The following is a 56,983-nucleotide window of genomic DNA, read 5'->3' on the forward strand; positions in this document are numbered from 1 at the left end:
CCGCAACGAAGCGGCACGTTTCGTAACCCTGATCGATGCTCTCTACGAGAACAAGGTCAAGCTCATCGCAGCCGCCGATGCCTCACCGGAAGAGCTCTACGAAGCCGGCACCGGTCGCTTCGAATTCGAACGGACGGTCAGCCGACTTAACGAAATGCAGAGCGCCGACTACCTTGCCAAAGGCCACGGCGAGGACTGAAAGCCCACCGATGGACCGGCACGGGGTCAGACCTCCCATCTTCGGCCGGGGCATCACCCTCCCACGTTTCGGGTCACTTGGGGCGTAAGCCAGACCTGATAGGCATGAGACGGGCGCTTGATGGCGCCGATGGGCTTGCCTTCCTGAATATACGCCCTGGATCGGCGGCTACAACGGCACCCTAGAGCAGTCAGGCACCCAGGCCCAAGAGTGTCCTTGCCAAGGAGCCGCTCCAAGGCGCCTATCCCCCCACTTGCTCGCGCAGCACTGAACAGGAATGGTGAGGCCGCGATTTTGGGAATGGGCGGCAATCCGCGCAGCACCCAAACAGGATCTCGATGCGGTTGCGGCGCTTGTATTGGCGCCTATCGCCTTCCAACGCTAGAGTCCGCGCGATGAGTCTTGAGATAGGTTGCACCGATCAGGACAACCCTCGGCTCCGCGCTTTGACCGGACGAGACTTCGACCGGAGGAATACGCCGATCGCTCCCAGCGATTTGTACAAGGTCTTGTGAAGCCCGTTTTCTCTGGGCGCACCACGCCAGCGTGGGCCGTTCCGATTGCGGAGATGCCCCCACTCGGATTGCGCCGATCATCGACACGCGACTTACCGAGACCCTTGGGAAAATACGGCGATAGCGAGTCATCTGCTCTTCCGTCAGCCAGTGCAGGTCGCTCACACTCAGCCCCCTCGCGGAGCCTGAAGCAACCATGGCATGCCAATCAACGAGTCCTGAGCCTCGCCATCAGCGCCGTCTAGCTCTGGAGTTATAAGAGGCGTTTCCTGCCCATCTTCCAGCCTCGGACCGGGATGCTTTACATCCCATGCCGCGAAAACAAATTGGTTAACAGCGACTCATGAGCCTCACTGTTAGCTAGGTCGGTTAACCGAAAATACTACTCCCAGAGGCAGATTATGACCGAAGATCACCTATTAGAATCTATCCAAACTGCCCTCAGAAAAACCAAATTTTCAAAAATGAGCAAATCAACAAATAGAAAGCCCCTTGGAAATCGCTTTTGACTTCCAAGGGGCTTCTTTTTAATGAGCCATGAAAGGCCTGTAGCCAGTCATGTCAGTCAGATATTACTGACCGAACGAGCCCCACCAGTAACCAGTAAGCATTGTATTTCCCCATGTGAACCGTCGCTATTGCTGCGACAGACACAGGGTTAACCGTTAGCTAACTCAAACTCAAGACTTTTTTAACCATGGAGCTTCAGCTGCCCCGCCGCGATCATCAGTGCCAGGTCAGCGAAGGGCACAGGCCGGCCGATGTGATAGCCCTGCACAATGTCACAGCCCTGCTGCTTGAGGATGTCGAGGCCGACTGCGGTCTCCACACCTTCTGCGACCACGGTGCGATCCAGCGAATGCGCCATTTCGATGATCGACTGCACGAGTACGAGATCATCCTTGTTGGTTTCCATGGAAGAAACAAACGAACGATCAATCTTGACCTCGCTCGCCGGGAGGTAGCGCAGGTAGTCCAGGGTCGCATTGCCCGTTCCGAAGTCATCAATCGAGAGACGCAGCCCCGACTGCACGAGCCGCTGCAGCATCTGATAGGTTCGTGAACTGCGGTCCAGCTTGTCCGTCTCGGTGATCTCGAGGATCAGGCGGTCGGCGGGCAGGCCATGCAGCGCCAGGATATCCGAAATCATCGTCGGCAGAATGGGATTGCGCAGCAGTTGTGCCGAAATGTTGACCGACATCGAGATGTCGAGGCCTTCCCGCATCATCTCGACCCCGCAGCGTACGGCGTCGTCGACCACGAACCGTGTAATGCGCTCGATCCGATGAAATTCCTCGGCGATGCGAATGAACTTCTCGGGCGAGATCGGACCACGCTCGGGATGGGTCCAGCGCACGAGCGCTTCGGCACCGCAGATCCGGTTCGAGCGAAGGTCGAACTTGGGCTGGTAGGCGACCCAGACCTCACCGTTGTCGATCGCGCGATCAAGCGAGGTCAGCAGCGAGATTTCCCACTGCGCTTCATGCTTGCGACTGTCGTGCTGGTAGACCAGTTCGTCATTGCGAATGGCCTCTTCCGCCGACTGCATGGCTCCGGCCACTCGGGTCGACATGGTGCGATCAAACTCGGAATCGACGCCGCAGTTGAAAGAGAGGTCGATATCGAGACCACCGACCTGGATGCCGTTCTGGACGATACGATGAAGCCCCTCCAGATTTTCGAAGAGATCGAAGGCATTGCGGATCGACGAGAGCCACATGAACATGCCCCCCTCGTGATAGACGGTCGCGGTATCGTCACTGATGCGAATGCGCCGGACGATCTCGCGGGCGACGTTGGCTTCCACATGCTCGGCAAAACTGCCGATGATCGCGCCATAGTTGCGGATCTTGAGGGCGACGAGAATCCGGTTTGACTTTTCGGACGAATTGCGGAGGGCCTGGACGCTCGGAAGGCCCGATCCCGCGTTGGTTTCGCTCGCGACTTCGACCCTGTCGAGACTGCGCATGCGCAGAACAGCTGTCAGGGCCACCACGAAGGCGGGCGCCACCTCCATTGAGACATGGACGTATTCCAGCATGAATGGAGCCGCGACGATGACCGTGAGAAGTGCGCCCGAACGTTTCCAGTCGAGCACACGGCCACGCCCGGTCCCGGTGACAATGATCGCAACCACGATCACCAGCGGCAGGAGCCACCCAAGATTGCGCGGAAGTCCCTGCTGCAAGGTTTCCCCCGCCAGAGCCTGGATATAGCCACCTGGAACGCTTCCGTTCTGGCCCGCAATCTTATGGATGTCGTTGTAGTTGGCGGCCGCGGCGAGAACGATGACATCCTTCCCCGTCACGTTCTCTCGGATGAAATCCCCACGCAGCACATCAATGTAGCTGATCTCGGGATAGGAACGGACATCAATCGATGTGTCCGGGGTAAAAAGGGTGCTGGTATCGCCTTCCACGCCTGCAAGGGCAGCCGACATGCTTGGGATCTGGCCGATCGGACTGTCCGAGGCGAACGGCATTTCAAACCCGATGTTGAACGGATGATGCAGCGTCAACAGCGAGACGACCTCGATGTGTTGCGCATAGGCGCTTGTCGGCACGCGCGCCGCGTAGTTGCCCGGCTTCTGGTCGGAACTAGGCAGGGCGCCGGTAAACACGCGTCCTGGATGCGCCTTCAGTTGCGCGATGAATGCGTCACGATCTTCCGGCCTCGCCTGCTCAGGAAGAAGGCGGGCGAAGAAAACCCGCTTCGCTCCAGCTCCGAAAAGCGTGCCCAAAAGCTTCGCATCATCCCCACGCGAGACGTCGAGACTGTCGAGCGCGCCAAGCGTTCGATCGTCCATCAGGACCATTACAGTCTGACCGTTGGAGGGATGCAACCGCAGCGGCACGCGCAGATTACGCAAGACGTCCTCGATCGGCACGCTGAGGCCGCTCACACCGAGCGCAAGCCCGGTGAACGTGGCCCAGAACACGATCCGGAACCGGGCACTCTTCCAGTACTGGCGAAGCCGCGCGATCATGTCAGGCGAAGTCCCCATTCAGGCGCCCTGAGGCAACAGGTGCCCAAGCATAGCCCGCAGCCACGCCGCGTTCGCGCAAAGTCACCTCGGATTTGCAACCAAAATTCGTCATCTACGTACCATCTGTGACGTTTTGTCCGACCCTCTTAGGGGCAACATCCTAAAAATATGTGTAGTTAATCTTAACTTTGCCGCACACCTTTGCAGAAAGCCGGAAACAGCCGAATTCAAGCCATTTCAGACCAATCCCAACGTGGTAAACGAGCGCTCAAGCATAAGCAGTTGCCAGAGCAACCGCGCGTGGTCGCTCCGGCCGGACACATGCTGCTCCACGAGATGCCCGAGATGGTGCTGGTCAAACCAGCCTGTGGCGGCGAGCCCCTTGCCATGTGCGATTTCCCGTGCCGCTTCCTGAAGCGGCCCCCGAAACCATTGCGCGATAGGCGTTACGAAACCCTGCTTGGGGCGATAGAGGATGTCCTCGGGAAGATGGCGCTGCATCGCCTGCTTCATCAGCCACTTGCCCTGACGTCCCCGCACCCGCAGGTTCTCCGGCAGGCAGGCGGCAAATTCGACGAGGCGATGATCGAGCAGCGGTTCGCGCGCCTCCAGACCGACCGCCATGCTCGTCCGGTCGATCTTGGTCAGGATATCGCCCGGTAGCCAGAACTTGAGATCGGCGTACTGGGCGCGGTCCAGCCCCGAGCGCGCCGGCGCCTTGCGCATCAGCGCCTCGAGCGGCTGCTCCGCGCGGTATTCGCCACGCAACCGCTGGAACTCCGGGGAATAAAGCCCCTCGCGGAGCTCCGGCGTGGTGTAGGCCAAGGCGCGTGCGTAGCCTTGCGCACTGTCGCCCGCCAGCGCCAACAGGGTGGACTTGGCCCGCAAGGGACGCGGCGCCCAGTCGGCCTTGGGATAGAGCGCGCCAAGCCTGCCGAACACCGCGGCGCGCATCGACGCGGGAAGCGCGCCGCGCACCCGATCTTCCGCACGCTGAAAGACATGGCGGCGATATCCTGCCAGCGCTTCGTCCGCGCCATCACCTGACAGGGCCACCGTGACATGCTCTCGAGCCAGCTGGCAGACGCGCCAGGTCGGAAGCGCCGAGGCATCGGCGAAGGGTTCATCGAACATGTCCGCCAAGGCCTCTACGGCCTCGAAATCGTCGGGGGAGACGCGCCGCGTGACATGGTCGGTACCAAAACGCTGGGCGATCTTCTGCGCGTAAGCGGTCTCGTCGAGCCCCGCGACATCAAAGCCTATCGAGCAGGTGCGCACAGGCTGCGCGCCCGCGTTCGCCATGAAGGCAACCACGCTCGAACTGTCGACGCCGCCGGACAGGAACGCTCCCAGGGGCACGTCGGCGACCATGCGCGAGCGGACCGCCTCCTGCAAAAGTGCGTGAAGTTCCTCTTCGAGCGCAGCCCGGCGCCCGGATCGACGCCCTGCAAAGCTCACGTCCCACCACTCGTTCGGCACCGGCAGCGGCTTGCCGTGGCGCAGGAGGAGGAAATGGCCGGCCGCCAGCTTGTGCACGTTTTTCAGGATCGCGCGGTGATCGGGCACGTAGCCCCAGGTCATGTAGTCCTCGACCGCCAGCGGATCCGCCTCGCGCCGCAACAGCGGATGGGCCAGCAGGGCCTTGAGTTCGGACCCGAAAATGACGCTGCCATCGCTCAAGGTGGCGTAGAACAGTGGTTTGACGCCCAAACGGTCGCGCGCGAGGAACAGGCTGCGTGCCTCCAGGTCATAGATCGCGAAGGCGAACATGCCCTGCAGATGCTGCAGGCAGTCCGTGCCCCAACGCTGCCAGGCCGCCAGGATCACCTCACTGTCGCCATCGGTGCGAAAATGGACGCCGCCGGCCGTCAGTTCGCGGCGCAGTTCGCGGAAATTGTATATTTCGCCGTTAAATACCAGAACCGCCCGGCCATCGCTCGAGGCCATCGGTTGGGGCGAGCCGGCCAGATCGATGATGGAAAGGCGGCGATGCCCAAGCCCTACCCCCGGCGCCGTCCAGACACCTTCGCCATCGGGGCCACGATGCGCCAGCGCATCGCACATGCCCGCCACCCGCGCCGGATCGACCGGCTTGGGTGTATCCAAATGATATATGCCCACAATTCCACACATGGCGGATGTGCCCTATCTCACCCCGGCCACGGCGTCCATCCAAAGGGACAGATCGCCGGTCGCCTCCAGGAAGTGACCGATCCTCTGCTGGGCCCTTTCGCCCTCCCCCTCTTCGGCGGAGAGGATGAGTGTGAGCGTGGGCTGCGCCCGCAGCACGAGTTGATCCTCGATGACGGCAAGTTTGAGCCGGGCATTGCTCCCCGAAAGGAGATCTCCATTGCGGTACCAGGTCATCGCCAGACGTTCGAGCTGGCCATGCGCGACCAGACGTTCGCCGTGACCGCCCTGGGGAGCGGCCGCCGGTTCCGACCAGGCCCAGGGGCTATCGGGCATCACCGCGCCTTGCCCGAAGCCGCCGGCCTCACGGCCTTCGCCCTGGCCCGAATAGAGCGCGATGAAAACATCGACGGTCCTGCCCTTCCCGTCCGCATAACGTCCCAGCAGGCGGTGATCCGCCCCTTGCGCGCGCGGCTCCCACCAGACTTCAGGCGTATAATCAACACGGTGCCAGCCTGGGACTTCGGGCAAGGCGATCTGGGCTGGCAGGGGCGCGGCCAGCCGGTCTCCACTCCAGGCCCAGACTTTCACCCCCATGAGCAGACCACACAAGGCCAATACGGCCATGAGGCTCCTGCCGCGTCCGATCGCTTCCAGCTTCGCCAGGACAGGGCTGCGCGCGAGTTCTTCGAGGTCGACCATCGGGGCCTCCAACGGCCGATCGAAGAAGCGCCAGGCCCCGGCAATGACAAGCCCCAGAACCACGGCGAAGAATATCCAGCCATAGACGATGTGATCGAAGCCCGCGGCCACCTCTATCCCCACCTGCTGGGCGGCGTAGATCGTCCCCCAGGCGCGCAGCCCGTTCGCCAGGATCGGCACGACCACACATGCGGCCAGCAAGACAAGGCGCCGCCCCCAGCGCACGAAGCAGACGTTGGCGGCAAGGACGCCAAAGGCCACCATCGCGATCAGGAACTTCACGCCCGAGCAGGCCTCGGCCACCTTGAAGAGGCCAGCCGGTGTGTCAATGAAGACCCCTTCGATCACGGCGGGAATACCGCTCGCGCGGGTCAGCGCAATGGTGATCTCGGCCGTGACCATCTGGAGCGGCTTCACCAGTTCCTCCCCGAAGCACCATGAACACGAGATAGAAGAGCGGAAAGCACAGGGCCATGGTCACGCGCGGCCCGAGCAGCAGGGGGACGCAGGCTCCGAGCAAAGCAACGACGCCCGCCTGGCGCGCGAGGTCCAGCCCCGACACGCCGCCCAGCAACCACACGAATGCCGCGCCTGCGGCCAGGACCAGGCCCGGCCACCAGGCGGCGGGTGCCAGGCGCGCCAGCTGGCTACGGCGCTGCCAGACAAGCCATACCTCGACCGGCGGGATCAGCAGCATGTGGTTGTAGGTCGAGATGTCCCACCACTGGCGAGCCATGGCGCCCCAATCGCTCGCAAATCCGACCAGTAGCACAAGCCAGGCGGCAACCAGTGTCATCAGCGGTGTGCGCCATGGGCCCGGAATGCGCGCGCGCAGATCGCGCAAGGCCGTGGGGAATGCAGCGCTAGGCATCGCAGCCCCCCACGCACAGACCTTCAAGACCGGAAACTGCCGCATCCCAACTGGCGTGCTGGCAGACCCAGGCGCGCGCCGCCATGCCCATCTCCCGCCGGATGTCTGCATGGGTGGCGAAGTGGACGATGACCGCGGCAAGGTCCTCGTCGGTATCCCCGACGCGAAAATCCACCCCATCGCGCGCGGCAATGCCGGTTGCCGCGCCCGATGTCAGGACCACCGGGCGCGCCATCGCCATCGCTTCCAGCACCTTGTTCTGAACACCGCGCGCGATGGATAGCGGCACGAGCGCCATGTCCGCCGCTTGCAGGAAGGGGCGGACGTCGGGAACGCGGCCCCAGACCGTGACGCCCTCTTCCCGCCCCAGCGCCTGCACCTCACGCGTGGGATTACGGCCCACGATGTGGAGACTTGCCTGCGGGAAATGCTCCTGCACACGCGGCAGGATCTGGTGCGTGGCGCGCTCGACCGCGGCGATGTTGGGGGCGTAATCCATCTGCCCGGTAAACACGAGACGCGGGAAGCCTGCTGCGCGCATCCCGGGCTCGGGCTCCACCACGTCCGGCGCGAAGGTCTGTGCATCGATCCCGTTGCCCATGGACGCTACGCGCGCGGATGGCTGTGGCAAACGTGTCCGCAAAAACTCGGCCTCGGCTTCGCTGACTAGCAGCGTGGCGTCACTGCGCGCGGCAATTCGCGCCTCTTCGGCCGCGAGGAGACGGGCTTCACGCCTCTCCATCCATCGGCGCAGCCCCCTGTGATCCTTCGCATAGGCTTCGAACTTGGCCGAATCGACATCGACAAGATCGGTCACCACGCGTCCGGCAAAGCTCTCCGGGACATAATGCGCCATCTGGCCGGAGAAGATGAAGATGACCGCGATATTCGCGTGGGCCAGGACCCGATCGACATAGGCGGCGAGGCGCGGATCGTGAAACGCGCGCAGACTGACCGGAACGCCAAGCGCCAGTGCTTCCAGCGCCGCGCGCGGCACGCTCTTGGTGCGGGGCAGAAGGCAATGGCTTGCGGCAAGGGTGGCCAGTTCCTTCTCGTGGTCCCAATCGGCCGGATCGTCGGCAAAGGTGGCAACATGAACGGGGGCAAGCCGCGCCAGCGCTTTCAGCACATGGTGCGAGCGGATCTTGTCCCCGCGGTCGGGCGGAAACGGCAGTCGATGGGCCAGGAAAAGGATCTCGCCGCGCATCGTGCCTACCCGATCCCGCGCGCAATCAGAGGGCCGAGGCGATTGGCAATGCCCAGCGGCAGGCGCTGCCAAAGCCTCACCTGCAGCGCCCGCTTCGCGCTTTGCGGGTTCATATCGCGCATCGCCGCTCCCGGTGCGGTCCAGCTGGCGTAGGTCAACGCGCGGGGCTCGAAGCCCCAGTTGCGCTTGTAGTTGTAGGCGCCGCTGTGGGTCTTGGAACGACCGAAGTCGAAGCTGTGCATCCCCTTGCGCCGGGCGTGGAGCATGAGTTCGAAATACATGCGTTCGTTCGCCCGAAGCCGCCGTGCCGCCCAGGTCCCGCCGCCCCAGTACGGCATGACGGTGCCCTTGTGATAAAGGCTCAGCACGCTGGCCACCGCCTGCCCCTCATGGCGCACAGTCAGGATGTCCGCGTCCTCGCCAAAGGCCCGGAGCACGGCACCCAGCAGCTTTCGCGGGAAAACCGGCGTGCCCAGGTTGCGATAGCTTTCGCAAAAGACGCGGTAATGCTCGGCCAGCGCGTCCTCGCCGCGACCTGCGTGGACCTCCAGATCGGCCGAGAGGCTCTTGCGCACCTCAGCACGCTGCTTGCGCGGGATCGCCGTTAGCTCCGCCTCGTCGTCCGGGGCGAGAGGGCGCGCAAAGGTGCAATGGGAGCCGTCCTGAAGCGCCCAGCCTCCTCCAGCTTGGGGAAGCAGACCTCCGCGCAGTTCCACCGTTGGACAGGAATAGCGTCCCGCCAGTTCGCGCACGGCATCGAAGAACGCCTGCGGGTCTACCCCATCCTGAACCAGAAGCCCGCCGTCCACCGCAAAACCGCTTGAGGCCAGCACCCGTCCAAAGATCGGCGAGGAGATGCAGTCGAGTGGAAGAAGGCCCGAGAGCGCGCCCGCCCGCTCGGCCACCAGCGCCAGCGCCGCGTTGCCTGTTGCCTCGGCCACCGAGCAGAACCAGGCCGGACGATGAAAGGGTGTGCCGAGTGGATGGGCCAGCACGAAGTCGTCGATACGGGCACGTTCGTTCCGGTCAGACAGGTCCGCCAGACGCACGTGCGTGCCGACCGGGGCAAAAGGCGCGTTCACGCCGCCAGCCTCACGGCGCGCCGACGCTCGGCATCGGCCAGGACGTCCATCCGCCCCCAGCGGAACTCGGCCGTCAAGCGCTGCAGCTTGACCGCCATACGGTGGAGGTTCGTGTAGTGGCGCAGCCGCGAGCGCAGCGGGGCCCCCTCGACGCGGGGCTGGTCGGGATCGATCTCCCAAGGGTGGAAGTAGAAGACCGCCGGACGCCCCTCGGCGTTGACCTTGCGGATCGCCCAGCGCGTGAAGGCATAGGGAAGAACACGGAAGAACCCGCCTCCACCGGCCGCAAGCCGCCTTGCACCGACCTCGGCCGTCGTCACGGGGATCTCGACAAGGTCGCTTCCCGCCAGTGGGTGGAAGGCAAAGCGCGGCGCCTCGCGCCAGCCATAGTGATCGTGCACCACGGGCGCCACGCTCGAACTATAGGCATATCCGGCCTCGGCCAGAACCTCGTAGGCCCAGGGGGTGCGCGCATCGATGGAGAAGCTGGGCGCACGGTACCCCTGTACGGACGTGCCGCTCACATCCTCCAGGACCTTGCGACTGCGCGCAAGATCTTCGCGGAAAGCCTCTGCTCCCAGACGGAACACCCGTTCGTGCGCCCAGCCGTGGCTGGCGATCTCATGTCCGGCCTCGGCGATCCGGCGCATCATGGCCGGCGCGCGCTCGGCGATCCAGCCCAGCGTGAAGAAGGTTCCGGTCACGCCTGCCTCGGCAAACAGTTCAAGCACGGCCTCGCAGTTGCGCTCCACCCGCAAGCAGGCGATCCCAGTCGCTGCGCGCGATCACGTTCTCGAACGCGCCAACCTGGAACCAGTCCTCGACGTCGACCGAGAGGCCGTTGATCATGGCCTTTGGCCCGACCGCGCTCATGCCGCGCTGCGCTGGTCTCCGCCGCCCTCGACCCATTCGATCAGCATGGTCAGGACATGGCGCAAGGTCCGCTCCTGTTCGTCGAGCCGGGCTTCCAGCGCCGCCGTTCGCTCATGCGCTTCGGCAAGCTGCGCCTCGAGATTACGCACGAGTTCCGCCGAAGGATCCTCCGCCTCAAGGGCCTGGGCTTCATGGGCTTCGGCCTTGTTGGCGAGCTCGACGACCGCCTGCTGCAGCTCACAGATCTGGGCGTCACGATCCGCCAGCGCACTTTCGATCAGGGCAATGGCGGCGGGCGCGTCGATCCCCGCGTGGCTCGTCCTTGCCGCACTTTTCCCATCGTCGTCCGACGCAAATGCAGCCTCGTGCGCGATCGCGACCGAGGCGGGCACCCCGTTGTCGAGCGAATGGTCGGGATGGTGATGCGCGGTTCGGGCATCTTCGCCCTCATGGCCATGGCCGATGGTGCCGTCGTGCTTCATCTCGTCCAGCACCTGCGTGAGCATGGCGCTGTCGATCCGCGTGCGCTGCTCGACCGATCCGAGCAGCAGGAGGCGGTTGGCGACCTGGTTGATCCGGCGCGGAACGCCCCCCGTCGCCTCGTAGATGCCGGAAAAGACGCGCTGATCGAAGCTGGGATTGCCATCCCATCCCACGCAGGTGAGGCGATGTTCGATGTAGGCCTGGACTTCCTTGGGCTGCATCGCGGTCAGATGGTGGGTTGCGATCACACGCTGGCGCAGCTGCTCCAGCCGGTCGCTTTCCATCAGCGTGGTGCGAAATTCGGGCTGGCCCAGAAGCAGCGTCTGGAGCAGCGGATGTGCCCCCAGCTGGAAGTTCGAGAGCATCCGCAGCTCTTCAAGCGCGGTGATCGAGAGGTTCTGCGCCTCATCCACGATCAGCAGCGAACGGCGCCCCGCACGCGCTTCCTCGTGGAGGAAGGCCTCGATGGCGCCAAGCGCGGAAGCCTTGTCGTGCCCGTCGACCTCGACCCCGAAGGCCCGGGCGACGACATGGACGATCTCTTCGCCATCAAGCGCGCTGGTCACCACGTTGGCCGCGGTCATCCGGCCCGGATCGATCGTGGCCATGAGGTAGGCGACCAGCGTCGACTTGCCCGAGCCGACCTCACCGGTGATGGCCACGAAGCCCTCCCCTTGCGCGAGGCCATACCCCAGGTAGGACAGCGCCTTGCGGTGCGTCACGCTCTCGAAATAGAACGCCGGGTCGGGCGTCAGCTGGAAGGGTCTGGCTTCGAGCCCGTAGAAATCATCGAACATCGTGAACTCCTCCCTCGAAGTCAGAAGTTGTAGCGAAGGCCAGCAAGGCCTGTCAGCGACCAGTAGTCGCGCACCGTGTCGAGGTCGTAGCTCGAACCATCGACGGACACGGCCAGAGAACCGCGCAGGCGCGGCGTGATCATGTGGTAATAGGAAGCGGCCAGACCATAGGTCGTGACATCGCCGAAGGTGGTGTCGGTCGACGTGATCCAGTTGACATAGCCGTTGGTCGACCAGCCCGCGTTGCGGCCCAATGGACCCGACAGGTAGAGCGAGGCCCAGGTGTTTTCATCAATCATGCCATCGGCGCTGGCAAGGATGGTCCCCTGCGCGGCGATGTACTTGCGCCGGTCGTAGCCAAGCCCGATCCCTGCGCTCAGGCGGCCGATCTGCATGGTGTAGCTGGCCGCGATACCGCGCGCGCGGAAGGCCGAAGCGCGCAGCGCGCCCAGAACGCCGGGAAGGCAGTTGCTGCCCTCCAGCGAATTGACGCAGCCCACCAGATCGCCTGTCACCGGATCGCGCACCGCCTCGAAATCCGTCGGAAGGTCGTTGAGCGCGCGGTTGATCTGTCCGCCGAAGCCAGCCAGGTTGTCGTAGACCGAGACGCTGAGCGTCTTGCGGTCATCGGGCGAGTAGGCAAGTTGGCCACCGAAGGTCGTGGAGCCGTAACGGCGCCCCACATGTGCCGAGAACGACGTGCGTCGGCTTGGCCGCCACATCACGGCGACGTCCCACAGGATGCCCGAGACATCGTAGGACAACTGACGCGGTGAGCTCTTGTCGGTCACGTACTGCCCGTCGCGCCCGATCACGGGCCGATCCTCGGCATCATAAACCACGTCGCGGTTCGAAATCTCGACATCCTCGTACCCGATGGCGCCGACGACCTGTACGGTCCGGCTCACCGGCAAGGTTACCATCGCGCGCGCCTGCATGTCGCGCACGCGCTGGTCGAGAACGGAGATATCCTCCTGGTAGGCGCTCCCGGTTACGGCAAGGCCGACAGGAAGCACCGTGCCCGGCTTGACACCCGCCTGAAGCTCGACGGACTGCACCACGCTCTCCTCGCTGCGCGTGACACGCTCGCCGTCCGGAGCCGGCAGGAAGGCGTTGCCCTGCTCCACCCGCGAATAGCCCGCGCGGTAGCTGCCCTGAAGATCCACCGCGCCCGCGCGCGTGGCAAGGGTCGGTCCAGCGTAGACCGAGTAGACCGTGCGCCGGTCGTCCCCGCCCAGGTAGCGCGCCGATCCACCCGAGAAGCTCGATTGCGTGGCAAGACCGCCTGCCTCAAGCGTGAGGCCCGGCGTCACTGTCGCATAGCCGCGCGCGACACCGCTCAGGATATCGCTGTCGCGCGCATCCCCCCAACCGATCTGGCGGGCATAGCGCGCGGACAACGAAAGCCCGGTGCGCCGCCCCTGCAGCCCGGCGTCGACCCCGACTGCGGCCTGGGTATAGGTCAGGACGTCGCTGCCCGGCGAAAGCTGGGCGCTGACGATCTGATCGAGTTCGATGTAGGGGCGGATGTCCACGCGGCGTCCGCCCGTGGCCTTCTCGCCCTGCGCGCCGCCCGAAGCACCATTGCCCGAGGTGGCTGCGGGACCGGCTGCGTCCTCACCGCCAAGCCCGCCATAGCCCATGGTCTGCGCGGCGGCGCTGCCGGGATGGATCCCGGACACACAGGCAAGGGCGAGCCCCAGGCCTGCATAGGTCAGAAGGGAATGGCCGCGCATCAATCCTTGTATCCATAATAGGACCCGAAGCGGCGGCCGCTCGGGCTGAATTGCGCGCCGTTCAGAAGGAGCTGCACGTTCGGGCAGCCATCGAGCAGCTTGATCGCATCGTCAAGAGCCCCCTGCCCGGTCCGGTCCGCCCGCACGATGACGATCGCCTGTCCGACATGCTTGGCCAGCTCGGCAGCGGGCGAGGCGGCCAGCGCGGGCGGCGAATCGAAGATGACGATGCGCTGCGGGGCGCCTTGCGTCAGGCGGTCGAGCACACGCTTCGTGCGCGAGCTCGACAGGTACTCGCTGTCGGTGTTGGTGTCCTCGCCCGCAGGCAGGACCCACAGACCCGGAACATCGGTGCCGAGCACGCAGTCGGCCACATCGAGCGTCTCGTCCATCAGCGCGTCCATCAGGCCGCGCCCACCGGGCAGGCCCAGCATCGAGAGAACCGAGGGCTTGGCGAAATCGGCATCGACGAGGAGCACCTCGCTCTCTTTCTCCGCCGCGATGGAAAGCGCAAGATTGAGGGCGCAATAGGTCTTGCCCTCCCCCGGATGGGGCGAACTGATGAGCACGCGCTGCGCGGCGGGCCCCGCCTTCTTGCGACGCAGTTCGGCCGCCTGGGGCAGCACCTGCCGCTTGACGATGCGGAACTCTTCGAGAAGCGCGGTCACCGCCCCCTCGGGCACGATCAGGCCATGCTCGGCCAGGCGATCACGGTCGATGGGGTGGCGTGTCCCGGAAAAGACCACCGGCTCCTCGACGACTTCCGGGACCGGCTCCACCGGAGCCGCCGCGACGGGTGTCGGATCGGCGGGCGCAGGTGCAAAGTCACTCGCCCGGCGGCGGGGTTGCGGCGCGGCGCTGGCAGGCGGGGATGCAGCCGGTTCCGGCTCTCCGGCCGGCTTGGCCGCGTTGTCGTTGCGCACGATCCGGCGCGTCTTGCCGCTCGCCGCCGCCTTGGCCGCAACATCGGCGGGAAGCGGATCGGGGCGCGCGATGAAGCTACCGAAATCGAAGCGGCGCGCGGCACGCTCGATCAGCGAGGGGCTCTCGCCTTCGGGCTTGCCAGACGGATCGGTCGGCGTGTCGGCCACGTCGGGCGTCGTGTCGTCGGCGGGGATCTTGTCCGGTTCGCTCATCTTGCCTTCCCCGCTCATGCGACCATGCCCCGCTGGACGAATTCCACCACGAGCAGCACGACGAGAAGACCGCCGAGCGCCGCCGTCGCGCCATAGAAATACTTGAGCCGGCGCCGCCGCAGCGCGCGCGCGCCCTCGGTCAGGTTTTGCGAGATCGCGCCCAGCACGGGAAGGCCCGTGGCGCGTTCCAGACCGGCGGTAGTGGCAAAGACCGAACGCACCTTGCTCAGCGCGAAGGCCGCCGCGCAGCCGCCGCCAAGGCCTACGACCAGCACGCCGATCAGCAGCACCGGACGGTTGGGCGCGACCGGCGCACGCGGGGTCGTGGGCGGATCGACGACCTCGAACTTCACCGCCTCGCGCTCGGTCTTCACCTCCCCGCGAATGCGCAGTTCCTCACGGTCCTGCAGGAGCTTGTCGTATTGCTGGCGCAGCACGTCATAGTCACGCGCGATGCGGTTGGCCTCCGCCGCGAGTTCAGGGTTGGCAATGGCGTTCGCGGTCATCGTGGCGACGTCGGACTGCAACGCGGCCTTGCGCGCGATCAGCGCCTGGACGTTGGCCATGCGTTCGGCACGGATCGAGACCAGCGAGGCGTAGGCCGGGTTGGGCATGCCCGCGCCGCTGTCGCTCTCGGCAGCCGCCGCGCCCTTCAGCGCGTTGACCTGGTTGCGCGCGGCAATGACGTCGGGATGGTTCTCGGTAAGGCCGCGCCCCCGCATCGAGGCCAGGTCGGACTGGGCCTTCGCCAGCGCCGCGCTGGCCGAGCCGGCGCTGCCACCCGGCATCGTGCGCGGCGTGCTCGCGATCTGGCCGTTGATGGCGGCCTGCGCGCTCTGCGCGGCGGCAAGATCAGCCTCGACCCCGCGCAATTCCGAACGGGCGGATTCCAGCCGCTGACTGTTGAGCGCGCCGCCCTGCGCGAGTTCGGGATGCTGCGCCTCGAACGTGGAGCGCTTGTTCTCGGCCGCTTCCAGTTCGCTCTCGCGCTGCTTGAGCTGCTGGTTGAGGAACTGCAGGCTCTCGGCCATCTCGCCGCGATTTCCCGAAAGGTTCTCCTCGCGGAAGATGTCGATCAGCTTCTGCGCGACATTCTGGGCCAGCTTCGCGTTCTCGGCATCGGAGAACGACCCGTTGCTGGCCGTCGCCCGGATCTCGAAGAGGTTGTCCTGCTGCGCGACGACCGAGACGTTCTTGCCCAGCGCCAGGACCGCCGCCTCCATCGCCTTGGGATCCTCGATGGTGTCCCCCAGACGCGTTGCGCGCACCACCTTTTCCAGGTTCACCGCGCTCGTCAGCGTCTGGCGGATACGCTCGATGTCGCGCTTCTTGTCGGCCACGCCGATGCCCACCTGTTCGGCCAGGGCATCGTCCAACTGGATGAAGATACGGGCACGCGATTCGTACGAGTTGGGGATCAGGGCCACGGCCAGCCAACCCACCAGGCAGATCGCCCAGGCGCAGGCGAGCGCGATCCAGCGCCGGTGCCAGACGCTGTGCATCGCTGCGAGCAGTTCTTCATACAGCGTGTTCATGGCTGCGCCCTGACCTTCAGAACATGCTCTCGGGGATGATGATGACATCGCCCGGCGAGAGCATCACGTTGGCCTTGCTGTCCCCTTCCTTGAGGAGGTCGGAGAGACGCAGCTTGTATTCCTTCTGCTTGCCGCTGGTCTTGTCGAAGCGGATCAGGCGCGCGCGGTTGCCCGCCGCATACTCCGACAGTCCGCCCACCGCGATCATCGCGTCAAGCAACGTCATGTTCGCACGATAGGGGATCGAGGCCGGCTTCTCGGTCGCGCCAACCACGCGGATCTGCTGGCTGAACGTGCCCGAGAAGCTGTTGACGATCACCGAGACGAGCGGGTCCTCGATATACTGCGAGAGCTGCAGGCGGATGTCCTCGGCCAGCATCGCAGGTGTCTTGCCCACGGCGGGCATGTCGGTGATGAGCGGCGTGGTGATGCGCCCGTCCGGCCGCACCTGGACCTTGGCGCCGAGTTCCGGATTACGCCACACGAAGACAGTCAGATCGTCGAGCGGGCCGATGATGTACTCCTCGCCCGGCCCTTCCTGCATCGCCACGAACGTCGCTGGCGGCAGTTCGAGCGCGCTGGTCGTGGCGCAGCCCGACAGCGCAAGGCTGGCCAGTGCGCATCCGGACACGAGTGTGGCAAGGCGATCAAACCGCATGACTTCTTCCCTCTGACCCCGTTCGTCCTTCCCGCACATCACGTTCGCGCACAGGTTAAGGCTCGGGCAAATTCCACCCTGCCCTATGGCCAGAAAGGGTGAACATTGCGTTAGCCTTACGCACTAACTCTAGCCCCAGTCCCGGAATGGGACAATGCCCCATTCCTTCCTGCAATCGTTGTCAGACAAGCCGTTCCAAGGCAGGGCCCTGCCCCAGGAACGAGGCCGGGCTCGCGCTTGCACCATAGGCACCCGCGCAGAACACCGCGACGAGATCGCCAACGTCCGCGCGCGGGAAACCGGCCTTTTCCGCGAGCTTGTCGAGCGGCGTGCACAGGCACCCGACGATCGAGACCTCCTCCTCGACCGGCGCGCCAAAGCGCGTGGCAAGGGCAACCGGGTAGTTGCGCCGCACCACCGTCCCGAAGTTGCCCGAGGCGGCCAACTGGTGGTGCAACCCGCCATCGGTCACGAGAAAAGTTTCACCATGGCTCATTTTTCGGTCGAGCACCCGGGTGAGATAGACCCCGGCCTCCCCCACCAGGTAGCGACCAAGCTCCATGCAGAAGCGCGTGTCCTGCAGGATCTCCGGGAGCCGCTCGAAACGCTGCGCCAGCGCACCGCCGACAGCCTCCAGGTCCACCGGAGTGTCCGGGCCGAAATAGGGAATGCCAAGTCCGCCGCCCAGATTGCAGTGGGGGGGCGCTTTGCCCGCCTCCTGGGCCAGCCGCGCAGCGAGATCGAGCGTCTGACCCTGCGTTTCGGCAATCGCACTGGCATCCAGCGCCTGGCTGCCCGCGAATATGTGGAAGCCGCGCCAGTCCGCATCGGCGTCCAGCAGGCGGCGCACCAGCGCCGGAACCCGCTCCGCATCGATGCCGAAGGGCTTGGCGCCGCCGCCCATCTTCATGCCTGAGCCCTTGAGGTCGAAGTCCGGATTGACGCGCACGGCCAGACGCGGACGCAGGCCCAGCTTCTGGCCAAGGGCGAGCGCGCGGGTCGCTTCGCCCTCGGACTCCAGGTTGAGCGTGACACCGTGGACAATGGCCGCTTCCAGCTCGCGGTCACGCTTGCCGGGCCCGGCGAAACTGATCTCCCCGCCCGCAACGCCGCAGGAAAGCAGTTCGCGCAGTTCGCCGCCCGAGGCGATGTCGAAGCCATCGACCAGCCCGTGCATCAGCGAAAGCACAGGACCGAAAGGATTGGCCTTCACCGCATAGTGCAGTGCGAGGCGTTTAGGCATGGCCGCGCGCAGCTGGGCGATGCGCGCGCGGATACGCTCTGCGCTGTAGAGGAAAAGTGGCGTATCCCCCGCCTCCTCGACCCAATGCGTCACGGGCCGTCCAGCGACGCCAAGCACGCCGTCGATGGCCTCGAACCCTGCGGGAATGGGACCGAGCGGCTTCATGCCGGCACCTCGCCGATCAGGCTCGCGCGGATCTCGGCGGCAAGGCCTGCCCGGTCAATCTTGCCATTGGGGCCCGTGGGCAGGGCGCTGCGCCAGTGAATGGCCTTGGGCTGCATGAAATTGGGAAGTTCCTTCATCAGCGCGCGCGGCAGGCGCGCCTGTGCCTCGGGCTCGTCGATGGCGGCCCTGACGACGAGGTGGACCGCCTGCCCCAGCCGCGCATCGGGAACCCCCAGCGCGACCGCCTCGGCGACAAGACCGCTGGCGAGCGCCGCATCCTCGACTTCCTGCGGGCTGATGCGGTTGCCCGCGCTCTTGATCATCGCATCGCGCCTTCCCACGAAATAGAGGAAGCCCTGCGCGTCGCGCCGCACCCGGTCGCCCGACCACACCGCGATGCCGCCGGTGTGCGAGGCCGACGGGGCCGGTCGGTAACGCTCGGCGGTGCGCGCCGGGTCCTGCCAGTAGCCCTGCCCCACCAGCGGACCGCAATGGACAAGCTCGCCCTCCTCGTCGTCCGCCGCGATCTCGCCGGCATCGTTGATGACCAGGATCTCGGCATGGGGTACAGCCTTGCCCATCGAGGTGGGACGCTCCTCGATCAACGCCGGATCGAGATAGGTCGAACGAAACGCCTCGGTCAGGCCGTACATCGCGTAAAGGCGCGCCTCGGGAAAAAGCGCGCGCAGACGGGCCACGAGGTCCGGGGTCAGTGCCCCGCCGCTGTTGGTCAGGCGGCGCAAGTGCGCCGCCGTCTCGGCGGGCCAGTCAAGCTCGCACACCTGCACCCAAAGCGGGGGAACGGCGGCCAGTGTCGTGATCCGGTGGCGCTCCACCGCCTTCACCAGATCGCGGGGCAGAAGATAGTCGAGCGGGACGACGCAGCCCCCGGCCAACCAGGTCGAAAAAAGCTGGTTCTGACCGTAATCGAAGGCCAGCGGCAACACGGCAAGCGTGCGATCCTGCGCACTGAGCTGCGTGTACTGCGCCACACTCTCGGCCCCCAGCCACAGGTTTGCATGGCTCAGCATCACGCCCTTGGGTCGTCCGGTCGAGCCGCTGGTGTAAAGAATGGCGGCCAGATCGGCCGTGTCCGCAGCCGAGGGCGGCAGAGGCTCCTCCATCTGCGCGGCCTGCGCCAGCGCGTTGGCCTCTTCGATGCAGCGGCAGCCCTCGGGCACGTCGCCTTCCTGGAGGCTCGCCAGACGGCTTGGCGTGCCCAGCAGCAGCGCGGCGCCACTGTCAGCGAGAATATGCGCCACCTGTGCGTGTTTCAAAAGCGGGTTCACCGGCACATGGACCAGCCCGGCCCGCGCGGCGGCAAGCGGCATGAGGCAGGCCAGCTCACCCTTCGCCGCCCAGGTTGCGACCCGCGCGCCCGGCTCGGGGACCTCGCGCGCGAGCCAGGCGGCCAGACGCCCCACACGCAATCTTAAGGTCTTGTAGTCCAGCACCGTTTCGCGCAGCACTAGGGCCTGCGCGGACGCCTCCCCCATCTCGATGACATGGTCGACAGGGCGTGCCGGGACCGGCAACGGGGGAGAGAGCGTGGAACGCATGGCGATGGAATTGACCCGCAAATCATGAACATTTCGGTTAGCGCCTCGATCTACCACCAGCCGCTGCGCGAAGTCCAACCCGGCACACGCCTCGATACCCTGCTTTGTGAGGAGGCGCGCGCGCCCTTCGACCGGCTGTGGTGGTGGCAGGCGCTCGAGCGCCATTGCGGCCTTTCCGGCACGCTCCACGGCGCCCGCAGCGAGGCCGGCGAGGCGCTGCTGGCCCTGCACGAGGCCGCGCCGGGGCACCTGGTCGCGCTAGCCAACTGGTACACGTTCCGGTTTCGCCCGATCGTGCGCGGTGATCCGGCGCTGTTGGCTCCTCTCGCCAAGGCGCTCAAACCCCTCGCCCGCCGGATCACGCTCGACAAGGTCCCGGACGAGGATGGGAGCGCCCACGCCCTTGTCCAGGCCTTTCGCGCGGCCGGATGGTGGGTGTTCTGCGAGCCGTGCGACACCAACCACGTGCTCGAGGTGCGCGGGCGCGATTTCGCAACCTACCACGCGACGCTTCCCGGCCCCTTGCGCACGACCCTCACGCGCAAGAGCGGCAAGGTGCGCGCGCAAGTCCTCACGCATTTCGCCGCCGACGCCTGGGCGCAATACGAAGCGATCTACGCCCAAAGCTGGAAGGGCGAGGAAGGCTCCCCCGCCTTCCTGCGCGCCTTTGCCGAGGCCGAAGGGGCCGCCGGGCGCCTGCGCCTGGGCCTTGCCCATGACGCATCGGACCCGACGGGGCCCGCCATCGCGGCACAGCTGTGGAGCCTTGAGGGCGATACCGCCTTCATCCACAAGCTCGCCCATCGCGAGAGTGCCCGCGCGCTGTCGCCCGGTTCTGTCCTCACCGCCGCGCTTCTTCGCCACGCGCTCGACACTGACAAGGTGGACCTTGTCGACTTCGGGACCAGCAATGATGCCTACAAGCGCGACTGGATGAACGCCGAGCGCCCACGCTATCGCATCGAGGCATTCCGCCCCGGCGCGCTTGCCAATGTGCCCCATCTGGCGCGCCGCCTAGCCGCGCATTACCTTGCCGCACGCCTCCCGCGCGGCTAGAGGCGCGCGGGAGATAGATATGCCTGTTTTCGAGAGGGCCATGGCAGACACCACCGACCAGACCTTGCGCGCGATCCTCACCGACGTGCTCGGCCTCGCACCTGAACAGACCGCCGCCTTCAAGGCCGACACCGGCCTTTTCGGGCATCTTCCCGAACTCGATTCGATGGCCGTCGCGGGCCTCCTCACCGAGATCGAGGACCGCTTCGACATCCTGATCGAAGATGAGGACATCGACGGCGAGATGCTCGAGACGTACGGCGCGCTGCTCGCCTTCGTCTCGGCCAAGACCGCGCAAGGCTGACGGGACCGGACGGGCGCACATGGACTATATTCCCTGGCCCGATCCGACATTTCCGAGAGAGCCTGCCCACGCGCTCGCCTTCGAAGGCGCGGGACCCTGTCGCCTGCTGATCGTCCCGGCACTCTTCGATGAGGGCAACCGCCTTCGCCGCCTGACGGTCGAGGTCCAGCGCCGCCTTTCGACCCGCCACACGGTCGCGAGCGTCCTGCCCGACCTTCCCGGCTGCAACGAAAGCCTGGCCCGGCTGGAGGCGCAGGACCTTGCAAGCTGGTGCGGGGCCATGGAGGCCTGCGCGGCGCACATCGGCGCAACGCACGTCCTTACCCTTCGCGGCGGCGCGCTGGCCGCGCCTTGCGCCCTCCCTGCGCTCCACTACGCCCCGGTCAAAGGCGCTGCGATCCTGCGCCAGATGCTGCGCGCGCGCCTCGTTTCCGCACAAGAGGCGCGCCGCACCGAAACACGCGCGGCCCTGGAAGAGCTGGCCCACGCCGAGGGACTTGATCTCAACGGCTATCGCATCGGCGCGCGCCTTTTCAGCGACCTTAAACAGGCCGAGCCGCGCGGCGACGCGCAAGACCTCCCCCAATCGCAGATCGGCGGGGCGGGGCTCTGGCTGCGCGCCGAACCCGGTGAAAGCCCGGAGCAGGCCGACACGCTTGCGCGCGCTGTCGCCGAGTGGGTGGAACGGACCGCCAAGCCATGACCCGGCGGCCCATCCTGTTCCCCTGCGCAGAGCAGCGCCTTGCCGGAACGCTCGACCTCGCGGATGGCACCACCGCGCTCCTGATCGTGAGCGGCGGCAACGAGACGCGCGCCGGGGCCTGGGACGGGCAGGCCGCGCTTGCTGCCCGGATTGCTGAGGCGGGCTATCCCGTCCTGCGCTTCGACCGGCGCGGCGTGGGCGATAGCGAGGGAGCCAACGGCGGGTTTCGCACGAGTGGCCCGGACATCAAGGCCGCACTCCAGGCCCTGCGCAGGCAGTGCCCGCAGGTTGTCCGCATCGTTGCCTTCGGCAATTGCGATGGGGCCGCCGCGCTCATGCTGACGCGCGGGCTAGGGTGCGACGCGCTCGTCCTTTCCAATCCCTGGACCAGCGAGGGTGGGGAAGAGGCCGCGCACTCGCCCGAGGCGACCCGCGCGCACTACCGCGGACGCCTGACCGATCCCGCCGCGATCCGGCGCCTGCTGTCGGGCAAGGTCCGCCTGGGAGGCCTTGTCCGAAGCCTCATCGCCGCGCTTCGACCTGCGCCTGCCGTTAGGGGCCTTGTCGGCGAACTGGCGACCGGGATTGCGACCTTTCACGGGCCGATCCGCTTCCTCGTCGCCGAGCGGGACCGAACCGGGCAGACTTTCCTTGGCCGCTGGAACAAGGCTGACCCGCGCATCCATCGCTGTCCGGGTGCCTCGCACAGCTACGTCGAGCCCCACGCGCAGGACTGGCTTGTTGCGCAGATCCTGGAAGCTTTACGCGAAACGGGCCGGAGCACGGGATAATTCCCGCACTCCGGCCCGCTTTCAGTTCGCTCTCGTGAGGGCGCGCAGCGGCGTCCGGCCGATCAGCCCTGAACGGTCTCGGTCACGCCCGCGAATTCCTTCTCGGCAAGGTACCGCTCGGCATCGAGCGCAGCCTGGCAGCCCATGCCCGCCGCGGTAATGGCCTGGCGGTAGGTGTGGTCACAGACGTCACCTGCCGCGAAGACGCCCGCCACGTCGGTCTTGGGGGTGCCGGGGGTCACGAGCAGGTAGCCGGTATCGTCCATCGCCAGCTTGCCCTTGAACAGCTCGGTCGCCGGCGCGTGACCAATGGCGACGAATGCCCCGTCGGCCTCGAACTCGCTGGCATCGCCGGTCACCGTATCGGTGAGCGCGAGCGCGCGCAGTTCGCCGTTGTCACCGGCGAGGAACTCGTCGACCTTCTTGTTCCACAGGACCGAGACCTTGGGGTTCGCTTCCAGGCGGTCCTGCAGGATCTTCTCGCAGCGCAGCGAATCGCGGCGGTGGATCAGGGTCACGTTGTCCGAGTGGTTGGTGAGGTAGAGCGCCTCTTCCACGGCCGTGTTGCCGCCGCCGATCACCACGACCTTCTTGCCACGATAGAAGAAGCCGTCGCAGGTCGCGCAGGCCGAGACGCCCTTGCCCGACAGCGCCTGCTCCCCCGGAACACCCAGCCACTTGGCCTGCGCGCCGGTGCAGATCACCAGGGTATCGCCCTCGTAAGTGTCACCACCGTCGCCGGTCGCCACGAACGTCGGGCCCGAGAGGTCCACGTCGGTGATCGTGTCCCACATCATGCGCGTGCCGACGTGCTCGGCCTGGGCCTGCATTTCCTGCATCAGCCAGGGGCCCTGGATCACTTCGCGAAAGCCCGGATAGTTTTCCACATCGGTGGTGATGGTGAGCTGGCCGCCGGGCTGAAGGCCCTGCACCACGATCGGCTCCATGCCCGCGCGCGCGCCATAGATCGCGGCGGAAAGGCCGGCGGGCCCCGAACCGATAATGAGCATGCGGGTCTTGTGATTGGTTGCCATCGGGCGGTCTCCGGAGAAATGCGGGAATCGGGCGAATATCGAGCGGGGGAAATAGGAACTTTCCGGCCCATTTGCCAAGTCAGGCGGGGAAAGGATTTCGTGGCCTGCCTAAATCGGCGCTTGCCCGCCCCTTCCCGGCGCGCAGGCGCGCGTCAGGGAGTTGACCTTCCTGCAGGGCCGGGCCACCTCTGCTTCATGGACTCCCAGCTTGGCCCGACTTCCAACCGTTTCGTCTCGCAGCGCCTGCGCCTGAATTACGTGGAATGGGGCAATCCCGACGCGCCCCCGCTGATCCTGCAGCACGGCGGACGCGACCATTGCCGCAGCTGGGACTGGGTGGCCGAGGAATTGCGCCGGGACTGGCACGTGATCTGCCCCGACCTGCGCGGACATGGCGACAGCGACTGGTCGCGCGAGGGGCATTACGGGATGGACGCCTTCGTTTTCGACATGGCGCAACTTGTTCACACGCTGGGTTATCCGCAGGTCAGTATCGTGGGCCATTCGCTGGGCGGTGCCATCGCGACACGCTTTGCCGCGCTCTATCCCGAGCGCGTTGCAAAGCTCGTCGCCATCGAAGGGCTGCGACCTGTGGAGGGCCCCTGCCGTGATCGGGAGCGGCAATCGCCCGCTGACCGGCTGCGCACCTGGATTTCCAGCAAGCGTGAGGCTGCCGGGCACCCGGCGCGCCGCTACACGACCCGCCGCGCGGCCTTTGAACGCATGTTGGCCGCCAACCCGTTCCTGAGCGAGGCGCAGGCGCGCCACCTCAGCATCCATGGCGCCAGCCGCAACGAAGACGGCAGCTGGAGCTGGAAGTTCGATCCCTATGTGCGGATTTCACAAACCATCGATGTCACCACCCCAGAACTTCACGCCCTGTGGGGTGAGATCACGTGTCCGGTGCTGCTGATGGCTGGGCTCAAAAGCTTTGCGCAGAGCCCAGCCAATGACGGGCGCATGAACCTGTTTCGCAAGGCCCGGCTGATCGAGTACGAAGAGGCCGGGCACTGGGTCCATCACGACCAGCTCAGCCGCTTCGTCGCAGATGTGCGGGCATTCCTACAGGACTGATATCCGGCAGGCCGGTTTGGCAGCGGTGCAAGGACGCCCTGCCTTTCGGCCCCGAGTAGCCAGCCTCGCCAGCGCGAGGGATGCGTCTGGGCAGCCCGCACACGATGGCCCTCGGACCTATTTTTCGGAGATTTGCTCTGAAGCGCCCGTACCGTCGGCATCCCCGGCCACGGCCGAGCCGCCAAACGGCAGCGCAAAGGCGGCAATCGCCAACCCAAGCCCGAACAGCACCGCCGGAATGACGGCCGCTGCCGCACGCGAGCGCGGCACCTCCTCCTCGCGCGCCTTATGCCGCACACGAACAGAGTGCCGCACGCGGACGGAGGTTTCAGACACGTGGGTGCGATCAGGGGCCATGGAGCAGTAACGCGCAGGCGGCCCCGCGCGTTCCCGCCCGGCGCGGTCCCGATCAGTGGAGGAGGTAGAAGCCCAATGCCGCCCAGCACGCCAGACTGAGCACGAAGCCCGCGATCAGCCCGCGCGGATCGTGCTCACCGGCACGGTTCTCCAGACGCTGCATGGCATAGACCTGGCGCGATCCGGAATCGAACATGATTCTATTCTTGTTTGCGACCTGCACGGTGACATCCCCAAATAGTGGTCAGCATCTTGCATTCTGCGAAACCGACCGCGTTTACTCCAAACATCCGAGTGCACTTCTTAGTGTCATCCCGAATGGCCCTTCGACGCCTTGATCTATAACAAGATTGCAGCACTTTTTCCAGATCGAATGCGCGGCAACCCAAAAATACCGCGAGCTGGCGCATCTAGGGAATATTCGTTCGCAAACCTAAAATTTGCTGACATCAAAGCGTAACAATATCCAGTTGTCCAACATGCATGTGCGCACTGCAGCAAGGCGCAACCCTGCACGGATTCGAGCCATTGGCGATGCTAGTCCCCCGGCCTTGCGGCGGAGCACAATTTGCGGCTGTTTTCGTGCCGCAGAGCAGCAAATGCGGCGAACACAGGTCGCACGCGGTTTGCCCGGAACCGAATCAACGGCGCTCCGGGCAAACATGTGTCAAACGATTCGGCAGGTCATGGCCGGAAGAGACAGGTCTGTGTGCCGTTCCGGTCAAGCAAGGGGCGCGGACGTGCCGCTCAGGCGGAGAGGTGCGCCGCGTGCCAGGCGACGTGCTCGCCCAAAAACGTCGAGATGAAGTAGTAGGAGTGGTCGTAGCCCTCCTGCATGCGGATCGTGGCCGCCATGCCAGCGGCCTCGCAGGCCTCGACAAGGAGCTGGGTCTTGAGCTGCTCTTCGAGGAAGCCGTCGGCCGTCCCCTGGTCGACCAGCAGGTGCGGTGCACGCGCGCCATCGGCAATGAGCGCGCAGGCGTCGTATTCACGCCAGTCCGTCCGGTCCGCGCCGATGTACCCGGTCAGGGCCTTCTCGCCCCAGGGGCATGCCAGTGGCGAAACGATCGGTGAGAACGCGCTGATCGAACGGAACCGCTCGGGGTTGCGCAGGCCGATGGTCAAGGCGCCGTGGCCGCCCATCGAATGCCCGGTAATGGCCTGGCGCGCCATGTCGGCGGGAAAGGCCTCGCCGATCAGCGCGGGCAGTTCGCTTTCGATGTAGGAACGCATGCGGAAGTTGGCCTTCCAGGGCTCCTGCGTCGCATCGACGTAGAAGCCCGCGCCCTTTCCGAAATCGTAGGTGTCCTCATCGGGCACGTCCTCGCCCCGGGGCGAGGTATCGGGCGCGACGAAGATGATCCCGTGCCGGGCACAGGCTTCGCGAAACTCCCCCTTTTCGGTGACGTTCGCGTGGGTGCAGGTGAGCCCCGAGAGGTACCACAGCACCGGCAGCTTCGCGCCTTCGGCGTGGTCGGGCACGAAGACCGAGAAGGTCATGTCGGTGCCGGTCTGGGCCGAGCGGTGCGTGTAGACGCCTTGCGTGCCGCCGTGGCTGCGGGTGGTGGATACCGTCTCGAGGCTCATGTTCTGCTGGTCCTTACGCTGCCACGTGCCAGAGGCAGATCTTGTTGTTGTCCGGGTCGCGCAGGTACGCGCCGTAGCTGCCCGGGAACGCGGCGCGCGGCCCCGGTTCGCCATCGCAGGTGCCCCCGGCCGCAAGACCCGCCTTGTAGGCTGCGTCCACCGCCTCGGGGCTCGCGGCTTTCAGGCCGATCGTGCCGCCGTTGGCGAAGGTCGCGGCCTCACCGTTGGCGGGCACGCCGACGATGAAGTTGGCCGTTCCATCGGAATACACGTAGGCCGCGCCGTCCTTGATCCCGAAGCCTTCCTTGAGACCATAGGCCCCGAAGACGGCGTCGTAGAAGGTCTTGGCGGCAGCGGCATCGTTGGTGCCGACGAAAATGTGGCTGAACATCGTAAAGGGTCTCCTCAGTAAACCACGACCGAGCGAATGGATTCGCCCGCGTGCATCAGATCGAACGCCTTGTTGATGTCTTCAAGCCCCATGACGTGGGTAATCATCGGATCGATCTGGATTTTTCCATCCATGTACCAATCGACGATCTTGGGCACGTCGGTCCGGCCCTTGGCGCCGCCGAAGGCCGAGCCCTTCCACACGCGCCCGGTCACGAGCTGGAACGGACGGGTCGAGATTTCCTTGCCTGCCTCGGCCACGCCGATGACGATGCTCTCGCCCCAGCCGCGGTGGCAGCATTCGAGCGCGGTGCGCATGACTTCGGTGTTGCCGGTGCAGTCGAAGGTGTAATCCGCGCCGCCATCGGTCATCTGCAGGACCTTGGCGATCACGTCCTCGCGCTTCATGCCCTTGGTGTTGAGGAAGTCGGTCATGCCGAACTTGCGGCCCCATTCCTCACGGTCGGAGTTGAGATCGATGCCGATGATCTTGTTCGCACCGGCAAGCTTCGCGCCCTGGATTACGTTGAGGCCGATACCACCCAGGCCGAAGACGACGACGTTGTCGCCGACCTGCACCTTGGCGGTGTTGACGACCGCGCCCACGCCCGTGGTCACGCCGCAGCCGATGTAGCACGAGGTCTGGAACGGCGCGTCCTTGCGGATCTTGGCGAGCGCGATCTCAGGCAGGACGGTGAAGTTCGAGAAGGTCGAGCAGCCCATGTAGTGGAAGATCTGCTGGCCCTTGTAGGAAAAGCGGCTGGTGCCGTCGGGCATCAGGCCCTGGCCCTGGGTCGAACGGATCGAGGTGCACAGGTTCGACTTGCCCGAGGTGCAGGTCTTACACTGGCGGCATTCGGGCGTGTAGAGCGGGATGACGTGGTCATCGACCGCGACCGAAGTCACACCCGCACCCACTTCGCGCACGATCCCTGCGCCCTCGTGGCCCAGGATCGAGGGGAACAGGCCCTCGGAATCGAGCCCGTCGAGGGTGTAGGCGTCGGTGTGGCAGATGCCGGTCGCCATGATCTCGACGAGGACCTCGCCCTCCTTGGGGCCTTCGAGATCCACTTCGACGATTTCCAGCGGCTTCTTGGCTTCGAACGCGACGGCTGCGCGAGTCTTCATGGGCGGTATCTCCTAGTCTGCCGGATGGCGTTGGCGGGCCTTCTAGCGCGTTGCTGGATTGGCGTGAATGGGGTTGTTTTGCAAAGCATTATAACCATACAGGAATAATCATTGCAGGAGAACGGCCATGAGGCCAATGACATGAGAGCCGAGACATGAGGTCCATCGCATGAGTGGGGCCTGGGACGGCATTGAGGAATTCGTGAGCGTGGCGCGCGCGGGCAGCTTTACAGGCGCGGCGCGCAGTTTCGGCGCATCGGTCACGCACATGAGCCGTTCGGTCAGCCGCCTGGAAGCGCGGCTGGGAAGCCAGCTCTTCCACCGCACCACCCGCTCGCTCAGCCTGACCGAGGCGGGGCGCCACTTCTTCGAGACCGGCAGCCGCCTCATTGCCGAGCGCGACGATGCCATTGCCGCGATGACGGCGAGCAGTTCGCCGCGCGGGCATCTGCGGATCACCTGCTCCTATACGCTGGGCGAGCAGTTCATCGGCCCGATCCTGCGCGGCTATGCCCAGGAATACCCCGAGATCGCGATCACCTGCGATCTCGACAACGACGTCGTCGACCTCATCCGCGACGGCTACGACCTGGCCATCCGCACGGGGCACCTTGAAGATTCGCGCCTTGTCGCCACCCGCGTCGCCTCGCGCGCGATGGTGACGGTGGCCTCGCCCGGCTATCTGGAGGCGCACGGCGTGCCGCTGCGCATCGGCGATCTGAAAGGCCACGCCTGCCTGATGGGCTCGAACAGCCTGTGGCAGTTCGCAAGGGGCGAAACCTTCCGCCCCGAAGGGCGCTGGAAGGCGAACAGCGGGATCATGGTGCTGGAGGCCGCGCTCGAGGGCATGGGGCTGTGCCAATTGCCGCGCTTCTATGCCGCACCCCACCTGCGCAGCGGCGCCTTGCGCGAGGTCCTGAGCGCCGAATGCCCCGAGGACGAACCGATCTGGGCGGTCTATCCGCGTCCCAAGCACCTTTCCCCCAAGGTCAGCACGCTGGTGGAGCGGCTGCGGGCCGAACTCCAGGGACGGCTCTCTGGCGAGGATATCCCCGCCACCGCTCTCACGGGGTGAAGCTGTAGGGTTTTTCTTCGCCGAGCCGCGCCTCGAGCACCTCGAGGCTGAGCGCGCGGTCGAAATAGAACCCTTGCGCGTACTCCACACCGAGCCCGCGCAGCAGGTGGACCTGCTCTTCGGTCTCGGCACCTTCCCCGATGACTTCCAGGTGCAGGTCCTTGGCGATCTCGATTACCCGCTCGGTCACGTGGCTGGTCGCGGTGTTGGCGCCCAGAGCATGGACGAAGAGCTTGTCGACCTTGAGATAGTCGAGATCGAGCTGAGCAAGGAAGCTCAGGCTGGAATAGCCTGTCCCGAAATCGTCGATGGCAATGCGCGCGCCCATCCCCCGTAGCGCGCGAATGGCATCGCCTGCACGCTCGACATCGATGAAGGCCCGTTCGGTCGCCTCGAACACGAAATTGCGCGGCGGCAGACCGGAGGCGGCAATGCGCCGCCCGATCCGTTCGGGCAGTGCCGGGTCGTGAAGATCGTTGGCCGAGAGGTTGATGCCGATATGGAGATCGGGGCGCAGGGCCAACAGGCGCGGCGCGTCGCGCATGATGAGGTCGAACAAGCGTTCGGTCAGCGCATGGATGAGCCCCGACGCTTCGGCCACGGGAATGAACTCATCGGGTCCTACCTTGCGCTCACCATCACAGCGCCAGCGCAGCAGGACCTCGACCCCGGCGATCCCTCCCGTCTGGAGGTCGATGACAGGCTGGTATTCGACGTAGAACTGATCGCGCATCAGGCCACTGCGAATGAGCGCGGCGCTGGATGTGCGCTGGCGCATGATGCTGATGAGCATGGCCGCCAGCAGCAGCCCGATCAGGATGCCGATCGGCACCAGCATCACGAGAGTCTGATAGAAGAACTGGCGCACCAGATCGCCCGGCACGGCCGCCCCTACGGCCAGATCGTAGCGGCTGTTCTTGCGCAGATAGACAACATGATCGCCCGACCAGAAGGCCTTGTCCAGCGTGGCCCGGCCTGCAAAGGGCGCAAAGTCGAACGCGCCCCTGGACATGACCACGCGCGCACTGCTCCAGGAAATCGCGGCAATCGCCGTCCCTTGCTGCAACTCCACGAAGCTGAGCAGGAGATCCTTGTGCACGACCGCGACATAGGCCCCCCGGCCGATCACGAAATAACCGGGACCTTCGGGTTCGAACCGGACATTCATCCAGACCTCGACGCCGGTGTTCGAGCGGATCGAAGGCTCGCCCAGCTCGACATGCAGATCCTGATCGATGGAGGAGCAGACTATGGCGTTGTCCCGGACATAGCCGACGGCCTGAAGCAGGGTGGAATCGAGATCGATACTGCGCATCTTGGCCAGAGCCGCATCCGAGCAGGGCGCAACGCCCTCCAGATCCTGCGCGAGGCGATTGGCCGCCATGACCTGATCGGCCGCCACCACCACCTTGCTCAGGACGACGTCCGCCATTTCCCGGGCGACTGCCTCCGCACGCGCTTCAGCCTGCTGCCAGGCGACCAGCGCGGCAAGGCCAACAGGCATGAGAACGAGGAAGCATGCCGCGGCCAGTATCAGGGGAGAAAAAAGTCTCCGATTGGCCGACGCTGGGGTCACCCACTCACTCCAGGCAAGAAAAAGACACCGGCGTCACTCCTTACCCGATGCACACCGGGTCTATCAGCGGCTGGAGACAACTTCAATCTGCGGAGGCGGAGCATAGACATATTGTATGCAATGCAGGACAAACGGCGAAGTTGCAGGACGCCTCGCCCATCGCGCAGCGCCGGTTATCCCGCCCCGATCAGTTCCCGTCCGATCAGCATGCGCCGGATCTCGTTGGTGCCCGCCCCGATATCGAGGAGCTTGGCATCGCGCAGGTAGCGCTCCACCGGCCAGTCGGTGGTATAGCCAGCCCCGCCCAGCGCCTGCACCGCCTCGCCCGCCACGCGAAACGCGTTTTCGCTCGCCAGCAGGATTGCGCCGGCCGCATCGAAGCGCGTGGTATTGCCCGCATCGCAGGCCCGCGCCACCGCGTAGACGTACGCGCGGGCCGATTGCAGCGCGACATACATGTCCGCGACCTTGGCCTGCATGAGCTGGAAGGTTCCGATGGGCGCGCCGAACTGGCGCCGCTCGCGCACATAGGGAATGACGGTATCGAGGCAGGCCTGCATGATGCCCAGCTGCAAGCCGGCCAGGACCACGCGTTCGTAGTCGAGCCCGCTCATCAGCACCTTCACCCCGCCCCCGACCAGACCGAGCACGTTCGCCTCGGGCACGAAGCAATCGTCAAAGACGAGCTCGCAGGTAGGCGAGCCGCGCATGCCCAACTTGCCGATCTTCTGGCCGATGGAGAAGCCCGCCATGCCCTTCTCGACAAGGAACGCGGTGATCCCGCGCGAGCCGGCATCCGCATCGGTGCGGGCATAGACCACCAGGGTATCGGCACAGGTCCCGTTGGTGATCCAGAATTTGGTGCCATCGAGCCGCCAGCCCCCCGCGGCCGCCTCGGCGCGCAGCTTCATGCCCACGACGTCCGAACCCGCGCCAGCCTCGGACATGGCGAGGCTGCCGACGTGTTCGCCGCTGATGAGCGGGGCGAGGTACTTTTCCTTCTGCGCATCGTTGCCCCAGCGCCGGATCTGGTTGACGCACAAGTTCGAATGCGCGCCATAGGACAGGCCGACCGAGGCCGAGGCGCGGCTGACTTCCTCCACCGCCACGACGTGTTCGAGATAGCCAAGGCCGATCCCGCCCCACTCTTCCTCCACCGTAATGCCGTGGAGGCCGAGCGCGCCCATCTCGGGCCAGAGTTCGCGCGGGAACCTGTCTTCGCGGTCGATCTGCGCGGCCAGGGGGGCAATTCTCTCCGCCGCGAAGCGCGCCACGCTCTCGCGGATCATCTGCGCGCTTTCGCCCAGGCCGAAATCGAAATCCGGGGTCGCTGTCATCTCTCTCCTCTTCCCGCCACCAGGAATGGCGACGCATCCTTCGGACCTTGCGGGTGTTGTCCCCGGTATGTCCTGTTGTAGGCTGCCCCTGCATCCGGGACTTTGCGGTGGAGGTCAAGCAACACCTGACACCCAAGACGCTGCACTCGTAACCAAGGTGTGAAATTATCGTGCCAAATCAGGATCCGATCGCAAAGCCTTCGAGCCCCCGCGACGCGCAGCCCAGCAAGGCTGTCCTGGGTACAAACGCACCACCGCGCGTGCAGGTCCTCGTGACCTACCTTTTCCTGGCCATCATGGGCATCGAACTGGTCACGCTGGTGATCTCGGCGCGCTGGGCCCACGTGGCCCTCGTCACCGGCCTCATGATCGTGATCGCCATTCCGGTGACGGTGCACCGTCGCCTCATCGCCAATGTGCCCGTCGAGATCCAGATCTTCGCCGTCATCTTCGTCTTCGCCACGCTGTTTCTGGGCGAAGTGGGCGATTTCTACGAGAAGTTCTGGTGGTGGGACATCGCGCTCCACACCTGTTCGGGCGTACTGCTGGGGCTGCTCGGCTTTCTCACGCTCTACATGCTGAACGAGACCGAGACGGTCAGCCTGCACATGCGCCCCTCGTTCCTGGCCTTCTTTGCCTTCTTCTTCAGCGTCGGGCTCGGCGCGATCTGGGAGATTTTCGAGTTCACGATGGACCAGGTCTTCGGACTCAACATGCAAAAGCCGATGCTGGACGACCCTTCGGGCCTCACCGACACGATGTGGGACCTCATCGTCGATACACTGGGCGCCCTCACCGCCAGCCTGATCGGGCTTATCTACATGCTCCAGGCCCGCAAGGAGGGGCGGCGCGACTGGCTGCAACGCTTCGTCGACCGCTACCCCCGCTTCTTCAACCACACCTGAGGACGCGCCCTCACGAACCGATGAAGTGCGCCGGGCGCCGCTCGAAGACCGAGGCGACGCCCTCGGCGTAATCCGCCGTCGCGCGCAAGGCCGTCTGCTCGGCATGTTCACGCCGCATTGCCGCCACCGCCGCGTTGGCCGTGCCGTCCATCAGCGTGCGTCGCACGGCCAGCAGCGCCAGCGGGGCATTGCCGGCTATCTCGTGCGCCATGGCAAGCGCCTCTTCGGCCACGGTGCCTTCGTCCACCATGCGATCGACGAGGCCCCAGCTGAGCGCAGTCTCCCCTTTCACACGCTCGGAAGACAGCATCATCCAGCTTGCACGCTGTTCGCCCAGGAGCCGAGGCAGGGTATACGTCAGCGCGAACCCGGGATGAAAGCCGAGCCGGGTGAAATTGGCCGAAAGGCGCGTGGTCGCATCGGCAACCCGGAAGTCGGCGGCCATGGCAAGCCCCAGACCCGCGCCGATGGCCGCGCCCTGCACCCCGGCGATGATCGGCTTGCGGCGGCGGAACATCCGCTCGGCCTGGTTGTAGAGCTTGGAGATCGCAGCCATGCCGCCACTGCCCGCAATCGCGGTGTCCCCGGCCAGATCGGCGCCTGCGCAGAACGAACGCCCTTGCGAGGTCAGGACCGAGCAGCGCAGCGCCGGATCGCTGTCCACCTTGTAGAGCGCATCGGCGATCTGGCGCATCAGGTCGGGACAGGCGAAGTTGTGGGGTGGCTTGGAAAAATGGATCTTCGCAACGTGGTGATCACGCTCGAGGGTCACATTGATGCTCATCTGCGGTGGGTCTCCTGCCTGACGGCCTTTTTCATGCCTGTTTCGACATATTCCAGAAAGGTTAGCGCCTGTTCAAGCACGTTCGCAGATATGAGCCAGAACATCTCCGTACAGCGTCTGGAGCGCATTTGCTGCATTGCCGAAATTTAAGGGCTCGCCTGTGTGCGATTACTGCGACATACTCCACGGCCATGCACAGACGTGACACTCCGCCTCGCCTTGCAATTCCGCCCATGCCCCGCGTTTCGGGGGAGCGTATCGCCCGCCTGTCCGCGCCTCTGCGGTGCAGCGCGGCATGACGGCGGACCTATGGACCTGGGCGCTACCGCTCGCGCTCATGCTGGGAGCGGGTCTGGCCTCGGGCTTTGCCGCCGGGCTCTTCGGGATCGGCGGTGGATTCGTGGTCGTACCCGTGCTTTTCATCATGCTTCCCCTGCTCGGAGGGACGCCCGAAAGTCTAGCCCATGTCGCCATCGGAACCTCGCTCGCCACGATCCTCGTGACCTCGCTGCGCTCGGTCCAGGCCCATGCCCGGCGCGGCGCGGTCGACTTCGCGCTGCTCAAGGCCTGGGCGCCCTGGATCGTCCTGGGTGTGGCGGCGGGCGTGCTGCTGGCCGCGCGGGTCAGCGGCGCCATGCTCGCGCTCATCTTCGGGGCGGGCGTTGCCATCATGGCCCTCCATTTCCTCTTTCCGATCCTTGCCAACCGCCACCTGCGTGACGAGCTTCCCGGCGGCCTTGCCCGCGTCGGGATCGCCGGGGGCATCGGCGCCTTCTCGTCTCTGTTGGGCATTGGCGGCGGCACCATCGCGATCATCGTCATGACCCTGTGCGGCAAGGACATACACCGCGCCATTGCGACGGCATCGGGCGTCGGTTTCCTGATCGCGGTGCCGGGTACCCTGGGCTTCATCGCCATCGGCCTTGGCGCGCCCGACCTGCCGAGCGGATCGCTGGGCTACATCAACCTTCCCGCGACACTCGCCATCGTCAGCACTTCGATCATCTCGGCCCCCTGGGGCGCGGCGACCGCGCACCGCCTGCCCGCCGCCGTGCTGCGCCCGGTCTTCGGCCTCTACCTGCTCTTCGTCGCCTTCACCATGGTCCGCAACGGACTGGGAGGCTGATCCCCGCGAGGACTTTCCGACACTCGAACAACCGCCCATCCCGTTAGGAGGAAACGCCCGATGTCCCATGCCTTCACCCGCCGCGCCCTGATCGGCAGCGCGACCGCCGGAACGGCGCTGGGCCTTGCCGCAACGGGCGCCTCGCGCGCGGCGCTGGCCGCCTCGCCGGTTCCGCCGCCCAGCGCGGTCGGCGACCTGTTCGGACCGCCCTCGGGCCTTGCTCAACTCAGCCGCAACGAAAACCCCTTCGGCCCCTCACCCAAGGCGCTCCAGGCCCTCACGCAGGCTTCCGGCCACGGTGCCTACTACGCCGACCGAGGCGTGGCCTACCTCACCGACATGATCGCCGAGCGCTTTGGCCTTGCCCCGGATAACGTCATCGTGAGCTCGGGCTCGACCGAGGTCCTGTGCTGCGCTTCGATGGCGCTGGCCGAGCAAGGCGCCATCCTGTGCCCAGACCTGTTCTGGGACACCACCGTCACCTATGCCGAGAAGAAGGGCGCCAGGTTGAAGCGCGTTCCGCTGGCCCCGGACATGGGGATCGACCTTGCCGCCATGAAGGCCGCGATCACCCCGGACGTCGGCCTCATCCACATCTGCAATCCCAACAACCCCACCGCCATGTCGCTCGACGGCGATGCGCTGCGCGCCTTTATCCGCGGGGTCGATCCGGCCATCACCGTCCTTGTCGACGAGGCCTACATGGAGCTGACCGCGCGGCCCGAATACACCTCGATGGTCGATCTCCTGGCCGAGCGCGAGAACCTCATCATCTGCCGCACCTTCTCCAAGATCTACGGCATGGCGGGGCTGCGTCTGGGCTATGCGCTCACCTCGCCCGCGATGGCGGAGAAACTGCGCGGCTATCTGATGAGCTTCGGGGGCAACAGCGCCGGACTTGCCGCGGGAATCGCCTCCTACCAGGACGAGGCGTTCCTCTCCTTTTCCAAGGCCCGCATCCTCGAAGCGCGCGAGGCCATCCTGGACGCGGTGGGCGCGGCCGGGCTTACCGCCCTGCCCTCGGACGCCAGCTTCGTCTACGTGAAGGTCCCCAATGCCGATGCCCTGAAAGCCGAGATGGCGAAGGCCCAGGTCGCGATCCGGCCCGCCTACGGAACCTGGACGCACTACTCACGCGTCAGCACGGGCCGCATGGAGGACGTGGCCCGCTACGCCGAGGTGCTGCGCCGGACCTACAAGGCCTGAGGCAGCGCCGCGTCCTCGCGGAACTTCTCACGGATCAACTCGTGGACCGCCGCAATGCGCGGTTCGCGCAGGACCTTGGGCAGCCAGATCAGGAAGTAGCGGTTGACCGGCATCTCGACCGGCGGCTCGATCTCGACGAGTTCGCCGCTCGCGATGTGCCGCTCGCACAGATAGCTGGGCAGGACGCACCAGCCAAAGCCGTCCATGACCATGCGCTGGAGGCACCTTAGGTCCTGCCCCATGACGGCGGGCGGAAGTGCGTGGCGCGCCAGGCCATTGGCGCCCAGCCAGGTCGAAATGAGCTGCTGCTTGATGTTGAAGGCCAGGACCGGCTCATCGTGGAGCGCCTGGCCGAGGTCAGGGGCGGCCATGATCCGCGCGGCCACCGCAGGCGAGGCAACCGCGTGCAGGCGCTCCTCGTGCACCATCTCGCTGCGCACGTTGCCGTCAAGCACCGGGTAGCCCGACAAGGCCAGATCGCAATCGTCCTCCAGCACGCCAGCCGCCATCTGCGCGTGGTCCGCGGCCGCAAAGCGGATCTGCATCCCTGCCCGGACAAGCGAGACAAGCCGGGGCACGACCATCTCGGCCAGGAAATCGGCCTGGCCCATGATCCGCACGACCCCGGTCTGGTCACGCGAGCGTGCCCGGGTGCGCGCCAGGACGGCCTCGGCCATGTCGAGGGTATCACCCAGGCCAGCGGCCATCTCGTCGGCGATGACGGTGGGACGCACCCCCTTGGCGTGGCGCACGAAGAGCGCATGGCCGATCGCGGCCTCAAGCGCGGCGATATGCTGCGAGATCGCAGGCTGGGTCAGGCCCAGGCTGCGCGCGGCACCGCTAAGCGATTGTTGCCGGTAGACTTCCACGAAACTGCGCAGTTGTGTCAGGGCCATGACCCCACATAACGCAACTTATGGATAATCCCAAATCATCTAATATCCTTTAGGAGCGAAAACCGCATATTGGGCACCTCGCCCATCGCGGACGGATGATTGATCCCCCCTCCCCCACGTTCATCTGATCGCGATGGGCATTCTCGCTTCACCCTCGCACGCGCGCCCGACCGACCACCGCATCGCCCCTGCCGGACACCGTCGCCTCCCCGTTGGACCCCGCCCGATGACCTCGCCCCGCTGGCAGGCTAGCTTTTTTGCCCTCAAGACCACGCTGGCCGCGCTCATGGCGCTGTGGATCACACTGTGGGTCGGGTTGGAGCGTCCGTTCTGGGCGATCACGACCGCCTACATCATCTCCAGCCCCCTTTCGGGTGCGACGCGCTCCAAGGCGATCTACCGGGTGCTCGGGACCTTCGTGGGCGCAATTGTTGCGGTCGCGCTGGTCCCCGCGCTCGTCGACTGGCCACCGCTGCTGTGCCTCGCCTTCGCGCTGTGGGTCGGGGGTACGCTCGCGATCTCGCTGCTCGACCGCTCGCCACGCGCCTATACGATGATGCTGATGGGCTACACCGCGCTCATCGTCGGCTTTCCCGCGGTGGACCAGCCCGAGGCCGTGTTCGAGATCGCGACCGCGCGCGTGACCGAGATCGTGCTCGGCATCACCTGCGCCACGCTCACCCACAGCCTGCTCTGGCCCCAGTCGGTGGGCAAGACGATGGGCCTCAAGCTCTCGGTATGGTGCCGCGATGCCCGCGCCTGGCGCGCCGAGATCCTCGCCTCGGACGGGTCGGGCGACCCGCGCGAGGGGCGCCGCAGGCTGGCCAAGGACGCAATGGACTGCGTCATCATGGCCACCCACATCCCCTTCGACACCTCGCACTGGCGCGACGCCAGCAGTTCGGTCCAGGCGATGCTGCGCCGTATCCTGCTGCTGCTGCCCGCGCTGTCGGGGCTCGCGGATCGCCAGCGCGCGCTTGACGAGCTTGCTACCCGGCCCGATGCCAGCCCGGAATGGCGCGAGCTGCTTGAGCACAGCCACACGCTGCGCGAGGGTCAGACCGCCCAGCTTCTCGATGAATGCGAGGCAATCCTTGCCCATGTCGAGGACCGCCGCAAACCCAAGCCGGTCGACAAGCTGGAAAACCGCGCGGTGATCGCGCTTCATGCCGACTGGGTCTTTGCCATGTTGGCCGGGCTCGCCGCGGCGATCTCGATCCTCATCTGCTGCGCGATCTGGATCGGCACGGGCTGGGCCGACGGCGCCGTCGCGGCGATGATGACGGGCATCTTCTGCTGCCTCTTTGCCGCTCTCGACAACCCGGTGAAGATGATCCTGAGCTTTGGCGGGGCGATCATCGCCTCGCTGGTTCCGGCCGCCTTCTACCTCTTCGTGCTGATGCCGCCGGTCGACGGGTTCATTCCGCTCGCGATCCTGCTGTTCCCGGTGCTGTTCGCGGCGGCCTGGATCATTCCCCACCCGCGCTACGGCCTGATGGGAGGGGCGTTCATGCTGGGCTTTGCCAATGCGCTGGCGCTGCAGGAGAGCTACCACGCCGACTTTGCGCGCTTCCTCAACGCCAATGCGGGGCAGGTGCTGGGCGTACTCGTCGCCGCGATCGTGACGGCGGGGCTGCGCTCGGCAGGCGTGGACCGGATCGTGCGCCGCCTGCGCCGCAATCTTCACCGCGATCTCGTCAGCCTGGCCTCGGCCCGTGTCGCACCCAACCCGATGGCCGCCCTTGGCCGCACGACCGACCGCATGGCGCTCATCACCGAGCGTCTGGGCGATGCCACCGACGAGGCCACCGCGACCTTGCGCGAAGTGCGCATTGCCGAGAACATCGTGACCATCCAGCAAGTACGCACGAGCGCCGAACGCAAGCTCTCGCTCGCCCTCGCGCGGGTGCTGCGCGATGTGACGCGCACGTACCAGGAACCGGCCCAGCCGGCACCTGCCCGCCTGCTTGGCCGGATCGACGCCGCCATGCGGCTGATGCTCGCCAAGGGGCCGCCGGTCGCCCATCGCCAGGACGCCCTGCCCGACCGCACCGATGGCCTGGGCGCGCTGGTCGCGCTGCGCCGCAACCTCTTTCCCGATGCCGCTGATTTTCGAAGGGATGCCCTGACGTGACGCCGGACTATCTGCTGGGCGTGATTTACGTCGCCGCAGCGCCCGTCGAGGCCTGCATCGCGCTGGTCCTCACCTACCTTCTGCACCGCCTGCTTTCGGCCCTGCGTCTCTACCGCTGGATCTGGCACGGGGTGCTGTTCGACACCGCTCTCTTCGTCGTCGTCTGGGCCGCTCTGGTCCTTGTCCTTCCCACGCAGTTCGCCGGATACCACCCATGAGCCCGTCATCAACCGAACGTCGCCGCAAGGTCATTTCCATGGCCATCACGGGTTCGCTCGTGCTTGTCTCGATCTGGGCGGGCGTCTCGCTGTTCCGTTACTACCAGGACGATCCCTGGACGCGTGACGGGCGCATCCGGGCCGACATCGTGCAGATCGCCCCTGATGTCGGCGGGCTCGTCACCAAGGTCTATTTCGACCACGATGATCCGGTGAAGCGCGGCGACATCCTCTTCGAGATCGACCCGGCCCGCTACACCCTGGCCGTGACCGAGGCGAAAGTTGCGGTGCGCCAGGCCGAAGCCGACCTCGCGGCGGCCCGCTCCGCGGCGCAAGGGGTCGAGGCGAGCCTGGCCGAAGCCCGCCGCGAGGAGAGGCGCGACACCAGCCTGTCCGACCTCCTGCCCAGCGAGACGACCGAGCAGACCCAGACCCGCGCCCGCGAACTGACCGCCCGCGCCGCGCAGGCCCACGCCGCCATCGAGCAGGCCGCCGCCCGCCTCGCGGCCGCGCGCAACGCGCTGGATCTTGCCGAACTCAACCTCACGCGCACCCACGTCGTAGCGCCGGTGAGCGGCTACATGTCCGACTTTGCCCTGCGCGTCGGAAACTACGTCAGCGCGGGCAGTCCGGTGCTCGCGCTTGTCGACACCTCCACCTTGCGCGTGGAAGGCTATTTCGAAGAAACCAAGCTTGCCCAGATCCACCTGGGCCAGAAGGCGCTGATCAAGCCCATGGGTACCGAAGAGCCCATGCACGGGCACGTCTTTTCCATCGCGGCGGGCATCAAGGACCACGACCGCACCGACAGCCAGGACCTGCTGCCCGCGATCAATCCCTCCTTCAGCTGGGTGCGCCTGCCCCAGCGCATCCCGGTGCGCATCCACATCGACGATGCGCCCAAGAACCTTGCACTGATCTCGGGCCGCACCGTTTCGGTCAGCCTTGAACTGGACGACAAGCAGTGAGACGCCAGCGCTTTCGCTCACTGGGCGCCCTTGCCAGCGTAACCGCGCTGGCCGCCTGCACCGTGGGGCCCGATTACCACCTGCCCGAGAACGCCGCCATCGCGCGGCCCGAGGCCCAGGCCCCGCTTACCTCCGGCGCACTGACCGTGACGGACGAACTGCCGCCGCGCTGGTGGTCGCTTTACGATGATCCGGTGCTCGACGCGCTGGAGGAGCAGGCGCTCGCGGCGAACACTGAACTGCGTTCAGCCGGCGCCAACCTCGCGCGCTCCGCCGCCATGGTGCGCGCCACCAAGGGCCTGCACGATCCGCAGGTCGCGGTCGACGCCGAAGTCCAGCGCGCGCGCCTTTCGGGTGAAAGCTTCCTGCGCTTCGAGACGATCCCGATGAACAACCTGGGCATCGGCGAGGCCAACGTCTCCTACCAGCTTGACCTCTTTGGCCAGATCCGCCGCCGGGTCGAGCAGGCCGAGACCGAGCACGAGGCAACCGAAGCCCTGCTCGAAGCCGTGCAGGTCACCGTCGCCGCCGAAGTCGCGCGCGCCTATGTCGAGGTCTGCGGCGAGAACGAGGCCGTGGAACTGGCCGAGCAGGCCGTCGAAACACGCGAACATATCCTGGGCGTCATCGAGCGTCTCCATGCGGCGGGCAAGATCGGTACGCCCGAGGTCACCCGCGCCGAGCAGATGCTTGCGCAGGCCCGTTCCCAGCTCCCGGGACACCGCGCCCGCGTGCGCGCCGGGCTCTATCGCCTCGCCTATCTCATCGGGAAGACCCCGGCCGAATACCCGCGCGAGGTAGAAAGCTGCAGGGCCCTGCCCAAGCTCGACCGGCCGCTTCCCATCGGCGATGGCGCCTCGCTGCTGGCGCGCCGCCCCGATGTGCGCGCGGCCGAGCGGACCCTGGCCTCGGCCACGGCCGGGATCGGGGTCGCCGAAGCGGACCTCTACCCGCACATCGCGATCGGCGGCGGGGGCGGTACGTTCGGCCTCCTTGCCGACGTGGGCAAGGCGATGGCGGGACACTGGTCGATCGGCTCGATGCTGAGCTGGGTCTTTCCCACGCGCCAGCAGCGCGCGCGCGTGACGCTCGCCAAGGCCGGCGCAGACAAGGCGCTTGCCGACTTCGACGGCGCCGTGCTCGGCGCGCTGCGCGAGACCGAGACCGCGCTTTCCTCCTACCGCGAGGCGCACAACCGCGCCGTCGATCTGGAGGAAGCCTTGGAAAAGCCGAGACGCTCGACGCGCAGAGCAAGCGGATGTTCCGCGCGGGCAAGACCGGGCTGCGCGATGACCTCACCAGCAACGCCTCGCTCATCGCCGCGCGCGATGCCGAGCGCGAGGCCAACGACGCGGTCGCACAGGCGCAAATCAACCTGTTCCTGGCGCTGGGCGGGGGCTGGACGGATCAGAAGGCGAGCGAGGACATCTCCGAAGAGGGTAGCGAACTGCCGCCCGAAGCCGGGAAATGACCTCGCCCAGCCGATCCGCCGTTACTTCGGTGCGCTGAGGACGGCGCAAGCGACACGGCTGCCCGCCGCGCCCGACGGCTGGCTGGTGTAGTCGTCCGCGCCCTCATGGATGACGAGCGCCGAACCGTCGCCATCATGGATCGAGGTTTCGCCCGCCATCAGCGTGACGCCGGTGTTGAGCACCTGGGCCTGGAGATGGCCGTCCGCGCCTACGGTCTGGTTGGGCATGTCGCCGCCATGTGGGCCGCCTTCGACCATGAGGCCGTGTTGGCTGGCCCCGGGCGCAAAATGGCCGCCTGCGCTCTTGAAGCCGTCCCCCGGATCGCACGTGCCGGTCTCATGGATGTGGAAGCCATGCGCACCGGGGGCAAGGCCGGTCACGTCCGCCTTGATCAGAACGCCTGCCGGGGTCTGTTCAAGATCGACCCGGCCCACACTAGCCCCGGAAGTGTCAATGACTGCGGCACTGACCTTGCCTTCGTGATGCTCGGCAAGCGCAGTGGTCGCCGCAAGCGGGGAAAGGCTGACGGCCAGCAGGGCCACGGCGGTCACGCGGGGGGATGTGAACATGAAAAGGCTCCTTTGCACAGGCATTCGAGGCCCCCACCCCAGTTACGTATCTAGGTTTACGCGTGAGCCTTCGTGCCGGTTCCCGTGCTTAGCTAGCCGGCTGACCAAGCTTGGGAAACGGCGCCTTCTTCACCGTGTCGCGGTTGGTGAGGAGCAGGCGCGCCTGGGTGCCCCACTGACCGATGAAGAGGTCGTCCTTGCCATCGCCATCCAGATCGCCCTTGGCCATGCTCCAGCTGCGCCCGGTGGTCTCGCTCGACATCATCGCCAGGGTGACATCGATGAAGTGGCCCTTCCCGTCGTTCTGCCAGGCGCGCACCTGCAGCGGCACGAAGCCTGGAACCTGGATGGCCGAGACAACGATGTCGGGCGCACCGTCGTGGTTGAAGTCGACGATCTCACCGCCCCAGCTGGAAAAGCGATGCTCCGGAAGATTGCCCTTGGTCGCGTCGCGCCAGTGGCCCTTGCCATCGTTCAGCAGGAGGCGCGTCTGCGGGTCCTTGTCCCAGCCGTGGTTGTTGCTGGTGAGATTGAAGTACAGGATGTCGGGCAGACCGTTGCCGTTGGCGTCGAAGACGTGAACCTCGCGCGTCTCGGTGGGCACGTCCTGCTCCAGCCGGTCGGTCGCCTCGGTAAAGTGGCCGGTGCCATCGTTGAGGAGCAGGCGGTTGGGCCCGTCCTGCTGCGCCGTCACGATGTCGAGCGCGCCATCGCCGTTCATGTCGGCCAGCACGATCCCCTGCGTGCCCTGCGCGTTGCCGGGCAGATGGCTGACCGAGGCGTCGATGAAGTGGCCGGGATTGTCGGCATCGTTGAGCCACAGGAAATCCCGGGCCGAGCCCGCGCCCTTCTCATTGGTTTTGCCGATCACGATGTCGGGCAGACCGTCACCATCCACATCGCCGATGGCGAGCGCGTTGCCCTCGCTGTGGCTAGGCAGGCGATCGCTGGCATCGGTGAAGGTGCCCCCCGGTCCGCCCAGGAAAAGCTGGTGCACGCCGTCGTCCTCGGCCACAAAGACAAGGTCCATCCAGCCATCGCCGTTGAGGTCGGCCGCTTCGACATGCTCACTGTCGTGGACGATATTGCCGAACGCGCCCTTCTTCCAGGTGAGCGTGCCATGCCCGTCATTCAGATAGAGCCGGTTGACCCCGTATTCGACCGCGACAACGACATCGAGATCGCCGTCCTTGTCGACATCGACGAAAGTGGCATCGAGCGCGTGCAGCCAGGGATCGAGCGGCACGTTGACCCGTGTCGCATCGACATACTCGGGCGAACGCGGCTCTTGCGCGGCAAGCGGGGTAAAGGTGAAGGCCCCAAGGCCCGAGGCGGAAAGTGCAAGCAGGCTGCGCATGGCGATCTTCATGGAATGCTCCGAAACTGCATATGGCAGGAGGCTCAGTCGGCCGCGCCGAACGTGCCGATGTAGAGGCCGCCCTGCCCGGCGATTTGCGGGCTCTCGCGCGGATCGACGGCATAGGCGATGTGGATGCCATCGGGCGAGATGACCGACTGGCGCGCGGTCGCAGTGGTGTCGCCCATGGTGGTCAAGCGGCGGGGCTCCTCCGAGCCGTCGATGCGCACGATGTAAAGATCGAAGGGGCGGTCGAAGCCGACATTGGCGCCATGGGGCGCATAGTCCTCCAGCTCCTCCGGGCTTGGAAGGTCGAGCCTGGTGCGCGTGGCCATGAACGCCATGAACCGCGCCGGGTGGCTGCTCAGCCCGCGCCACGTGCCCTCAGGGTCCGAGGCGCGGTTGGATTCTTCCAGGCCGTAGCGCTCGTCCGGGAACAGGTGTGTCTCGGTGTGCGCGGGGCTGGTGTAGAGAGGGGTAATCGCGCCCGTTTCTGTATCCACCTTGACCATCTCGTCGTCGAGAACATCGCCCTTCTCGAAGATGGTGTAGAAGGTGACGTAGCGCCACTCTTCCATGAACCCGTAGGCTTCGGCGACGGTCATGCCTTCGGGCTTGTCGGGCGAGCGCGCGTCGTAGAGCACCCGCTCCTCGCGCAGCACCGGCTTGCCCTGCGCCCACGACAGTTTTGCCGTGGTCAGGAGCGAATTGTTGTTCGCCGCATCCCCCCAGGCAATGCGCACCGCGCCGTCGGCATCGGGCGTGCGGGTAATCGCGATCTCACCAAAGCCCGTGGCGCCGATGGGCAGCAGCGGGCCGAGTTCCGCGGACATCCAGTAGAGTTCCTGCCCGCGCACCGGGGTCTCGTCCTGCGCAGGACGGCGCGGGGCGAGGATCAGGAAGCTGCCATCATAGAGATAGTAGATCCGCGTTACGTCCTTCTGCCCGCCCAGATGACAGGTCAGGCAGCGCACCTTGCCCGTCTCCGGATCGAGTTCATGTGCAGGGGTATTGCGGCTCTCGGCTTCGGTAAAGGCGATCTTCGTGCCATCGGGCGACCAGTCGGGACGCGTCCCCCAGTCGAGCACCCGCTTCGCCGAAAACGGGGCCTCCATGTAATCGGGATGGTCGGTCACCGGGCCCTGCGCATGGGCCATCGGCGCCAGCGCGGCGACGGTGATCGGAAGGGCGGCGGCCCGGATCAGGCTACGAAGCGGGTTTGGCATGGTGGGCACGGCCCCTCAGGACGGCTGCATTGCAGGGGCTGCGCCCAGGTAGGCCGCGCTCTTGGCCAGCGAGGTGAAGCGGTCCGCCGTAAACGGAGGCTCCTGTTCGACATAGAACTGGCGCACACCCGCCGCGTAGGCCGCGGGCAGGAGACGCCCCCAGTCGAGACTGCCTGCCCCCACTTCGGCCGGGTCCTGGCGAAACGCGAAGTTGGGTTTGGTGGTGGCGTAAATGTCCTTCACGTGGGCCTGGCGCACCCGGCCCGCGTAGCCCGTGACGAAGTCCACCGGGTCGATCCCCGCCGCCGCGACCCAGCCAAGGTCGACCTCGAGACCGACCAGTTCGGGATCGGTCCGCTCCATCAGGATGTCCCAGCCGGTCCGGCCGGTATCATCGACCGGGCCGAACTCCACGTTGTGGTTGTGATAGGCGAGCTTCACCCCGTGTTCTGCCAGCGACGCCCCGCGCTCGTTGAGAAGATCCGCGGTGCGCTCCCACACGTCTGCGCCCTGGCTGTGCACGGCACGGTAGAGGTATTCGCCAAAGGGTTCATCCTCGCCCCGGGTCACATCGCGCGGGAAGATGAACATGGGCAGGACAACGTCGCGCACGCCAAGGACGCCGAGATCCTCAACAAGTTTCTGGGTGTCGGCCTCGGTCCGTCCGATCAGCGCATCGCCTAGGTGAATGCTGGTGATGGCAAGACCTGCCTCGTCCGCCGCCGCGCGCAGGTCGTGCGGGGTATGCCCGTGCAGCCCGGCCAGCTCGAGCGAGCGGAAACCGATCGCGGAGAGCTTGCGCAAGGTCCCCCGGATGTCCTCCCGCGCCATCGCATCCACGGTGTAGAGCTGCACGCCAAGCGGCAGGCCGTGCTCGGATAGGAAATGGCGCATGTCGGCGGGCTCCTTGGCGAGCAGGCGGCCGGGAATGGCCAGCGCCGTAGCTCCGATGGCCATGGCGGCCAGCATCTGGCGGCGGTGAAGACGGTGCATGATGTTCCCCCTTATCGCGGCGCGACCCTTCGCGCTTGGTGAGGGTGGTATGGCGCGGCAAGGACGCTGGCAACGAATTTTTCACGACATTAAATTTTCTATCGCCCTGCGAAAAAGAGCCTGCGTGCCCTCTCGATAACCCGGGCCGGCGTGCTAGAGCTCCCCCATGCCCGAGCCCTCCTTGACAGCCCCCGCTGCCCGCCCGCCCCGGCGCCGTGGCTACGCCAAGGGCGCGGCCAAGCGCGAAGCGATCCTGCGCGGCGTCATGGATCTGATGGACCGCGAGGGGTACACCCGCCAGTCGCTGCGCGACATTGGCGAGGCATTGGCCATGGAGCCCGCCCATATCCTCTACTATTTCGCCAACCGCGAGGATCTGCTGCAAAGCGTGATCGAGCTGTGGGACAGCGATTCGATCCCCTCCTTGCGCGAAACGGGTACCCGCGCCGCGCCGCCAAGCCTGGAACTGTTCGTCGAGGCCGTGAGCCGCAATGTCGGCGCGCCGGGCATGGGGCACCTCTTCCTTGCCTTCGCCGCCGAAGCGGTGGACCCGGCGCACTCCGCCCACGCCTTCTTCAAGCAACGCGTGGATCGCGTGCAGCACGATCTGGCCCAGGCCATCCGCGCAGGGCAGGCCTGCGGCAAACTGCGCGCCGACCTCGATCCCGACCAGAGCGCGCGCCACCTCATGGCGCTCGCCGACGGGCTCCAGCTTCAGGCCCTGCTCCAGGCCCGGGGCGACGTGATCGCAGACCTGCGCGCGGCCGTAGACGCCCTCGCCACCTGAGCCCGCCCTGCTCAGGGGTGTTCACAAGCTGGTGCGCACGGTTGCGGCGCCGCAGCTTGCCACTTATGCCCCTGCCCCTTCACACCGGCGTTCTTTCCATCCCGGAGCGGGCGCCCAGATGGGACTTCGATGCAGACCGAGAGCAACGAACATCGGGAGAAAGGCACGCGCGATGCCCTGTTCGGGCATTTGCCTCCCAGCCTCTTTGCCGTTCTCGCCTCCCCCGCCCGGCGCGATTACGCGCGGCTGATCCTGTGGGTCTACCGGGCCTTCTTCGGCGAGCACTACACGAACCCCGTACGCAAGGACGACCTCGTCGCCTTCATTGCGACGCAGATCGACCGTCTCTCCGACATCGCGGACGACTTCGCCTCCGACGCCGCCAACGCGGATGCGAGCCAGAACCCGCTGAAAGTCTACGTCAAACTGCGCCAGGCCGGATGGCTGGTCGAGCACTCCCGCGGCTATGTCGAGATGGTCGATCTCGATGCCTCGGTCTCGATGCTGCTCGAGACGCTCAGCGCGATCGAGGAAGGCGAAGCGGTCCATTTCGGCGGCACCATCGCCGCGCTCGAGAGCGTGATCGAGCGCCTGGGCGATGATCCCTTCGACAAGGCCTCCTCGCTTGCCGATGCGGCGCTGCGCGCGCGGCGCTTCCAGCAGCACCTCTCCGCCATCATCGGCAACCTGCGCGCCCATGAGCAACGCATCGTCTCCGATCCGCAGCCCACGCAGATCCTGGCGCGCTTCTTCGACTTCGTCGAGGACGTGCTGATCGCCGACTACCGGGTCATCAAGACCACCAACAACCCCTTCCGCCACCGCAACCGGATCATCCAGATGATCTCGGACTACGAGCACGACGCCGAGGTCGTGGCCGCCTTCGCCCGCGGCTATCAGGCGCAGGGACTGGCGACGAACCCGGAGAACGCGACCTCGCGCGTGCGCCAGCACCTCGACCAGGTAAAGCGCATCTTCGATGCCGCCGAGGAGCGCCTCGACGACATCGACGCCTTCCGCAGCCGCCTCGAACAGCGCATTGCGCGTACCGTCAGCTACATGAACGAGATCGACGGCTCGAGCCTGCTGCGCGTCACGCACCTCCTGCGCGATGCCTCGGCCCTGCCGCTCGAATGGGACGATGCGGTGGAGGTTCCCTCCGAGCTGACCGATCCCGTGCGCCACTGGGGCCCGGACAGCCTCGCCGCGCCGACCGCCCGGCGCATCGTCGCCCCGCCCAGTCCCGTGCGCACCTCGACGGTCGATCCCGCAATGATCGCCTACGACCATTCGCAGAAGGCCTACCTCCTGCGCCTTGCCGTCACGCCGCAGAAGATCGCCGACTATGTCGAGCGTAACCTGGGCCAACGCGACGCGCTCGATGCCGATGCCTTCGGCATTGCGACCCCGGAGGAAGCGCTGCTGCTGCAAGGCGCGCGCCAGCTCGACATGTACGCCAGCAAGGACCTCTCGCGGCGGTTTCGCGTCGTCCATGATCCGGGCCGCGTCGTTGAGACCGACTGGTCCGCCTTCACCGCCTTTCGCATCGAACGTCTTTCCCCTGAACCTGCGAGCAACGAGCAATGAACGGCCCCACGCTGTACGATCTTGAAGAGCTGCTGGAGCACCCGCAGAACCGCGACCTCTCCAAGGAGATGATGGTGCGCGCGGCCGACCGCCTGCTCTACCAGCAGTGCCTGTTCCGCGACGACCACAACGCGGCCGGGACCTATGACCTGCTCGTGCGCCACCGGGTCTACTTCGCAGGGCTCTTCGATGCGCTGGGCCGCGATCTCGTGGTCCGTCCCGACGAGATGATGGTCGAGCTGCGCCCGCAGGAGAGCCTGACCCGCACGATCCTCTCGCTCGACGAGACGATCCTCCTGCTCGCCCTTCGCGCCACTTTCGAAAACGGCGTCCTCACCATGAGCCAGGAGGAGTTCGGCCACGTCGAGACGACCTCGATGGAGGTCATGGAGCGCTACGACCAGTGGGTCGCGCGCACCCGTCCGCCATGGTCGCGCGTGCGCCGCATCCTCGACAGCTTCCGGCGCCGCCGCTTCATCGACCTGGGCGATGAAATCCCGCAGGAAAACGGCATTGCGATCACCATCCGCCCCTCGATCCGCAGCGTGACGGGCGACGCCTGGCAGACGCGCATCGAGGAATGGATGGAAGCCACCCGCGCCCGCCTCGAGACCGAGGCCGCGCAGGACGAGCCCGAGCCCGAGGTCGAGGCCGAAGACGTCGCCGCGCCCAAGAACACCGAGGCCCAGGCGCCCGACACAGCTCCGGAAACGGACGCCACCACATCCGAAGACGCCAAATCCGAAGACGGGGACGACACCTCGCAGGAGACCACCTCGTGATCACGCTCAGCCGCATCAACCTCATCAACTGGTACACCTTCGAGCGCCTCTCGGTGGACCTGCGCGGCAGCACCTCGCTGATCGGGCCCAACGGCGCGGGCAAATCCTCGATCCTCGATGCGATCCAGGTCGTCCTCACCGGCAACAACCGCAACTACTTCCAGCTCAACGCCAGCGCCAACGTCACCGCGGGGCAGACCCGCAAGGTGGGCGAGAACCGCTCGGTCTTCGACTACTGCCTGGGCCGGGTCGCCGGTGAGACGCTGCGCACCAATTGCCTCAGCTACGTCAGCCTCGTCTTCGAGCGCGAGAGCGACGGCTACTGCTGGACGGTCGGCATCGCGATGAGCGCGGTCGAGGGCGAGCAGACCGAAACCGTGCTGGGCGCCTTCATCGCGCCGGGCCAGTCGCTGCGCGACGCCGACTTCATCGAGGAGAGCAAGGACGGCGCGTCCTACGTGCTGCCCTATGCCGATCTCGTCACCCGCCTGCGTACGCACGAGGGCTTCGAGAACTTCGGCCACCGCCCGACCCACTTCACCCGCCGCGTGCTCTCGGTGCTCGGCGGCAAGGGCCACCACGCCGACCCCGAGAAGTTCCTGAAGGCCCTGCGCAACGGCCTGCGCATCCGCGAGATGAAGTCCGCGACCGAGTTCGTGCGCGAGTTCCTGCTCGATCCCGCCGGGCTTGATGTCGACGGCCTGCGCAAGTCGGTCGCGACCTGGCGTGGCCTCCTCAAGAAGATCGACGACCTCGAAGTCCAGAAGAAGCAGGTCACCGAGGCCATCGCGGCCTACCGCGAGCTGGACGAGAAGGTCTCCGAGGAAACCCGGATGCGCTGGATTGCCAGCAAGGCCGAGCGCGACCGCCTCGAAGAGCACCTGCGCGTCGTCACCGGCCAGCACGAAGCCAAGCTGGCCGAGCAGGACCTCGTCGACCGCCGCGTCGTGCGCACCCGCGAGACGGTGGGCCGCCTGCGCGAGGAAATCCGCGACATCTCGCGCGCGCTCGACAACGACACGCGCGAGCAGGCGATCCGCGAATTCCGCGATCTCAACCTGCCCATCGCCGAACGCGCCTTCACTGAAGCGGACGGCCAGTACCAGGCCTATTTCGCCGCCATCGGCGCGGTCGCGGGGCTCGCCGACCGCATCGTGCGCACCTATGCGGGCGAGGAATACCGCCACGCCAGCGAAGCGCTCGAAGCGCTGAAAGCCCGCATCGCCGATGGCGCGGCGCTGTCTGCGCGCGACATCGACCAGATCGTCGTCCAGCTCCTGCCCCCGCTCGAACGCTACGTGACGAGCGCGCAGGACGCGCGCGAGGCGCACCTCGCCAGCTTGCCAGCCTCAGGCAGCAGCTGCGCGAGAACCGCGAGCAGCTCCAGGGCCTGGAGCGCGGCGGCGCGCTGATCGAGGGGCCGACCGCGCGCCTCATCGACTACCTCGACGAAAACGGCATCACCGCCCGCCCGATCTGCGAACTTGTCGAAGTCATCGACGAGCGCTGGGTCGAGGCCGCCGAGACCTTGCTGGGCGCCGCACGCGACGCACTGGTCGTCGATCCGGCCGACGCGCAACAGGCCATCGGGCTGCTGCGCAAGCGCCGCCGCGACTTTCCCGGCACCCAGATCGTCAACACCACCAAGACGCGCGGCGACTGGCAGGAGCCCGACGCGACGAGCCTGGCCGCTATCATCGCCACCGATGACATCCACGCCCGCGCCTTCGTCAACCGCCGCCTCAACACCGTGCGCCGCGTCGAAACCGAGCGCGAACTGCTCCAGTATGACCGCGCCGTCACCGAGGACTGCCTCTACTCCTCGGGCGGCTCGATCGAGAACCGCCGGCCTGCGCAGGTCCATCGCCTGGGCAAGGAAGCCAGCCGCAAGAACCTGCCGATGCTCGAAGAGCGCGTCGCCGAGCAGGAACGCACGCTCGAACAGACCAGCACCCAGGCCAATCGTCTCAAGGACCTGATCGCCGACATCCAGCGCTTCCTCGAGATCGCGGCCGGGCGCAGCCTCGCCGACCTCGAACGCGCGCGGCAGGACGCAGGCGAAGGCGTCGCCCAGATCCAGGACAACATCCGCAGCCTCGAAGGCGAACGCCCGGTCGAGATCCGCGAGCGCCTGGAAGCGCTCAAGGTCGACCTTGCCGCCTACGAGGAGGAACTCGAGGAAGACGAACGCACCCAGCGCGTGACCGGCCACCACGTCGGCAGCGCCAGCGAGAAGCTGGCCGTCGCGCAGGAGGAATTTGCCAAGGCCGAGGCCTCGTTCGCCGAGCGCGACACGCTGGCCGAACTCGCCCGCGAGGATGCCCTGCGCGATTTCGCCTATCTCATGGAGGAACACCGCAAGGTCGTGCCCGCCGTGCGCAACGCCGCCCAGGAACAGGCCGCGCGTGCCCGCGCCCGCGTGACGCAGCTCCTCGGCCAGGCCCCGCAGAAGGCCTATGCCTATGCCCACGATGCGGGCATCGTCGAACAGTTCGACAAGGAAGCCCCCCACGAGGTCCAGCTTGCCTGGCTCGAAAAGCAGCTCGGCGCGATCATCACCAACACGCTGGGCGAATACCGCGAGCAGGCCGAAGAGGCCCGCGCCTCGATCGAGACCTCGCTCAAGACCGACATGCTGGTGAAGCTGCACGACCGCCTCGAAGGCGCCAAGCGGCAGATCCGCAACATCAACCGAAGCCTTCAGATGCGCCCGTTCCACGGCGAACTCTACCGCTTCGAGGTCAAGCCCGACCGCTTCTTCGCTGAAATCGTCGAGATCGCGCGCCTCGTCCAGCTCAACAGCATCGATGTCAGCACCCTCTTCGACGAGGGCGCGAACGAGATCGAACCGAGCCTGATGAAGGGCGTCGAGCGCATCAAGCGCATGATCGACGAGGGCGAGAACGTCGAGCAGATCAGCGACTACCGCAACTATCTGCAGTTCGAGCTGCTCACCACCACGCTTGACGGTGAGCGGGTCACCTCGGACTATGCCAAGCGTCAGGGCAGCGGCTCTGGCGGCGAAAAGCAGGTGCCCTTCTACATTGCCATGGCCTGCGCGATGGCCAACGTGTGCCATGGCGCGGAGGACAACCGCGAGCGCCTGGGCTTTGGCATCATCCTCTTCGACGAGGCCTTCAATGCGCTCGACGGCGGCAACGTCAACAGCTGCCTGGCGCTCCTGCGCGAGTTCAACCTGCAGGTCCTGGCCTGCGCCCCGATCGAGAAGCTGGGCGTGTTCATGGAGCAGATGGACACCGTGCTCTCGATCCGGCGCGTGGGCACGACCACGATGCTCTACGCGGACTACCTGAAGGACGAAGGCCGCCGTAAATTCCGCGAGGCGAACCCCGCGAACGAGCCCTTCGACCTGTTCAAGGAGCGTTTCGCCAAGGACGATGCCCTCGCCCAATCCTGACTGCCAGGGGCCGCCGGGCGATTAGCGTCCGGCGCCCCCTCGGTGCTCTCCGCGCGAGTGACCTCCCCGGCCCCTAGGCCGCCGCACCGCCCGAACACTTCGGGATAGTCTTGAAACGCAGGATTTTCACACGCGGCGCGCGCCATGGCGCGTACGCGGGCACAGACCTGCGCGCCCGTCCCGGCCCCATACGCATGCAGAGCACGCGCCAAACTTCTTTATTATTGCAACTGATTATCAATCACGTTAGTGCGCCCGCTTATTGAGACCAATTTGCAAAAGGGGCCCAACATGAAACTCGTCCGGTCGCTCGCCATGTGCGGCGCTGCGCATTTCGCCATTCTCCAGCCGTCGCTTGCCATGGCCGAGGACGCCGCCCCGGACACCCCCGCGAGTGAGGACAGCATCATCGTTACCGCGGGCGTCGCAGGCACGAAGACCGAGACCCCGCTGGTCGAGGTTCCCCAGCCGCTGACGGTCATTCCTTCGGAGCGCTACGTCGAACAGGGCGCGATCAACATCAGCGACACGGTGAAGTACGCAGCTGGCGTCCTTGCCAATCCCTACGGACGCGATACCCGCGTCGACGGCTTCACCATCCGCGGCCTCGACGCCCTCCAGTTCCGCGACGGCATGCGCGATATCTTCAGCTACTACGCGAGCATCACGTCGGACCCGTACAACTTCTCGCGCGTGGAAATCGTGCGCGGGCCCGCCTCGGTGCTGTTCGGGCAGGGCTCGATCGGTGGCCTTGTAAACCTCGTTTCCAAGACGCCGGAATTCCGCACGGAGGGTGAAGTCAGCCTCGTCTACGGCAGCTACGACCGCAAGGAGGCCATGGCCGACCTCAACCTGCAGCTGGCCGACAACCTCGCCATCCGCGGCGTGGGCCGCGTGCGCGACGCCGACACTTATGTCGATCACGTGCCCGACGACCGCGTCATGTTCGCGCCTTCGATCCGCTGGCAGCCGACGCCCGACACCGACATCGTGCTCAACGGCCTCTACCAGGAGGACGACGCCGGCTCGACCTCGCAGTTCCTGCCGATCGCGGTCACCATGGGCGCGGATCAGGACAGCACCGCCAACCGCCTCGATCCCTTCACCTTCATCGGCAAGCCAGGCTGGGACCGCTACGACGGCCGCTCGCTCCAGGGCGGCGGCGCGATCACGCACCGCTTCTCGGACGCCGTGCAGCTGAACATGAAGGCGCGCTACATCGACAGCGACCTCACCTACTACTCGCGCTACGCCGACAGCTACACCAACCCCACCAACCCGTTCCTGCCCTATGGCGACGATGGGCGCACGATCGGGGTTTCGATCGGTGCCAGCAAGGCGCGCATGAACGTCTTCTCGACCGACAACAACCTGCGCTTCGACTTCAACACCGGCGCCAACATCGAGCACCAGCTCCTCGTCGGGGTCGACTACAGCTGGAACAAGGTGGGCCGCATCGATGTCTATGAAAGCGAGCTGATCGACCTTTACGACATCGACTACGAGGCCATGCGCGAGGTCGAGGCAACCGGCGCGTTCTCCGACACCAGCCAGAAGCAGCTGGGGGTCTACGTCCAGGACCAGATCCGCTTCTTCGACCGCGTCTCGGCCGTCATCGGCGCACGCCGGGACCGGGTGACCTCCTCGAACGGCAATACCGACCACGCGACGACCTTCCGTGCTGGCCTCATCGGCGAACTCGTGGCCGGGATCTCGCCCTTCTTCAGCTACACCGAGAGCTTCCTACCGGTCGCAGGCCGCATCAACAACGCCGACGGCACCTACGGCGATCCCTACGCGCCGCAGACCGGCCGCCAGTTCGAGGCCGGCCTCAAGTGGCAGCCCGAACCGGGCACTCTCGTCACCGTCACCGCCTTCCATATCAAGGAACGCAACCGTGTCCTCTACCTCGCCAACGGCGCGACCAGCCAGTCGGGCGAACTGACCACCAAGGGCGTCGAGTTCGAGGCCAGCCACACCCTGCCCGGCAACTTCGAACTACTCGTAAATTACGGCTATAACGAGCTGGAATCCGAAACAAACAGCAGTCTCAACTACATGCCGCGCCATACCGCGTCGGCCTGGTCGACCAAGACGTTCAAGGTCGATGACGAAGCCGCTCTGAAGCTGGGCGCCGGCGTCGTCTATACCGGCAAGAGCCGTTCGACCGGGCCTCTCGATCCCTACGGCCTCGACCCGGAAATTCCGGCCGGGACGCTCTACACCGTGGTGACGCCCTCGCGCACGACGGTCGACGCCATGGCCGAGATCGACTGGCGCAACTGGCGCTTCGCCCTCAATGCGACGAACCTGCTCAACAAGACGTTCTACGCCTCCTGCCTGGCACGCGGCGACTGCTTCGTGGGCGCACCGCGCAACGTCATGGCAACGGTGGGCTATCGCTTCTGACAATGCCTCGGGAGGGGAAGGCGGAAGGTCACTTCCGGCCCTGCCCTCTCCTCCCCATACGGCCCATCAGCCAAGTCGCGTGTACGATCAGATGGGCACATCCTCCCGGTCAGGGACATCGAAGCCATAGGTGCGGAAAGAAGCCTGCACGCCCTCTCCGGTAACTGTAATTTCGCAGTATCCCTCGGGCGTGCCGAGGAACGAGCCTCGCCAGTCCGCGCCCGCAACGGCACCCGGCGAAATGAAGTGCAGGCCGTTCAGCGTGATCTGCTCGAAAACATGGCTATGGCCCTGCAGAACGGCGATGACGTTGTAGTCCTGCAGGACGCGCAGGACCTCGCGAGTGTTGACGACGAAAGTCCAGTTGTGCGGGGTGTTCAGCCACGAGACCGGCTCGTAGCACCCCAGCGCCGTCACCAGCGGAATATGCGTGACCACGATGACGCGCTGGCCCCGGGGCTGCCGCGCCAGATCCGCCTGCAACCAGGCGACCTGGTCCTCATCGACACGACCTTCGTAGTTGCGGTCGTCGGTCAGGCCGATCGAATCGAGCACCACGAAATGGACGCCCTTGTGGTCGAAGGCATAGTACCTCGGGCCGAAGTGCGCGGTGTAGAAGGCTTTGCCGTAGTCCGGCGCGTCAGGCGCAATCCCGCTCTCGGCAAAGACACCGAGGCAATCGTGGTTGCCGATGGCGTGATGGACCCTCTTGCGCAGGTGCTTGCGTTCGGTCCGCCGGTAGAGGTCCATCAGCATGGTGGCGCGTTCGCGGTCCACGCCGAGCGCGTCCTCGATATGATCGCCGCCGTGGATCGCAAAGTCGCAGTCGCTGGCCGAGATCTGTTCGAAGCACATCGCGCAGGCCCGGTCCGCGCCTCCTTCGGGCCGGATATGCGTGTCACTGAGGAAGGCAAAGCGAAAGGCATCCTCGCGCCCCTGCGATTGACCAAGTGCAGGCGTGAGGGCTCCGGCAAGCGACAGAGCGGGCGCGCCCAGGGCGGCGTGCAAGAGTTTGCGGCGGTTCATGACGGGGGCTCCTGGCTGGAACGAAAACGACGAGGCCGACGCGGCGGTGTGCACACGTCGGCCTCGAAGCTCCTGAGGGGGGAGATCAGAAGTGGAGGCGTACGGTGCCGAAGACCTGACGCGGCGCGGCGGGCTGCAGCGTCGTGTAGGTCCCGCCCGGGTCCGAGGTGACGAAGCCCGCGGTGCCGGTCGAGGCGATGTAGCGCTTGTCGAAGAGGTTGTTCACGTTGACCTGCACCTCGATGCCGCCAGCAAAGCGATAGCCCGCCGAGGCGTTGACGTTGATCGCGCCGGGCAGCTTCGCATCGTTGAGGTAGCTGTAGTAGCGCGCGCTGCGGTAGTGCGCGGACACCTGGCCCCAGAGGTGACCATCGTCGTAGTCGAGGTCGACGTTGCCGACATTCTTCGGCGAGGCGACGACCTGCTTGCCCTTGGTCGGCACGATGGCGCCGCCGAGCGGCTGCACGTCATCGTCGTAGCTGGCATCGTTGTAGGCCCAGCTTCCATAGACCGACCAGTTGGGAGCGAACTTCCAGTTCGCGGCCGCCTCGACACCGCGCGACGTCACGCTGCCCACGTTCTGGAGCACGTTCTGGTTCCCCACGATCGTGGCGCTGATCGAGGAGGCCAGCAGGCGATTGGTGAACTTGACGTAGTAGCCGGTGAGCGAGAACTGCACGTCGCGCCCGTGGAAGCGGTAGCCACCTTCGAAGGTGTTGGTCATTTCCGGCTTCAGGTCGTCGCGGATGTAGTCGAAGCCGGCCTGCGAGCTGCTCGAGAAGGGACCGCTGGAGGCGGAGGCGACGAAGGCCGCCATGTTGCGGGTGTAGT

48 protein-coding genes and 3 pseudogenes (2 of these 51 only partly in view) are annotated in these 56,983 nt (G+C 66.0%); 20 read left to right on the top strand and 31 right to left on the bottom strand.

Annotated elements, in window-relative coordinates:
- Positions 1-199, top strand: a pseudogene (gene zapE, locus MBENS4_RS19930) (cell division protein ZapE); it begins 918 nt to the left of the window's first position.
- A 304-nt stretch (positions 200-503) separates the two neighbouring features.
- Here the strand turns inward: zapE and MBENS4_RS27660 are convergent.
- From MBENS4_RS27660 to MBENS4_RS19995, 15 genes and pseudogenes are all read right to left on the bottom strand, one after another.
- A pseudogene (locus MBENS4_RS27660) lies at positions 504-879 on the bottom strand (hypothetical protein); the annotation flags it as partial.
- Positions 880-1,405: 526 nt separating this feature from the next.
- The gene (locus tag MBENS4_RS19935; RefSeq protein ID WP_242405025.1) at positions 1,406-3,601 is read right to left on the bottom strand and encodes an EAL domain-containing protein; all 2,196 of its coding nucleotides are present in this window, start codon (positions 3,599-3,601) and stop codon (positions 1,406-1,408) included.
- 336 nt (positions 3,602-3,937) lie between these two features.
- Positions 3,938-5,833 (bottom strand): XrtA/PEP-CTERM system amidotransferase, encoded by a 1,896-nt coding sequence (locus tag MBENS4_RS19940; protein ID WP_039393983.1) that lies wholly within the window; start codon positions 5,831-5,833, stop codon positions 3,938-3,940.
- Positions 5,834-5,845: 12 nt separating this feature from the next.
- Positions 5,846-6,949 (bottom strand): exosortase C-terminal domain/associated protein EpsI, encoded by a 1,104-nt coding sequence (locus MBENS4_RS27250; protein ID WP_255352686.1) that lies wholly within the window; start codon positions 6,947-6,949, stop codon positions 5,846-5,848.
- Positions 6,858-7,403 carry an archaeosortase/exosortase family protein gene (locus tag MBENS4_RS27255; RefSeq protein ID WP_255352687.1) on the bottom strand — a complete coding sequence of 182 codons (546 nt, stop codon included), beginning with the start codon at positions 7,401-7,403 and terminating at the stop codon, positions 6,858-6,860. Before MBENS4_RS27255 ends, MBENS4_RS27250 begins: the two co-directional genes overlap by 92 nt.
- Positions 7,396-8,610: a TIGR03087 family PEP-CTERM/XrtA system glycosyltransferase gene (locus tag MBENS4_RS19950; RefSeq protein WP_039393990.1), complete on the bottom strand. Its 1,215-nt coding sequence runs from the start codon at positions 8,608-8,610 to the stop codon at positions 7,396-7,398. The genes MBENS4_RS27255 and MBENS4_RS19950 overlap by 8 nt, the downstream gene beginning before the upstream one ends.
- 5 nt (positions 8,611-8,615) lie before the next feature.
- Positions 8,616-9,692 (bottom strand): FemAB family XrtA/PEP-CTERM system-associated protein, encoded by a 1,077-nt coding sequence (locus tag MBENS4_RS19955; RefSeq protein WP_039393994.1) that lies wholly within the window; start codon positions 9,690-9,692, stop codon positions 8,616-8,618.
- A pseudogene (locus MBENS4_RS19960) lies at positions 9,689-10,565 on the bottom strand (XrtA system polysaccharide deacetylase). Before MBENS4_RS19960 ends, MBENS4_RS19955 begins: the two are co-directional and overlap by 4 nt.
- The gene (locus MBENS4_RS19965) at positions 10,562-11,845 is read right to left on the bottom strand and encodes an XrtA/PEP-CTERM system-associated ATPase (protein ID WP_039393998.1); all 1,284 of its coding nucleotides are present in this window, start codon (positions 11,843-11,845) and stop codon (positions 10,562-10,564) included. The pseudogene MBENS4_RS19960 and the gene MBENS4_RS19965 overlap by 4 nt, the downstream one beginning before the upstream one ends.
- A gap of 20 nt (positions 11,846-11,865) precedes the next feature.
- Positions 11,866-13,581, bottom strand: coding sequence for a hypothetical protein (locus tag MBENS4_RS19970; RefSeq protein ID WP_052322563.1), 1,716 nt, complete (start codon positions 13,579-13,581; stop codon positions 11,866-11,868).
- A complete protein-coding gene (locus tag MBENS4_RS19975) occupies positions 13,581-14,717 on the bottom strand; it encodes a capsular biosynthesis protein (RefSeq protein WP_445321530.1) in 1,137 nt (378 codons plus the stop codon). The genes MBENS4_RS19970 and MBENS4_RS19975 overlap by 1 nt, the downstream gene beginning before the upstream one ends.
- A 14-nt stretch (positions 14,718-14,731) precedes the next feature.
- Complete coding sequence (locus tag MBENS4_RS19980; protein WP_039394001.1) at positions 14,732-16,252, bottom strand: XrtA system polysaccharide chain length determinant; 1,521 nt, start codon at positions 16,250-16,252, stop codon at positions 14,732-14,734.
- 16 nt (positions 16,253-16,268) lie between these two features.
- Positions 16,269-16,910 (bottom strand): XrtA/PEP-CTERM system exopolysaccharide export protein, encoded by a 642-nt coding sequence (locus tag MBENS4_RS19985; RefSeq protein ID WP_039394004.1) that lies wholly within the window; start codon positions 16,908-16,910, stop codon positions 16,269-16,271.
- 181 nt (positions 16,911-17,091) lie between these two features.
- Positions 17,092-18,318: a pyridoxal-dependent decarboxylase, exosortase A system-associated gene (locus MBENS4_RS19990; protein WP_039394007.1), complete on the bottom strand. Its 1,227-nt coding sequence runs from the start codon at positions 18,316-18,318 to the stop codon at positions 17,092-17,094.
- Positions 18,315-19,877, bottom strand: a complete 1,563-nt coding sequence (locus tag MBENS4_RS19995; protein WP_052322670.1) for an acyl-CoA ligase (AMP-forming), exosortase A system-associated — start codon at positions 19,875-19,877, stop codon at positions 18,315-18,317. The genes MBENS4_RS19990 and MBENS4_RS19995 overlap by 4 nt, the downstream gene beginning before the upstream one ends.
- Positions 19,878-19,901: 24 nt before the next feature.
- Between MBENS4_RS19995 and MBENS4_RS20000 the strand changes: the two genes are divergently transcribed.
- The 4 genes from MBENS4_RS20000 to MBENS4_RS20015 are packed head-to-tail and all read left to right on the top strand — an operon-like array spanning position 19,902 to position 22,731.
- Positions 19,902-20,933 (top strand): GNAT family N-acetyltransferase, encoded by a 1,032-nt coding sequence (locus MBENS4_RS20000; RefSeq protein WP_039394012.1) that lies wholly within the window; start codon positions 19,902-19,904, stop codon positions 20,931-20,933.
- Between the two features lie 40 nt (positions 20,934-20,973).
- The gene (locus tag MBENS4_RS20005) at positions 20,974-21,237 is read left to right on the top strand and encodes an acyl carrier protein (RefSeq protein WP_039394015.1); all 264 of its coding nucleotides are present in this window, start codon (positions 20,974-20,976) and stop codon (positions 21,235-21,237) included.
- Positions 21,238-21,256: 19 nt separating this feature from the next.
- Positions 21,257-21,940: a hypothetical protein gene (locus MBENS4_RS20010; RefSeq protein WP_039394017.1), complete on the top strand. Its 684-nt coding sequence runs from the start codon at positions 21,257-21,259 to the stop codon at positions 21,938-21,940.
- Positions 21,937-22,731 (top strand): hydrolase 1, exosortase A system-associated, encoded by a 795-nt coding sequence (locus MBENS4_RS20015; RefSeq protein WP_039394021.1) that lies wholly within the window; start codon positions 21,937-21,939, stop codon positions 22,729-22,731. The genes MBENS4_RS20010 and MBENS4_RS20015 overlap by 4 nt, the downstream gene beginning before the upstream one ends.
- A gap of 62 nt (positions 22,732-22,793) precedes the next feature.
- Here the strand turns inward: MBENS4_RS20015 and trxB are convergent, their stop codons facing one another.
- On the bottom strand, positions 22,794-23,765 hold the full coding sequence (gene trxB / locus MBENS4_RS20020; RefSeq protein ID WP_039394024.1) for a thioredoxin-disulfide reductase: 972 nt from the start codon (positions 23,763-23,765) through the stop codon (positions 22,794-22,796).
- Between the two features lie 195 nt (positions 23,766-23,960).
- On the opposite strand from trxB, the gene MBENS4_RS20025 reads away from it, so the two are divergent.
- The gene (locus MBENS4_RS20025; RefSeq protein ID WP_039394026.1) at positions 23,961-24,839 is read left to right on the top strand and encodes an alpha/beta fold hydrolase; all 879 of its coding nucleotides are present in this window, start codon (positions 23,961-23,963) and stop codon (positions 24,837-24,839) included.
- Between the two features lie 117 nt (positions 24,840-24,956).
- Here MBENS4_RS20025 and MBENS4_RS25565 read toward each other — a convergent pair whose 3' ends face one another.
- From MBENS4_RS25565 to MBENS4_RS20040, 5 genes are all read right to left on the bottom strand, one after another.
- A complete protein-coding gene (locus tag MBENS4_RS25565) occupies positions 24,957-25,175 on the bottom strand; it encodes a hypothetical protein (RefSeq protein WP_144401015.1) in 219 nt (72 codons plus the stop codon).
- Between the two features lie 73 nt (positions 25,176-25,248).
- Complete coding sequence (locus tag MBENS4_RS25960) at positions 25,249-25,392, bottom strand: hypothetical protein (protein ID WP_159108108.1); 144 nt, start codon at positions 25,390-25,392, stop codon at positions 25,249-25,251.
- A gap of 551 nt (positions 25,393-25,943) precedes the next feature.
- On the bottom strand, positions 25,944-26,783 hold the full coding sequence (gene fghA / locus MBENS4_RS20030; protein WP_039394028.1) for an S-formylglutathione hydrolase: 840 nt from the start codon (positions 26,781-26,783) through the stop codon (positions 25,944-25,946).
- Between the two features lie 13 nt (positions 26,784-26,796).
- Positions 26,797-27,174: a VOC family protein gene (locus MBENS4_RS20035; RefSeq protein ID WP_039394031.1), complete on the bottom strand. Its 378-nt coding sequence runs from the start codon at positions 27,172-27,174 to the stop codon at positions 26,797-26,799.
- 14 nt (positions 27,175-27,188) lie between these two features.
- Positions 27,189-28,301 carry an S-(hydroxymethyl)glutathione dehydrogenase/class III alcohol dehydrogenase gene (locus MBENS4_RS20040; RefSeq protein ID WP_039394033.1) on the bottom strand — a complete coding sequence of 371 codons (1,113 nt, stop codon included), beginning with the start codon at positions 28,299-28,301 and terminating at the stop codon, positions 27,189-27,191.
- A gap of 169 nt (positions 28,302-28,470) precedes the next feature.
- On the opposite strand from MBENS4_RS20040, the gene MBENS4_RS20045 reads away from it, so the two are divergent.
- Positions 28,471-29,376, top strand: coding sequence for a LysR family transcriptional regulator (locus MBENS4_RS20045; RefSeq protein WP_039394037.1), 906 nt, complete (start codon positions 28,471-28,473; stop codon positions 29,374-29,376).
- On the opposite strand, the gene MBENS4_RS24385 is transcribed toward MBENS4_RS20045, so the two are convergent.
- Positions 29,366-30,880, bottom strand: coding sequence for an EAL domain-containing protein (locus MBENS4_RS24385; RefSeq protein ID WP_052322564.1), 1,515 nt, complete (start codon positions 30,878-30,880; stop codon positions 29,366-29,368). The genes MBENS4_RS20045 and MBENS4_RS24385 overlap by 11 nt on opposite strands.
- Positions 30,881-31,125: 245 nt before the next feature.
- A complete protein-coding gene (locus MBENS4_RS20055; RefSeq protein ID WP_039394040.1) occupies positions 31,126-32,289 on the bottom strand; it encodes an isovaleryl-CoA dehydrogenase in 1,164 nt (387 codons plus the stop codon).
- A gap of 272 nt (positions 32,290-32,561) precedes the next feature.
- Here MBENS4_RS20055 and MBENS4_RS20060 point away from each other — a divergent pair, with 272 nt between their 5' ends.
- Positions 32,562-33,194, top strand: a complete 633-nt coding sequence (locus tag MBENS4_RS20060; RefSeq protein ID WP_242405027.1) for a hypothetical protein — start codon at positions 32,562-32,564, stop codon at positions 33,192-33,194.
- 10 nt (positions 33,195-33,204) lie between these two features.
- Here MBENS4_RS20060 and MBENS4_RS20065 read toward each other — a convergent pair whose 3' ends face one another.
- Positions 33,205-33,978 (bottom strand): enoyl-CoA hydratase/isomerase family protein, encoded by a 774-nt coding sequence (locus tag MBENS4_RS20065; protein ID WP_039394046.1) that lies wholly within the window; start codon positions 33,976-33,978, stop codon positions 33,205-33,207.
- A gap of 295 nt (positions 33,979-34,273) precedes the next feature.
- On the opposite strand from MBENS4_RS20065, the gene MBENS4_RS20070 reads away from it, so the two are divergent.
- A complete protein-coding gene (locus MBENS4_RS20070) occupies positions 34,274-35,104 on the top strand; it encodes a sulfite exporter TauE/SafE family protein (RefSeq protein ID WP_039395616.1) in 831 nt (276 codons plus the stop codon).
- Positions 35,105-35,164: 60 nt separating this feature from the next.
- Positions 35,165-36,310 carry a pyridoxal phosphate-dependent aminotransferase gene (locus tag MBENS4_RS20075; RefSeq protein ID WP_039394049.1) on the top strand — a complete coding sequence of 382 codons (1,146 nt, stop codon included), beginning with the start codon at positions 35,165-35,167 and terminating at the stop codon, positions 36,308-36,310.
- On the opposite strand, the gene MBENS4_RS20080 is transcribed toward MBENS4_RS20075, so the two are convergent.
- On the bottom strand, positions 36,298-37,206 hold the full coding sequence (locus MBENS4_RS20080; RefSeq protein ID WP_039394051.1) for a LysR family transcriptional regulator: 909 nt from the start codon (positions 37,204-37,206) through the stop codon (positions 36,298-36,300). The genes MBENS4_RS20075 and MBENS4_RS20080 overlap by 13 nt on opposite strands.
- A 226-nt stretch (positions 37,207-37,432) precedes the next feature.
- Here MBENS4_RS20080 and MBENS4_RS20085 point away from each other — a divergent pair, with 226 nt between their 5' ends.
- Genes MBENS4_RS20085 through MBENS4_RS20100 form a run of 4 tightly spaced genes read left to right on the top strand, consistent with a single transcriptional unit; the run spans position 37,433 to position 42,088 of the window.
- The gene (locus MBENS4_RS20085; protein ID WP_039394053.1) at positions 37,433-39,340 is read left to right on the top strand and encodes an FUSC family protein; all 1,908 of its coding nucleotides are present in this window, start codon (positions 37,433-37,435) and stop codon (positions 39,338-39,340) included.
- Entirely contained in the window at positions 39,337-39,558 is a 222-nt protein-coding gene (locus MBENS4_RS20090; protein WP_039394056.1) for a DUF1656 domain-containing protein, read from the top strand. The genes MBENS4_RS20085 and MBENS4_RS20090 overlap by 4 nt, the downstream gene beginning before the upstream one ends.
- Positions 39,555-40,526, top strand: a complete 972-nt coding sequence (locus MBENS4_RS20095) for an HlyD family efflux transporter periplasmic adaptor subunit (RefSeq protein WP_039394059.1) — start codon at positions 39,555-39,557, stop codon at positions 40,524-40,526. Before MBENS4_RS20090 ends, MBENS4_RS20095 begins: the two co-directional genes overlap by 4 nt.
- The gene (locus MBENS4_RS20100) at positions 40,523-42,088 is read left to right on the top strand and encodes an efflux transporter outer membrane subunit (protein ID WP_242405028.1); all 1,566 of its coding nucleotides are present in this window, start codon (positions 40,523-40,525) and stop codon (positions 42,086-42,088) included. The genes MBENS4_RS20095 and MBENS4_RS20100 overlap by 4 nt, the downstream gene beginning before the upstream one ends.
- Here the strand turns inward: MBENS4_RS20100 and MBENS4_RS20105 are convergent.
- The 4 genes from MBENS4_RS20105 to MBENS4_RS20120 all read right to left on the bottom strand — a co-directional run bounded on the left by MBENS4_RS20105 (position 42,019) and on the right by MBENS4_RS20120 (position 46,143).
- The gene (locus tag MBENS4_RS20105; RefSeq protein WP_039394062.1) at positions 42,019-42,567 is read right to left on the bottom strand and encodes a superoxide dismutase family protein; all 549 of its coding nucleotides are present in this window, start codon (positions 42,565-42,567) and stop codon (positions 42,019-42,021) included. The two genes, MBENS4_RS20100 and MBENS4_RS20105, sit on opposite strands and share 70 nt — an antisense overlap.
- A gap of 88 nt (positions 42,568-42,655) precedes the next feature.
- The gene (locus MBENS4_RS20110) at positions 42,656-43,936 is read right to left on the bottom strand and encodes an FG-GAP repeat domain-containing protein (RefSeq protein ID WP_052322565.1); all 1,281 of its coding nucleotides are present in this window, start codon (positions 43,934-43,936) and stop codon (positions 42,656-42,658) included.
- Between the two features lie 32 nt (positions 43,937-43,968).
- On the bottom strand, positions 43,969-45,150 hold the full coding sequence (locus MBENS4_RS20115) for a PD40 domain-containing protein (protein WP_039394064.1): 1,182 nt from the start codon (positions 45,148-45,150) through the stop codon (positions 43,969-43,971).
- 15 nt (positions 45,151-45,165) lie between these two features.
- Complete coding sequence (locus MBENS4_RS20120; RefSeq protein ID WP_052322566.1) at positions 45,166-46,143, bottom strand: sugar phosphate isomerase/epimerase family protein; 978 nt, start codon at positions 46,141-46,143, stop codon at positions 45,166-45,168.
- A gap of 166 nt (positions 46,144-46,309) precedes the next feature.
- On the opposite strand from MBENS4_RS20120, the gene MBENS4_RS24390 reads away from it, so the two are divergent.
- The 6 genes from MBENS4_RS24390 to MBENS4_RS20150 all read left to right on the top strand — a co-directional run bounded on the left by MBENS4_RS24390 (position 46,310) and on the right by MBENS4_RS20150 (position 55,126).
- Complete coding sequence (locus MBENS4_RS24390) at positions 46,310-46,930, top strand: TetR/AcrR family transcriptional regulator (RefSeq protein WP_052322567.1); 621 nt, start codon at positions 46,310-46,312, stop codon at positions 46,928-46,930.
- A 129-nt stretch (positions 46,931-47,059) separates the two neighbouring features.
- Positions 47,060-48,517, top strand: coding sequence for a Wadjet anti-phage system protein JetA family protein (locus MBENS4_RS20130; RefSeq protein WP_039394067.1), 1,458 nt, complete (start codon positions 47,060-47,062; stop codon positions 48,515-48,517).
- Positions 48,514-49,299 (top strand): DUF4194 domain-containing protein, encoded by a 786-nt coding sequence (locus tag MBENS4_RS20135; protein ID WP_039394070.1) that lies wholly within the window; start codon positions 48,514-48,516, stop codon positions 49,297-49,299. Before MBENS4_RS20130 ends, MBENS4_RS20135 begins: the two co-directional genes overlap by 4 nt.
- Positions 49,296-50,711 (top strand): ATP-binding protein, encoded by a 1,416-nt coding sequence (locus MBENS4_RS20140; RefSeq protein ID WP_039394073.1) that lies wholly within the window; start codon positions 49,296-49,298, stop codon positions 50,709-50,711. Before MBENS4_RS20135 ends, MBENS4_RS20140 begins: the two co-directional genes overlap by 4 nt.
- A gap of 62 nt (positions 50,712-50,773) precedes the next feature.
- Positions 50,774-52,717, top strand: coding sequence for an SbcC/MukB-like Walker B domain-containing protein (locus MBENS4_RS20145; protein WP_340140863.1), 1,944 nt, complete (start codon positions 50,774-50,776; stop codon positions 52,715-52,717).
- A gap of 291 nt (positions 52,718-53,008) precedes the next feature.
- Positions 53,009-55,126, top strand: a complete 2,118-nt coding sequence (locus MBENS4_RS20150) for a TonB-dependent siderophore receptor (protein ID WP_039394080.1) — start codon at positions 53,009-53,011, stop codon at positions 55,124-55,126.
- Between the two features lie 87 nt (positions 55,127-55,213).
- On the opposite strand, the gene MBENS4_RS20155 is transcribed toward MBENS4_RS20150, so the two are convergent.
- Both MBENS4_RS20155 and MBENS4_RS26175 read right to left on the bottom strand, forming a co-directional pair.
- Positions 55,214-56,152 (bottom strand): metallophosphoesterase family protein, encoded by a 939-nt coding sequence (locus MBENS4_RS20155; protein WP_039394083.1) that lies wholly within the window; start codon positions 56,150-56,152, stop codon positions 55,214-55,216.
- An 85-nt stretch (positions 56,153-56,237) separates the two neighbouring features.
- Positions 56,238-56,983: the 3' portion of a TonB-dependent receptor gene (locus MBENS4_RS26175; protein ID WP_199904436.1), read on the bottom strand. Its footprint extends 586 nt past the window's final position; only the last 746 of its 1,332 coding nucleotides appear in the window; its start codon lies off the right edge, out of view; the stop codon is at positions 56,238-56,240.

Origin of the sequence: Novosphingobium sp. MBES04, assembly GCF_000813185.1 — a bacterium.
Lineage (GTDB): Bacteria > Pseudomonadota > Alphaproteobacteria > Sphingomonadales > Sphingomonadaceae > Novosphingobium > Novosphingobium decolorationis.

What these genes read in the sequence shown, in the direction of transcription:
- MBENS4_RS19940 (WP_039393983.1), bottom strand. Translation starts at nt 5,833, where the DNA reads ATGTGTGGAATTGTGGGCATATATCATTTGGATACACCCAAGCCGGTC.
- MBENS4_RS27255 (WP_255352687.1), bottom strand. Translation starts at nt 7,403, where the DNA reads ATGCCTAGCGCTGCATTCCCCACGGCCTTGCGCGATCTGCGCGCGCGC.
- MBENS4_RS19950 (WP_039393990.1), bottom strand. Translation starts at nt 8,610, where the DNA reads ATGCGCGGCGAGATCCTTTTCCTGGCCCATCGACTGCCGTTTCCGCCC.
- MBENS4_RS19965 (WP_039393998.1), bottom strand. Translation starts at nt 11,845, where the DNA reads ATGTTCGATGATTTCTACGGGCTCGAAGCCAGACCCTTCCAGCTGACG.
- MBENS4_RS19970 (WP_052322563.1), bottom strand. Translation starts at nt 13,581, where the DNA reads ATGCGCGGCCATTCCCTTCTGACCTATGCAGGCCTGGGGCTCGCCCTT.
- MBENS4_RS19975 (WP_445321530.1), bottom strand. Translation starts at nt 14,717, where the DNA reads ATGAGCGAACCGGACAAGATCCCCGCCGACGACACGACGCCCGACGTG.
- MBENS4_RS19980 (WP_039394001.1), bottom strand. Translation starts at nt 16,252, where the DNA reads ATGAACACGCTGTATGAAGAACTGCTCGCAGCGATGCACAGCGTCTGG.
- MBENS4_RS19985 (WP_039394004.1), bottom strand. Translation starts at nt 16,910, where the DNA reads ATGCGGTTTGATCGCCTTGCCACACTCGTGTCCGGATGCGCACTGGCC.
- MBENS4_RS19990 (WP_039394007.1), bottom strand. Translation starts at nt 18,318, where the DNA reads ATGAAGCCGCTCGGTCCCATTCCCGCAGGGTTCGAGGCCATCGACGGC.
- MBENS4_RS19995 (WP_052322670.1), bottom strand. Translation starts at nt 19,877, where the DNA reads ATGCGTTCCACGCTCTCTCCCCCGTTGCCGGTCCCGGCACGCCCTGTC.
- MBENS4_RS20000 (WP_039394012.1), top strand. Translation starts at nt 19,902, where the DNA reads ATGAACATTTCGGTTAGCGCCTCGATCTACCACCAGCCGCTGCGCGAA.
- MBENS4_RS20005 (WP_039394015.1), top strand. Translation starts at nt 20,974, where the DNA reads ATGGCAGACACCACCGACCAGACCTTGCGCGCGATCCTCACCGACGTG.
- MBENS4_RS20010 (WP_039394017.1), top strand. Translation starts at nt 21,257, where the DNA reads ATGGACTATATTCCCTGGCCCGATCCGACATTTCCGAGAGAGCCTGCC.
- MBENS4_RS20015 (WP_039394021.1), top strand. Translation starts at nt 21,937, where the DNA reads ATGACCCGGCGGCCCATCCTGTTCCCCTGCGCAGAGCAGCGCCTTGCC.
- trxB (WP_039394024.1), bottom strand. Translation starts at nt 23,765, where the DNA reads ATGGCAACCAATCACAAGACCCGCATGCTCATTATCGGTTCGGGGCCC.
- MBENS4_RS20025 (WP_039394026.1), top strand. Translation starts at nt 23,961, where the DNA reads ATGGACTCCCAGCTTGGCCCGACTTCCAACCGTTTCGTCTCGCAGCGC.
- MBENS4_RS25960 (WP_159108108.1), bottom strand. Translation starts at nt 25,392, where the DNA reads ATGTTCGATTCCGGATCGCGCCAGGTCTATGCCATGCAGCGTCTGGAG.
- fghA (WP_039394028.1), bottom strand. Translation starts at nt 26,783, where the DNA reads ATGAGCCTCGAGACGGTATCCACCACCCGCAGCCACGGCGGCACGCAA.
- MBENS4_RS20035 (WP_039394031.1), bottom strand. Translation starts at nt 27,174, where the DNA reads ATGTTCAGCCACATTTTCGTCGGCACCAACGATGCCGCTGCCGCCAAG.
- MBENS4_RS20040 (WP_039394033.1), bottom strand. Translation starts at nt 28,301, where the DNA reads ATGAAGACTCGCGCAGCCGTCGCGTTCGAAGCCAAGAAGCCGCTGGAA.
- MBENS4_RS20045 (WP_039394037.1), top strand. Translation starts at nt 28,471, where the DNA reads ATGAGTGGGGCCTGGGACGGCATTGAGGAATTCGTGAGCGTGGCGCGC.
- MBENS4_RS24385 (WP_052322564.1), bottom strand. Translation starts at nt 30,880, where the DNA reads ATGCCTGTTGGCCTTGCCGCGCTGGTCGCCTGGCAGCAGGCTGAAGCG.
- MBENS4_RS20055 (WP_039394040.1), bottom strand. Translation starts at nt 32,289, where the DNA reads ATGACAGCGACCCCGGATTTCGATTTCGGCCTGGGCGAAAGCGCGCAG.
- MBENS4_RS20065 (WP_039394046.1), bottom strand. Translation starts at nt 33,978, where the DNA reads ATGAGCATCAATGTGACCCTCGAGCGTGATCACCACGTTGCGAAGATC.
- MBENS4_RS20070 (WP_039395616.1), top strand. Translation starts at nt 34,274, where the DNA reads ATGACGGCGGACCTATGGACCTGGGCGCTACCGCTCGCGCTCATGCTG.
- MBENS4_RS20075 (WP_039394049.1), top strand. Translation starts at nt 35,165, where the DNA reads ATGTCCCATGCCTTCACCCGCCGCGCCCTGATCGGCAGCGCGACCGCC.
- MBENS4_RS20080 (WP_039394051.1), bottom strand. Translation starts at nt 37,206, where the DNA reads ATGGCCCTGACACAACTGCGCAGTTTCGTGGAAGTCTACCGGCAACAA.
- MBENS4_RS20085 (WP_039394053.1), top strand. Translation starts at nt 37,433, where the DNA reads ATGACCTCGCCCCGCTGGCAGGCTAGCTTTTTTGCCCTCAAGACCACG.
- MBENS4_RS20095 (WP_039394059.1), top strand. Translation starts at nt 39,555, where the DNA reads ATGAGCCCGTCATCAACCGAACGTCGCCGCAAGGTCATTTCCATGGCC.
- MBENS4_RS20105 (WP_039394062.1), bottom strand. Translation starts at nt 42,567, where the DNA reads ATGTTCACATCCCCCCGCGTGACCGCCGTGGCCCTGCTGGCCGTCAGC.
- MBENS4_RS20110 (WP_052322565.1), bottom strand. Translation starts at nt 43,936, where the DNA reads ATGAAGATCGCCATGCGCAGCCTGCTTGCACTTTCCGCCTCGGGCCTT.
- MBENS4_RS20115 (WP_039394064.1), bottom strand. Translation starts at nt 45,150, where the DNA reads ATGCCAAACCCGCTTCGTAGCCTGATCCGGGCCGCCGCCCTTCCGATC.
- MBENS4_RS20120 (WP_052322566.1), bottom strand. Translation starts at nt 46,143, where the DNA reads ATGCACCGTCTTCACCGCCGCCAGATGCTGGCCGCCATGGCCATCGGA.
- MBENS4_RS24390 (WP_052322567.1), top strand. Translation starts at nt 46,310, where the DNA reads ATGCCCGAGCCCTCCTTGACAGCCCCCGCTGCCCGCCCGCCCCGGCGC.
- MBENS4_RS20130 (WP_039394067.1), top strand. Translation starts at nt 47,060, where the DNA reads ATGCAGACCGAGAGCAACGAACATCGGGAGAAAGGCACGCGCGATGCC.
- MBENS4_RS20135 (WP_039394070.1), top strand. Translation starts at nt 48,514, where the DNA reads ATGAACGGCCCCACGCTGTACGATCTTGAAGAGCTGCTGGAGCACCCG.
- MBENS4_RS20150 (WP_039394080.1), top strand. Translation starts at nt 53,009, where the DNA reads ATGAAACTCGTCCGGTCGCTCGCCATGTGCGGCGCTGCGCATTTCGCC.
- MBENS4_RS20155 (WP_039394083.1), bottom strand. Translation starts at nt 56,152, where the DNA reads ATGAACCGCCGCAAACTCTTGCACGCCGCCCTGGGCGCGCCCGCTCTG.